The following is a 57671-nucleotide window of genomic DNA, read 5'->3' on the forward strand; positions in this document are numbered from 1 at the left end:
CGTTTGCGATCGACAGCAATGGCGTAATCACCGTCGCCGACTCGTCTCAGCTGGATTTTGAAACCGTCGAATCCTTTACGCTAGAAATCAGCGTGACTGATGGCGGCGAACTTTCGGCCACCGATACTGTCACGATCAACGTAAGTGATCTAAACGAGTCGCCAACGCTTGCCGGTGGCGACACCGTTTCGATCGACGAAAACACTCCCAACACGACCGTGGTCTTCGATGCTCTGGTCGCGGACGATCCTGACGGTGACACATTGACTTGGGCCATCGATTCGGGCAACGAAAGTGGAGCTTTTGCGATCGACAGCAATGGCGTGATCACCGTCGCCGATTCGTCTCAGCTGGATTTTGAAACCGTCGAATCCTTTACGCTAGAAACTAGCGTGACCGATGGCAGCGAATTCTCAGCCACCGACACTGTCACCATCAACCTGAATGATCTGAACGAATCGCCAACGCTTAGCGGTGGTGGTGAGGTCACGATTGACGAAAACACTCCCGACGCGACCGTGGTCTTCGACGCCCTAGTCGCGGACGATCCCGACGGCGACACATTGACTTGGGCCATCGATTCGGGAAACGAAAGCGGAGCCTTTGCGATCGACAGCAATGGCGTGATCACCGTCGCCGATTCGTCTCAGCTGGACTTTGAAACCGTCGAATCCTTTACGCTAGAAATCAGCGTGACCGATAGTGGCGAACTTTCGGCAACCGATACTGTCACGATCAACTTGAGTGACCTGAACGAATCGCCAATGCTTGCCGGTGGCGACACCGTTTCGATTGACGAAAACACTCCCGACACGACCGTAGTCTTCGACGCATTGATCGCGGACGATCCCGACGGCGATACGCTGAATTGGGCCATCGATTCGGGCAACGACAGCGGAGCGTTTGCGATCGACAGCAACGGTGTGATCACTGTCGCCGACTCGTCTCAGTTGGATTTTGAATCAGCCGAATCCTTTACGCTAGCAATCAGCGTGACCGATGGCAGCGAATTCTCAGCCACCGACACTGTCACCATCAACCTGAATGATCTGAACGAATCGCCAACGCTTGGCGGTGGTGGTGAGGTCACGATCGACGAAAACACCCCCGACGCGACCGTGGTCTTCGACGCGTTGATCGCGGATGATCCCGACGGGGATGAACTGACTTGGGCCATCGCCCCGGGCGACGACAGCGGAGCCTTTGCGATCGACAGCAATGGTGTGATCACCGTTGCCGATTCGTCTCAGCTGGATTTTGAAACCGTCGAATCCTTTACGCTAGAAATCAGCGTGACCGATGGTGGCGAACTTTCGGCCACCGATACTGTCACGATCAACTTGAGTGACCTGAACGAGTCGCCAACGCTTGCCGGTGGCGACACCGTTTCGATTGACGAAAACACTCCCGACACGACCGTGGTCTTCGACACATTGATCGCGGACGATCCCGACGGCGATACGCTGACTTGGGCCATCGATTCGGGTAACGAAAGTGGAGCCTTCGGCATCGACAGCAATGGCGTGATCACCGTCGCCGATTCGTCTCAGCTGGATTTTGAAACTGTCGAGTCGTTCACACTGATCGTGAGTGTCACTGATGGTGAGTTTGCGGTGACTGACCAAGTCATCGTTGACCTGATCGACGTCACGCCGCAATTTGTAGTGATCAATACCGACGACAACGGCGCTGGGTCACTGCGAGAAGCCATTGAACTGGCGAACTTGGAAATCGAAGATGTCACGATTCTGTTCGACATCGATGAATCAGGACCTCACGACATCGTCTTGACCTCGGCTCTGCCACAAGTTGAAAACACAGTTGCCATCTTGGGTGATTCCGATCCCGATTCGATTGGGATCGTGGGCAGTGGACTGACGGGCATCGTGGCTGGTTTGACACTGACCGCGGACGCCGTGGGATCGACTGTGATGGGTCTCTCCATCTCTGGATTTGGCGGCGACGGAATCTTGGCAGTTGGCGGCGGTGAGCACACGATTCAGGGCAACTGGATCGGGGTGGACACCGATGGCAATGCTGCTGGCAACCGATTCGGCATCCAGCTCAGCGGATCGTCTGACAATACACTTGATGGCAATGTCATCAGCGGCAACACACGCAGCGGCGTTTACATTGCCGGCAGTTCGACCACCAACTTGCTGATCAACAACTTCGTCGGCACCAATGTCACTGGGGGCCCCTCCGCAGGCAACGACGGTGCCGGCATCTTGGTCACCAGCCCTGGCAACGTGATTGGACAACCAGGTCATGGCAACACGGTTTCTGGTAACACAGGTGCGGGCGTCGTGCTTACGACCGGCTCGGACGGAACCACGTTGCAAGGCAACCGGATTGGTACCGATGCCAGCGGCGAACAGTCCGTGACCAACCTTAGCTATGGCGTGGTGGTCCGCTCTGCCGGCAACTTGATCGGTGGTGACAGCACGGCCGGCGAAGGCAACTTGATCTCGGCCAACAAACGCCAAGGAATCATCTTGTCAGGTGCCGGCGCGGCCGACAACGAAATCTACGGCAACTTGATCGGCACCAACCAAGACGGCACGCTGGCACTGGGCAACCTTTCCTACGGCATCTACGTGCTGAACAGTTCCGGCACGGTCATTGGTGATTTGGCTCCCGGATATGGCAACGTGATTTCCGGCAACAAAGGTTCCGGGGTCGCTCTGGCGGGCACCACGGACACGCAAGTGATCGGCAATCGAATCGGTACCGATGTGACCGGCAACTCGGCCGTGCCCAACCAGGCTTCGGGAGTTTTCCTGATCAAGGACGCCGTGGATTCGTTGATCGCAGACAACCAAGTCGCTGGCAACGTCCGCACGGGCGTCGCTGTCGCAGGGGCAGGATCGACCGGCAACCTGATCACATCGAACTTGATCGGCACCAACGCCGATGGATCCGCGGTGATCGGCAACGGTACCTTTGCGGTGCTCTTGGCCGCACCTGACAACACCCTCAATGGCAACGTCATTGCCGGTTCCACACGCGGGGTGGTCTTGAGCGGAGCCAGTGCCACGGGCAACACGGTTTCAAGCAATGCAATTGGCACGGACGCGTCGGGCGCAACCGATTTGGGAATGACGACGGGCATCCAGCTTGTCAAAGACGCCGCGACCAACACGATTGGTCCTGACAACTTGATCGCCAACAACGGCACCGGAGTTAGTTTCATCGCCAGCTCTGGCAACAGCAACGTCATCACGCAGAACGCGTTCATTAACAACGCCAACGTCGGCATCGCACTAACCAACGGCGCGCCGACAGCCAATGACGTCGGTGACGCAGACGAAATTCCCAATCGCGGTCAAAATCACCCGGAATTTGATTCTTCTGAGTTCGTCGCCGGTGGATTACGAGTCGTATTTGCGGTGCCCTCCGACGTGGCCAATTCGGATTACGATTTGACCATTGAGATCTACAAATCCGATGCGTTTGGCCAAGGATCTCAGTTCATCACGTCGCTCGACTATGTCACCAGCGATGCTGGCAACCCGATTACTCGAGTCATTGCCGATGAACTGGTGGGTGACCTTTCACCGGGCGACTACATTTCGGCAACCGCGACGGATGCGATGGGCAACACGTCCGAGTTTTCGGCGGCGGTGATGATTGGCGGCGTGGTCGTGGACGATGCACCAGCAACCAACAGTTCCACGGGAGCCAGGTCCAATTTGGACACCAGTGCTGACGGTCAAATCAGTCCGCAAGACATTCTGGTCGTCTTAAATGAACTGAGTGAAAACGCAGCCAACGGTGAATCGGCAGCCGCCCAATCGGGAACGATGTTGGAAGACGTCAACGGCGACGGTGCGGTGACTCCGGCCGATGCCCTGGAAGTCATCAATTGGTTGGCTGAACACGGTCACGGAAGTGCGCAGGCGGAAGCCGCTCACGTGGCATCGCTGATCGACGCCGTTTTTGCCGATGCGGACGACGACGATGAAGCCGCGTTGCTCAGCGAAGACTTGTTGTTCTAACCGTCCAGCGAAGGACACGAAACAAGCTTGCAACAGCGAGTGGCCGGATTCAATTCGGCCGCTCGTCTTTTTGTTCGCCACTCGTTTTTCACTGCGGTGTCTTTTCGTGGGCCACTCGATCTAGGCTACAAGTCGTCTGACAGCTAGGCCGCTACACTACGTGTTTCCCATTTGCTCTCGCTCGATGGATTTGCGCCTGTGTTACTTCGCCAACGACCTGGACTACTGGCCTGCTTCATTGCGTACACAATCAGCTACTTGATCCAACCAAGCCACTGTCGCGCCGAAGAATTGCTTCAGCCGAACATTGTGCTCATCCTGGTCGACGACCTAGGCTGGGCCGACTTGGGCTGTTACGGGCACGCTTGGCATCGCACGCCTCAAATCGATGCGTTGGCGGCCAGCGGGATGCGTTTCACCCAAGCGTATTCACCGGCCCCCATTTGTTCGGCATCGCGAGCCAGCATCTTGTCCGGCAAAGCAGTTGCGCGACTGGGATTTGAGTTTGTGACCAAAGACGAACCGGGCCTTCAAAAACTGGATACGCCACAACGTCTGACAGCGCCGCCGCTGACGTTGAATCTGCCGCTTGCGGAGACGACGATCGCCGAAACGCTGACGCCCCTGGGCTACCAAACCGCGTTCTTTGGCAAATGGCACGTCAGCCAGCATCACCAACGCTATCTGGGTTGGCACCCCAAGTTCGGTCCGCATGCTCAAGGGTTTGACATCGCGACGGAAGATTACGGCGATCATCCTTACGCGTGGCAGCATCCCAAGCGCAAACCGGCCAATCTGGCATCGGGCGAATTCCCCACCGATACGATGGTCCAACGCACAGCCGATTACATTCGTGGTCCACACGATCGACCATTCTTTCTGATGATGTCGTCGTTCTATGTTCACACCCCCGTCAAAAATCGATGCCGCTGGTTGGTAGATCAATACAAACACAAAATCCCCGCGGATTCGCCCAATCGCAACAAGCGTCTGGAGTACGCCGCGTTCGTCGAAACATTGGATCATCACGTCGGCACCGTCATCAGCGCGATCGACGACGCTGGATTAAAAAACAACACCCTGGTCGTGTTCATGTCCGACAATGGCGGGCATCCGGAATTTTGCGGACAAGCTCCGCTGCGAGGATCCAAATGGAATCTGTACGAAGGCGGTATTCGAGTGCCGATGATTTGTCGCTGGCCCAACCGGATCGCCGAACGTTCGGTCAGTGATACCGCGGTGATCGGATATGACTTGCTGCCGACCTTTGCCGATGCGGCGGGTAGCGATGTCGTTGCTCGAGCGGACAATCTGGATGGGCAAAGCCTGCTGCCAGTTTTTCCGTTGGGCAACCATCACTTTGACCGCAATTTGATCTGGCACTTTCCTTACTATCATCCGGAGACGACGTTCTCTAAAGCTCAAGGCTCGATCGGCATCAATGACTTTGCGGTCAGCCAAACGCGGCCACAATCTGCGCTGCGATTCGGAGATTACAAACTGCTTCATTTCGCAGAAGACGACCGCATCGAGCTGTACAACTTGAAAGACGACCAAGGCGAACAAACCGACTTGAGCCAGTCGGCGCCCACCACGGCCGCGTTGATGCGTCAAAGACTGGCATCGACACTTCAAAAGATGAACGCACGTCGAGCGAACTAGCGACTGGCAGGTTGCTTGCTTTGCCATTTCGACTTGCGTCGTGGCGGGCTCACTATTTCTCGCTTGCAAAAAGTTGTTCCGGCAATTGGCCTCCGGTACATTGCGGGCGGTGCGATTTGCTTTTGATCGCGACCGGCTGACCATTCAATCGTAAGAGGCAAACGTGTTGAATATTCCAAAGCGTGTTTCGTGCGTAGTTTCCTTGGCCGCAGTGGCGTACTTAATTGTCGCCGCACCGGTAGCGTTGTTCGCGCAAGACAAAACGGCGGATCAAAGCGTAGGCGTCCAGAACACATCTGCTCGGAACGCAGCTACTCAAACCGGCGCGACGTATCCTCTGCGAATGCAGGCCGCCACATTGGCAGAGGGCGATCCCGACGGAGTTGTCTTTACCGTCCGTGGGATCATTCAGGACGCAGACGGCCAACCGGTGCCCAATGCGACCGTGGTGCTTTGCGAAGGCAGTACGTATCGGATCAGTTCGATGAGCAGGCCGCGGCCCATCGAGACGTACTTGGACAATTACATGGTCAATGACGTCTTCGCTCGGACGACTTCTGACGCCGACGGCCGCTACGCATTTACAAACGTCGCTGCACCTGCCGTGACGCAGCACTATGCGAAATCTTGGAATTGGTCGGTCGCCGCCTGCAACTCCGACGGCGATTTTGGCTGGCGAAGAATCAAAACAGGCTACCAAGGCCCCGAAACCATCAAGCTGGATGCCGGCGTACGGTTGAAAGCATCTCAGCCGATTTCGGGAACGGCGCTGGCGGTCGATGGCCAGCCTGTTGCTGGAGCGGTCGTCTGCCTCAGTTCGCTCAATACCCCTGACTCGGACGCACCGTATCGACGGTCGTTGATGGATTTTGATGGCAACGCTAGTTCGCTGCAGTTGTTCTGCAAGACAGGAGCGGACGGGACATTTCTGTTTCCCAAGGTTCCGGTCGATCAGGTAGCGACGGTCCATGTCCGACATCCGAACCATCAGTTCAAATTGAATCACGTCGCGTCGGGCAAGTCGGAAGTCATGCAGGCGATCCCGCGTATTATGGTGCGTGGCAAAATCGTGGACGAATCGGGGGCGCCGATCGCCGGCGTGCAGTTTCGTTCTGACGGCAGTTCGGCATACACGTTGACCGATGCGAAAGGCCGGTTTGCTTGGCCGACGACCGAAGAATCGTTGATGCGGACGAGCCGCTCAAAATCCCCCGCGGATGCCGAGGCAGGATTCTTTGCGAGAGTTCCGGATTCCGACTTTGTCCGCTTGGGGGTCAATATCCCGGTCGTCGAATTGTTGGCTGGTAAAGAGCGGACAATCGTGCTGCAGAGCGGTTGTCGGGTCACGGGAAAAGTGGTTTCGCGGCAACGCAGTGAACCAGTCCAAGGAGCCACCGTGACGGCCAATTTTGTCGGTGCGAGCGATGTCTTGAATTTGGCCGCCGCGCGAACGGATCACGAAGGCAAGTTCGATTTGGTTGTACAACGCAGACCGATGGCCGTGGGCGTCAGCGGGTCCGTGCCCGGATTTAGTTTGCCGCGTTTGGATTATCGTGATGGGCTGAAGATCGAATCGGAGTTGGTCAGGCATATCGATTTGACGGGCAAGGAAGCGCTCGTGCTGGACGATTTTGTCGTCGACGCTCTCCCATCGATCGACGTGGTGATCGTCGACGAAACAGAACAGCCCGTAGAACATGCTTCGGTCACGGCGTTTTACCAAGTGCGGCAGGGCAGTCGAAATCGTTTGTCGGTCGAACGCGACCTTGCCAGCCCCGTCCTAACCGACCGGGAGGGTCACTCGCGGCTCTTGCCGACGGTCAAAACGTGGGATGCCGCCAACATCAGGGTGCGTGCCAAAATCAATGGAGCAGTCTGGTTTGGATCGAAACATCTAGCCGCATCCAAAGATCGAGCGCCCAGCGGGGATCCGCTCACAATCCAACTCAAGAACGCTTGGAAGCTAAGCGGCCGCGTCTTGATCGACAACAAGCCCGCCGAAGGCATCAATGTCGCGCTGATGCGCCGGATCGACAACGGATTGAATTCGATGGTGGCGATTACTTCCAGGTACACCGACCGTACGATTACCGATCGAAACGGCGAGTACGCGTTTGTCGCTGCCCCTGACGAAACTTACTCGGTTTCGGTGACTGGCCCCAGCAATTCAAGCGGTCGATCGGGTTCGTCGGCCATGGACCAAACCAGCGACCACGAGTACCGATTTGGCGAAATCGCACTTTCTTCGCCTGGTCAATCCAGTGGTCCGCATAGAACGATCCGCGGCCGCGTCGTCGACTTTGATGGAAACCCCATCGCCGATGCGCAAATCTCGTCGACAACGCGGACCAGAACTTCCACCACGTCGGACGCCCAAGGCAGATTTGAGCTCAAAGGGCTGGCCGCTGGCCAGGCGCGATTGCACGTGTATGTACGCGGTAGCGAGGAAAGCCAAACGTTGAATTCCACTTTCGTGAACGCCAATGCCGGTTCCAACGATTTGGCAATTCGCATGGACCGTCGACTGAATTACACGATTCCCACTCTGGAAGCCAAGCAATTCGTGAACATCGATCAGGTGCCGTTTGGAGGCGATGTAGGTGACGGGTCACTGGCTGGAAAAGTCCTTGACCAGGACGACCAGCCTATTGCCGGAGCGGTCGTTCGTATTAACGCGGTGAAACGGCGCCCGATGGGTGACGAAATCGCCGGGCAAATCGAAAGTTCGCCATCATCGTTTGAATGCGGAAAACTGGCGATCACGGACGCAAAAGGGAACTTTCAAATCCGTAACGTGTCAGCGGATTCTTTGTACGAATTGGCAGTCGGCGCGACGGGATACTTGGGAAACCAGATTCGCGATCTGGATCCCAAACAACCCCCACCCAACGTGAATTTGGCAAAGCTGCCAGCAACCCCGCCCCGACATGCCGTCGCCGCTCGTATCATCGATAAACATGGCAAAGGAATCCCGGGTGCGACCATCGAAGTCAGCCGGGTCGTCTTCATGGATGGCCGTTCGCGAAAACCCGATGCCGACATCACTTCGGCAACCGTCACCGACCAGGAAGGGAAATTCGTAGTGCGGGCGGCGACCCCGATTCGCCGGATGACTCTGAAAATCAGCGCGGGCGGTTATGCATCGTTTGCCAACACCTCTGCTTTACCAGGAAAGCCGCTGCAGGATATCCAGTTGTCCCATGGCAGCAGCTTGGCAGGACGGTTGGTCTTTGATGGCAAACCTGCAGCGGGCGTGAAGTTGGGGTTGGTTCAATCACAACGTAGCATCGGTAACATCGTGACACCCATGTCAACGACGACTGATGAGAACGGGCATTTCGGTTGGAATCACCTGACTGCCGCGACGGAATTTGCGATCTACTCCCTCATCGACCAGGACAACGCGGCAACTTTGCCGGTGACACTAGTCACGTCATCGCTGTCAAATTCGTTGACCGATTTGGGTGAAGTCCCCGCCCAAAAAGGCCACCGAGTCGCCTTGCGGTTCGTTACCGAAGACCGCAAACCGATTCCACCGCGTGCTTACTGCTACCTGTCACGAAGCAAAGCGTGGAGCTCGAGCCGAAAATCACTGCCGCAACGATTCGCCGCGACCGTGCGTTTTAATGCGGTGCCGACCGATATCATCAGAGTCTATGTGCGCGTGCCTGACTATGAAGTAGTCAACGTCGAACCCGAATGCCAGTTGGATCTCAACCGTCGCTACGCGCTGTACTCCGACCACGACCAGTCCATCACGTTTACGCTGCGGCCCGTCGCTTCGCCCTAAATCGCTCAAACTCGAGCAAATCCCAATCGAATACTGAAATTGGTGCCGACTAGCCGAAGGAAATCATCTTGAAACGCCGTTCTCTTGTGATCGTGTCCGCACTGGTTTGTCTGACCCCGGTTTTGCGACCAGCGTGCTTTGCCCAAGACACTGCAACTCAACCAGCGTCGGACTTGCTGTCTGCGACCTATTACCAGCGAATGCAATCAGCGACGTTGGCCGCGGAAGATCCTGGCGACGTTGTATTCACGATCAATGGCACGGTCCGCGATGCCGATGGCGAACCGGTTTCTCAAGCCGTCGTGGTGCTTTGTGAAGGGAGCACGTATCGGCTTTCGTCATCGATGCGTAAGCCAAATTCTTTCAACCGAACGATCGGCGACGACAAAATCTACATGGTCGACGATATGTTCGCCCGGACGACGACGGATGACGAGGGCAAGTACGAATTCCAAGCCGTCGCCGCCCCAAAGCTGGGGACTCGGTTTCACGATTCATGGAACTGGTCCGTCGCGGCCAGCAGCCCAGCGGGCGATTTCGGGTGGCAGCAGATTAAAAAGTCCTACCCTGGCCCAATTGGTATCACCAAAGAGATCGATGTCACGTTGCGACGATCCAAACCGATCACCGGCAGGATTGTTGCAGCGGACGGCAAACCGATTGACGGTGCACTGGTGTCACTCAACTCGATCGATCGCATTGTTCCCGGGAAACGGTATCTGCCATCACAAGACCGGTTCGACGGCAATGGCAGTTCGTTTAATTTGTATCAGCGAAGCGATCAGAACGGCCAATTTCGGTTCCCAGCCGTGCCTGAAAACTTGGCGATTCAATTGTTTATCCGAAAAGCCGGCCATGCTTTCAGCGGCTATCGAATCACCAGCGCTGATGTACAGAGCGAATTACCGGAAAAGTTCGTTGATGCGAGTGGGGTTCGTCTTGGTCCACTGATCACCAGCCCCGCCACCATCCGACCGATTCCGCCGAAAATCGTTCGCGGCCACGTTGTCGATGAATCCGGCCAATCGATCGCGGGATCGCAAGTTCGCATGGCAAACACTTCGACGGTCGTCACGACCGACGACCAAGGACGCTTTGAGTGGACGACCAATGAAGTGTCGCTCCGATATTCCGCAGAAAATGAGTTGCTCCGGTTCTCGCCGACGTCCGCCGCGGGCAAGTACATCCGCGATGCGACTTTTGTGTCAATCGCGGATGTGATCGCGGACGAGGAAGTCAAAGTCGTGCTTCATGCCGGCTGTGAAGTGACCGGGCGAGTCATCTGCCGACAGACCGGCAAACCGATTGCAGGTGTCGGGGTAGCAATCAATCTGGTAGGTGCCATCGACAATCATGCGCTGTTGATGGGGAGCACCGACGAACAGGGTGAATTCAAAATCATCGCTCCATTGGACAAGGTCTCGATTGGTATCAACGGCCCGGTTTCCGGATTCGCTCTGCCACACCGCCAGACGCCACGGGCTGTGGATCAAGAATCGGACTTCGTGCGGCAAGTCAACTTGGCCGGCAAAAAGACGCTGGTGCTCAAGGAGTTTGTTGTCGATGCGATGCCAAGCATCCGCGTCAAAGTCGTCGACCAAGACGATCGTCCGGTATCGGGAGCGGAGATCAAATCGTTTTACCAGCAGGCACAGGGGGCCAAGATGAACTTTGGCGCCGAACGCACGCTTTCTGCTCCCGGCGTCTCGGACAAGAACGGGATGTGTCGCTTGCTCCCGTCAGCGGGATCGTGGAACAAGGCCATTGTGCGTGCCGAAGCCGACATCGACGGAGAACGCTGGTACGGACAATCGATCGTCGACAACGCGAGAAATGATCGCGCCAAGGTCACGCTTCGACCAGGATGGAAGCTCACCGGCCGCGTCCTATCGAACGGACGACCGGCTCGCAATGTCAACGTCGTATTAATGCGACGGATGGACAACGGCACCGGCAAGGCAGCTGGGATGTTCATGTCCAAACACCTTGATGCGTCATCGACCGACAAAGACGGCGAGTACTCGTTCACGGTCGCACCAAACGCGGTCTATTCGGTGACCGCCACCAACCCATCGAACCAAAAAACCAGTCGTTCGTGGAAACTGTCCCGCCATGACGACAATGAACGCGAACACCGCTTCGACGACATCGTGTTTACGACCGCCGGTCAATGAATGCATCGAAGTTAGCGATTAAACCATCACGCGCCGGAGGAAGTCATGAAGAAGAGACGTTTTCGATTCGGCATTGTGTTGCTGATGTGCTTGCAGTTGCTGGCAATGCGAGCGACGTTTGCTCAAGATGCACCAACTGCGCCTGTCAGCGACAACTACTTTTCGCTTTTACAGACGGTCACGTTGGCGGACGGTGATCCCGCGGGACTTGTTTTTAATCTTAGCGGCCAGGTCGTTGATTCAGCCGGAACGCCCGTACCCGATGCGGTCGTGGTTTTGCGTGAAAGTAGCACGCAGCGCATCAGCGCGGATAACACCTTGGTGACAATCGAATCTCGTAATGATCACATTGTGAAAGATGTCTTTGCCAGAACACGAACTGACCAAGAAGGACGCTATGAATTTAGACAGGCTGCCGCACCCATGATGACGAAGCAGCACCAAACGCGGTGGCAGCGGTGGAATTGGTGGGTCGCCGCTGCCAGCTCCGACGGCGATTTCGGATGGAAGCACATCAAGAAAGCCTACAACGGTCACGAGGAGATCACCAAGCAGATCGACGTGGAACTGCGTCGCTCCGTGCCGATTGAAGGCACGCTGCTATCCACCGATGGCCAGCCTGTCGCCGACGCACTCGTCCGGCTTGGCACACTGGACCAACTAAACCCCGTGCAGAACCTGCTGCCCTCGGACGACTATTTCGACGCTAACGCAAGCTCGCTGCAACTGTCTCAACGAACCGACGCGAATGGCAAATTTCGATTCCCGTCCACGCCCGATCAACTAGCGTTCAATGTTTCCGTCAGCCACCCCGTGCATACGTTCGGCTACTACCGACTTACGAACAACCCTCAGATTAGTCCTGTTCTCAGCGATGATTCAGCGAGTGTCCAGCCCAGCACGGCGCCGCTGGTCAGAAGTCCGTGCACTCTATCGGCGTTGGAGCAAATCATCGTTCGAGGACGTGTTGTCGATGAAAGCGGGCAGCCGATTGCCGGGGCTCACGTGCAAAAACAGAGCACCGTGATGACTGCGAAAACTGACAGCGATGGGCAGTTTCAATGGCCGATCGCCAAACTCTCGATGTCAAAGTACTCCCGGTCAGCATCACACGCCGACGCGGAAGTGTCTTTTTTAGCATCGGTGCCCAGCGAGCCGTACATTCATCAGGCCAGCTACTTTTCGACGTCTGATTTGTTGGCAGGCCGGCCACAAACGATTGTTCTGAAGCGTGGCTGCGAATTGACCGGCAAAGTGATTTGCAAACAAACAGGCCAAGGGGTGCCTGGCATCCGCGTCGCCGCAGCCCTCACCGGCCTCGGCTATACGCCCCCCATGGCGATGACAAGGACGAATTCCAAGGGGGTTTATCGGATCGTCTCGCCGATCGGCAGACTTCGTATTGGGGTTGGCGGTCCGATCGCTGGATACGCGGTGCCGCCGTTTGACTGGTCCAAATTGCAATCTGCCAACGATCCGTTGAACGCTTCGCCTCTGGTCCGCGACATCGACGTCACGGGAAAAACCCAGTTCGACCTAGCCGATTTCAGCGTCAATGCTTTGCCATCGATCCAAGTCCTTGTCTTGGATCCGGACGAAAAACCGGTCGCCAACGCAATAGTGCACGCGTACTACCAGCGACAATACGAGAATCATCAATTCGGCGGCGAACGATCTCTCGCACCGATCGAAACCACCGGCAAAGACGGCACGTGCCGAATGTTGCCCAATCGCGATGACTGGAAATTGGGGGTGATCCGTGTTCAGGCAAAAATTGAGGGAGCCTCTTTTCACGGGCATAGCACGATGTCCCGCGATGATCGCGAACGCATCCCAGTCAAAATGAAGCAGGGATGGCTACTCACCGGACGCGTCCTGAAGGATGGCAAACCGGCGCACAACGTCAACGTGAGACTACGCCGCCATAACAACAAGGGAGCAGCAACATTTCGTGGGATGACGCAATACCAAGAAATGGGCATCACGACGACAGACCGTGACGGGAATTACCAGTTTGAAGTTGCTCCGGATGAGCGGTATTCGATTTCCACGGATGACCCAGGTAGCTGGCGCCGCAAATTGGCATACAGGTCCACTCCACTCGATGAACACCACTATCATTTCAATGACATCGAATTCATTTCTCCCGATCAGGCCAGGCCGGCAAACGGCACCATCCAAGGAACGGTCGTTGATTTCAGCGGAGCACCGTTGTCCGGCGCTCGGGTGCACTCGGTACCGACTCGGTTGCAAACCGGGGTAAACGCACGGACCGATGTGCAAGGCAGATTTGTCTTGACGGGACTGAGAGACGGTGAAGCGCAACTGATCGTGCAAGTGGAGCCCAAGAACCCGCAGTCTCCGAGATGGGCAGCAAGCATCGAAGCGACTGTCGGAGACGATGACGTCCAAATCGCGATGGACCGTCGAATCTTGCATCCGGTGCCGGAGCTGAAACCTGTTCAGGTCATTACGATGCAGCATGAACGGATAGTCGATGACAACGAACAATCAGAGTTGACCGGCCGAGTGCTGGACGAAGAGGATCGGCCGGTCGCCGGCGCCGTTGTTCGGGTTCATGCCGCAATCTCACGGGCAGCACTAGGCAAGAACGGAATCTTCTCGCTAAGTGATCTGGCTTTTCCCGGTAAGGGAAAACAAGCGTTGACAGACGCACAAGGTCATTTCCGGATCAAAAATGTTCGGTCGGAATGCATGTTTGATGTGGCGATTGGTGCTAGCGGCCACCAGGGACACTTGTTCCGTGACGTTGATCCGCGTGACGACAATCTGGGCTTTAACCTCTCTGCAACACCCGATCTCGATCCCAAAACGTCTTTCTCCGCGCGAGTGGTCGACGTGGACGGCAAGCCGATTGCCGGTGCGACAGCGAAAGCGAAAGCGCCGTTGGTGACGCTGATGAATATCCCCATCCAACAGCGTGTCGCTCAGAATACATCGGCGACGGTCACCGACAAAGACGGACATTTCTCGTTGCAATTCCGCATGCCCGTTCGCAGCACGCAGCTACTGGTCCAGTGCCCTGGATACGCATCAACCGTCGCAAACTGCCTGCTGTCGAGTGCGCCAAAACAAGCCATCGTCTTAACTGCCGGTTCCAGCATCGGCGGTCGACTGATGCATGATGGTCGTCCGGTCGAGGGGGTTCCTGTCCAACTAACGCCGTTGGATCATTCGCTTAGAAATGTTCGCCAAGCCTTGACATCGACGACCGATCAACAAGGTTTCTTTGGGTGGGATCATTTGACTCCCGAAACCGAATTCACGGTGTGGACTGCTGCGGGAAAGAGCCCCCTTGCTGCTCTGCCAAAGACGATCGTCCGAACGTCCCAGGCTGGCGAGTTGGCAGACTATGGCGACGTTCAAACCGAAGCCGGCCACAAATTGGCTTTGCGTTTCATAACCGAAGACCGCCGGCCCATTCCGGCAAAATCGTACTGCACCTTGACCCGTCCTTCGTTGCCCACACAAGGCTCGGTCTTGATCCCAGAGAGATTTGCATCGACCGTGCGGTTCAATGGCGTTCCGACCGAAGTAGTATCGATTCTCTTGTCCGTGCCTACGTACAAGGTCGTCAATGTCGAACCAAACTGCCATCGAGACGGCAACGGTCGCTACACTCTGTTTTGCGACGATGACAAATCGTTCACGTTTACACTGCAACGTCATTTCAAGGACTGACGTCGTGAGCGTCCTTGCGGCGGCGTAGGACACCGGTCGCTTGTTAGGAATGCTCCATCAAGATTCTGGAAATCGCATGATTCGTTTGCTTTTCGTGGCTCTTTTTTCGCTGAGCTGTGCTTCTTCGCAGCACGCCGCCAACGCCGACAGACCCAACGTCATTTTGATATTGGCGGATGACATGGGGCTGGGGGATCTGGCGTCGGCCAACGGTGGGCAAAGTCGCACGCCGAATTTGGATCGATTAGCGACAGAGAGCGTTCGCATGCAAAACGCTTACAGTGCGTCATGTGTGTGTGCGCCCGCTCGAGCCGCTCTGCTGACCGGTCGCTACCCACATCGCACCGGCGTCGTCACGCTGAACATGAACAAGTATCCAAAGTTGACACGCATAAAGCAGGACGAAGTCACTCTTGCCGACGCGATGAGAGCCAACGGTTACCGCACGGGATTGGTCGGAAAATGGCACTGCGGCACTGGCGACGGCTTTCTCCCCAACGATCGCGGCTTTGACGAATTCGAGGGGTTCACCGGGTCGCAGGAATTGTCGTACTTTCGCTATCCGCTGGCACAAAATGGCGTGACGCAGCAAGTTACCGGCGACTACTTGACCGATGATCTGTCGCGTCGTGCGATCCAGTTTGTACAACGGCACCACGACCGACCGTTCTTTCTGCACTTGGCACACTACGCGCCGCATCGGCCGCTCGAAGCACCAGCGGATTTGGTCAAGTCCTACACCGACGCTGGGCTGAACGAATCCACGGCGACGATCTACGCGATGATCGAAATTATGGACCGCGGGATCGGTGAACTGCTGGACGAATTGGATCGACTGCAATTGGCCGACAACACCATCGTAGTTTTTGCCAGCGACAATGGCCCCGATCCGGTCACTGGCGAACGATTCAATGCCGACCATCGCGGAATGAAGTACCAAATCTACGAAGGTGGCATTCGCGTCCCGATGTTTGTGCGTTGGCCACAACGACTTTCGCCCGGCGAACGTGCGTCGATGGTTCAGTTCGTCGACGTGATGCCCACGGTGCTAGATCTGTGCGGCATCGCGCATCAATCAAAGCTACCGATCGATGGGCATAGTTTTCGGTCGGTGCTGCAAGACAAAACCGCAGAATTCGAGAGTGTGCGGTTTTGGCAATGGAATCGTGGACGACCGAATTTTACGCACAATGCCGCGATGCGAGATGGCCGTTGGAAATTGGTACGACCGTACGTCAATCGAAAGTCCAACCCAAAGGACTCGTCGCTGCCGGCGGTACTCTATGATCTAAGCAGTGATCCCGGCGAAACCAAAGATGTTTCCGCCGACAACGCGGAACGATTTACGCAGATGCTTCAGCAGATCCAGCAGTGGAGCGATGCCGTGGAAAAAGATCGACTGCGATAAACTGACCTACGGCGGTGTGACGAGAGCGGATATGACTCGACTGTTGAAAATGCAACCGACGTTTACGTTGGATCTATCGCAAAAACCGGTCGACGTGATCGCCGAAGTTCGCGAGGCCATCAATACACCGCAGTTGCAGGGATTGGCTGAATCAGCGGGCAACTGCATCGATCTGAAAGTCGATCGGTCCGAACGTCGTTTTTGGTCGCCACATTTGTCGGTGCAAATCAGCGAGTCGGATTCCGGATCGCACTTATACTGTCGATTCTCGCCGCGCCCTGAGATCTGGACCATGTTCATGGCGATCTACGCCGTGATGAGCACGTGCATCTTTGGATCGCTGATCTGGGCGTACGTGCAATGGTTTATGGGAGATCGACCGTGGGCGCTGATCATCGCGCCGATCGGCGTGTTGATCATCGCGGCCCTGCACATCGCAAGTCTGGTCGGCCAGAGCCTGAGTGCTGACCAAATGCAGAACCTGCGTCAGCGGCTGGATTTGACCCTGGAGCACGTCCGGAAGAATGCGCCAGGCACAAAACAAAAGTAACCCGAAGCGTGTACCAGGTGGAGAGTGCTCACCTTGCCCACGCTTCGGGTTACCAAAAGTGCTTGGTCGCGATTACTTTTCCAGGCGGAATATACTGACACCCAGCGGCGGCATGTTCACCGAGATGCTTTCGGGGCGACCGTGTTCGCCGGTGCCCAGTGTGTCGCAACCGGGGTAATTGCCCATGTTGGTGCCGCCGTAGGCTTCCGAATCGCTATTGAAAATCTCTTTCCAATGCCCGGCTTCGGGCACACCAACGCGGTACTCGGGGCGAGGCACTGGTGTGAAGTTGCAACAGACCAGGATCGGCGGGGCACCGTCCATGCCTTTGCGAAGGTACACCAGGGTGCTGTCGTCACCGTTCATGCAGTCGACCCACTCAAAGCCGTTGCCGTCGAAATCCAATTGGTGCAGCGAGGGATTTTCGTTGACCAATTTATTCAGGTCCGCAACCAATTGCTGCACCCCACGGTGCGTGTCGAAATCCAGCAAGACCCAGTCCACGCCATCATCGTGATTCCACTCGTTCCACTGGGCCAATTCGCCGCCCATGAACAGCAGATTTTTGCCGGGGTGAGTCCACATGTACGAGTACAGCAGACGCAAGTTGGCAAATTTTTGCCACATGTCACCCGGCATTTGGCTGATCAACGATCCTTTGCCGTGGACGACTTCATCGTGCGACAGAGGCAACATGAAGTTTTCCGTGAACGCATAGATCAAGCTGAACGTCAATTCGTTTTGATGATGTTTGCGGTGGATCGGTTCGTTTTGCATGTACGACAACGTGTCGTTCATCCAGCCCATGTTCCACTTGTAAGTGAATCCCAAACCGCCATCGTACGTGGGACGCGAAACTCCCGGCCACGCCGTGGATTCTTCTGCGGCGGTGATGACACCGGGATGCTGTTCGTGGACGGCCACGTTGAATTCGCGAAGGAAATCGATCGCTTCTAAGTTTTCGCGACCACCGTATTGATTCGGAATCCACTCACCGTCTTCGCGGCTGTAGTCCAAGTACAACATGGACGCGACCGCGTCGACGCGAAGTCCATCGATGTGATACTTGTCCAACCAGAACAACGCGTTGGAGATCAGGAAGTTTTTGACTTCGGTACGGCCGAAGTTGAAAACCATGGTGCCCCAATCCGGGTGTTCGCCTTGGCGTGGGTCAGCGTGCTCGTAAAGAGCTGATCCGTCGAACCGGTACAGACCGTGGCCGTCTTTGGGGAAGTGAGCCGGCACCCAGTCGATCAAAACGCCGATGCCGTTTTGGTGCAGGTAGTCGACGAAGTACATAAAGTCATCGGGGCCACCGTGACGACTGGTCGGTGCAAAGTAGCCAACAGTCTGGTATCCCCACGAACCGGAGAACGGGTGTTCGCTGATCGGCATCAATTCGACATGCGTGAAATGCATGCGGTTGCAGTAGTCCACCAATCGTTTGGCCAGATCGCGGTAGTCCAACCAACCGTGGGTGCGGCCAGGACCTTTTTGCCAACTGCCCAGATGAACTTCGTACACATTCATCGGTTCGTGCATCGGATTCCAGTCTTTGCGCTGTTGCATCCACTGATCATCGTTCCATTCGTGCCCGGTCAAATCCGTGACGATCGAAGCGGTCAGTGGCGGCAGTTCAGCGGCGAACCCGACTGGATCGCTTTTGTCCATCCACTCGCCGTGTTCGCTGAGTACACGGAACTTGTATCGATCGCCGACTTTGGCACCGGGAATGAACAATTCCCAGATCCCTATGTTGTCATGAACTTTGGCCACACTGGTGCGACCATCCCAGCTATTGAAATCACCGACGATCTGAACGCTGCGAGCATTGGGTGCCCAGACGGAAAAGTTCACGCCGGGAGTGCCATCGACCGTCCGGACTTGAGCGCCCATGCGTTCGTACATGTTCAGGTGCCGACCTTCACCCAGCAGGTACCGGTCGTAGTCTGAAAAAATCGATGGAGCCGCGTAAGGATCTTGTTTGTCCACAACTTCGCCTGATTTGTCGGTCATCTGGATGCGATATCTTGATTCGGCATTGTTTGTTTTGGCACTGTTTGCCCGGGCACCATCTTCGCGGCTGGACGCGTCCACGTCGATGGCTCCGTCGCAAATCGCCTCAAAAAATCCGGCCGGATGCAGCTTCCGCATCGGCCGCCGCACGCCTGATGCATTGTCGACGACCCAGGCGGCTTGCGCATCGGGCATGTATGATCGCACGGCAGTCGCCGACTGACCGCGATAATCGACAGGATGTGGCCCTAGCAAGTTCGCAGGGTTGTCGTAAGTGCCGTCGATCAGAGACGCAATTTCAGAAAGAGAGACTTGAGTTTGCATGGGTAATCCGTTAGCGAATGCATAACGTCGATACGTGGAAACTTGGGCGCGGTGCTTCGTTGCATCCGCGGCGCGGTGCCGGGAACACCGCTGGAATCAAAATGACTTCTACTTTGCCCGACGACCTAGGCGTTTTCGACCAAGTCGCGGGGCGTAAAACGACGCTGTGGCAGCGTGTTGCTACTCGATTGGGTGCTCGCAAGGAGCCAGCTTCGTAGTCGATCATTGGGCGATGATCCACCTGAAGCCGCCGCCGTCATTTCCACTGCGGTTCCGCGCGACCTACGTTTAGGTGCGGGGACCGACATGCGACCGCCGCCAGCACTACCGCCGGTGCCGTGCGCCGAATCAATTCGATTGATCGTGCCGTTGGAACCGATCGCGTCGTGTGACACGTCGGCCTGACCGGCACTTACCAATCGCGAAGAAACCAAGCAGGCTTCCACGCGATGAATCTTCAACGCACGATCAACTCGACGCCAAAGATCAGCATGTTGGACGTCAATGCGACGCCCAAAGTGTTCCCAGATAAAACCGTTCTGTCGCCACCGGGGGAGGGAATCCGAAAGGGATCGGATCAGGTAGCGATTATTACTAAGCAACGTCACCGATGACGCTCCTTCGATTGCTTCAAGCCCGCGGACGGCGGCCAGGAGCGTCAGGCGATTCAAGTCACCTGTCTCTTGGTCTTCGGCATCCAGGACGGGCTGGCCGTCAGCTGTCTCCAATGCAAAACGCCAGAATCCATCGGTCAACGTCGTCGATCGAGCTTCGCAGACGAGCAGCAGTTCGCTGCGTACGGTCGCGGCCGAATTCGAGTCAGTGGAATCAATGGCGTCCGGTGCAGACGCCACGGTGGGTTCGGGAATAAGGACGGGAGTCAGTTCCGATCCGTCAGGATCGAGTGGTAACGTTAGCTTCACGAGAATCGTATCCGGCTAGATGGTTCGGACATCGTCACTGCAAAAACGATTGCAGCAACTGTTTGGGAGGTGATCCATCACACGCGACGACGTGAATAAAGGCATGGCACGCAAACCATGCTTCATTGGTGTCGTAAGAGATGTCTCGTCAATCTTTGCCGCGCCGGAGTAGATTGACTAACAGAAAAGGTCCACCGAACTTATCAAGCGGTACTACCTGAGTCACATTCGTTGCAAACCGAACACCGCAGCGACCCAAGACGCTTTGGAACGTGGTTTTGCGGGGAAAACACGCCAGCGGTGACCTACGCCGAATGTTCAGCACAGAAGCTACGAACCAAATGGAAGCTACGATCGGATTGATCGCCCAAGACTGATCGCCCAAGGCGGACTTCGACGTGGCACGTCACGAAAGACAGACGCTGATAAAGAGCTTCACGAAGAGGGCAAGCAACGCGCTAACCAGTGATCGCAGCGGCAAACTTGCACGCAGATCCTTGGTCGGCCATGAAGCTGCCGACCTTACGCGGCGATTGGTTCGTAGACGATTCCACTTCGTCGTCGCGAGACTTCGTTGATCGCGCCGGTATGACGCAGCACATACGCAATCTGTTGAGCAACCCAGCGAGGTCGGTCGATCGCGCGAGCAATGTCGGCCGTATCAAACGACTCAGGTCGTCGCTTCCAAGGAATCAGTGCCAGAAGATCCGCAGGTTCTCGGAACTCAAACGTTTCGCTGATCGAATCAAGCGACGTGTCGACGACTTTGTAATTGGGCTGCCGACGTCGACGACGACCCTTGCGTGGCATGCGGGTTTGTTCCACGCAAACCATCGGGACTTCTAACGTCAGATTGGGATGTGGAAACACTCGCGTGAAGTAGATCAGTTCCTCGAACAACTCCATCACGCAACCGCGTTTGGGACTCATCCGCCGCGACACGACGGGGCCTGCCTTGGAATTGACCTTGATGATCCGCGTCCGCGAAATCACGGGTTTGACGACACGCAGCTTGTGTCGTTTGAGAAGCTTCTGAGACTTGTCGCGAATCGCGGACAGCGACGCACACTGCACTTCGATCAACTCGTCATCACGGACGGCGTCAATGCGATACTTGCCCATCGTCACTTCGGTGTTGGCCTCAGTGCCGGCGTAGCAGCGTTTGAGCTGCTGATGCAGAGATGTTTCCATGGCGACCTCAGTGTCGTCGCTTAACGGCGAATCGTGACCGAAGAACCTTGCGACAAGATGCCGAATAGATCGTCCGCGAAATTTGCAGCCAAGCTGATACAGCCATTTGCGGTTGGTTTGGTCGCTTCGGGACTGCCGTGGATGCACAGCTGGCTGCCCAAATCGATCCAAACTTTTCCGTATGGATTCGCTGGACTTCCCGCAGCAATCGGAGCACCACTGCGATCATAGAATGTTCGCTGTGACTGCTTGTCTTGAACCGTAAACGTTCCTGGTCGTGGAGCAGGATCACTGCCAACCGCGATTGGGAAACGCCCTGCGTACAAGTCGCCCAAGAAGATCGTCAATTCATGCTGTCGCAGATCGACCTGCGCGTTGAACGGTCCTCGCACGACCTTCAGCTCCGTCCCCGGAGTGATCACCAGTGGATCCTTGATTCCGTTGATATTGGCGATCAACTGCCAAGGCACACCATAGTTCTGAGCGATCTCCATCAGTGTTTCGTTTGATCCAACACGGTGGGGCTGTTCCAGCAAATGGCGAGGCGAATAGATCACTTCGCGAGCGAGCGGGTCCAAACGTGCCAGCAACTGGCCGCGCTGTGCGACCGGCAAATCAGGCGTGCCATAAAACACGCTCAATGTCGCCAGGGCTTCACGCATCTGGTCATTGGCGTACTGGCGGTCGGCTGTTGTAAAGGCATTTGCCAAACCAACGTTCTCAGTCGTCGCTCCCGCACTTACGGCACCAATGGCTGACTGGTTGGCCAACGCGATCTGATTCGATGCGGCTGGATCGGCGTTCAGCGAGACCTGTTCGGTCAACTCCGTCTGAGCTTGATCCAACGACGGCAGGTTATCCATCGAAGGCAACGACATTGCGCCTGCTGCCGGTGGAGGTGATGTGTTCTGCGGAGCGTTAAACGAGCGGCCAGTCTGCGGGTTGAAATTGTCTTGCGCGTTTGCGGGAGTCGGCAGCTGGAACGAGCCCTCGGTTGCCGGGAACGCACTGTTCAAATCCACGCTGACTGCTTTAGCGGGCGTCGAAGCTTTCGGCAATCCAGAGAACGTCGGCCCCTGATCACTGATGCTGACAGAATTCTGAGCCTGGAAAGACGGTTGCGGTCGCGGCGTGCTGGTTCCCGTCTGTGGCGACCCAAGTGACATCGAAGCAGGTGCCGTCGAATTACTGCTAGGCGTCGAACCGGCCTGGGGAATGTTGCGACCAGGATTTGCAAATCCACCTTGGCTTGGACCGGTAGCAATGACCGCATCGGGTTGGCCGGTAGTAATGACCGCATCGGGTTGGCCGGTAGTAAATTCGTCGATGCCCGGCGCAAAGCTATCGGATGCTGCAAAACCGGTGTCGATGTCCAAATCGCCCTCGAATTCCAACAAGTCGGCAACTTCAGGCGGAATCGGTTCCGGTGGTGTCGTGAGTGAAACGTATCCACCGTACATCACGGTCATAAGTAAAACGACGATGGATGATGTCTTAATCGTTTGCACGACTGTCCTCCCTGACGGGTCGGCGATAATGATCTGAAAAATGCAGCGGTCGCACGAAACTCCGTCGTGGACCGAGGCATGAATCGAGAAATTAACCAAACCAACCTGCGTGTCGCTAGATCGGTTCGTCAGTTACCCGGCTTCCCTACAGCACATTTCGCTCCGGCACGTTTCTCAGTCCGTTGCTGGACGCACCGCCAGGCTCTCGAATGGGCTGCATCAGCTCAGTCGATCAGCAGCACTTCGGCGACCGCGCCACCATGACCAAGCAGTGGGGATTCGGCCTAACGACCAATGGCATGCAGCCGCCAAAACCCACTTCCAAACGCTCGCCCGCTAGCAAATCAGCGATCTCGGCATCCCCCCGAAAGAGAGCGTCGAGCGAGTACTTAGGAACTCTGCGCAGCCTCCCAAACGCCACATCCCTCCCAAGTGTCCACTCTGGTGCCGATCCTACGACCGATTCAGCCACAATCTCTTCGCAAAGCACGCGTTTTGCCTTGTCGACGCTGCTTGCATCGCTAACTTAGATAACAGAGGAACGCGTTGACAAACTTTTCGCGGCCAGCCCCACTGACACCACTCTTCGTAGTGGTTTGTCGATCGCTTCAATGGGTTAAAATGGTTGGTCATCGAAATGGTTTTGATATCGCCAATTTTAGTTGTCGAATTCATGTCCGGTTAGACATCAAGAAGGCAATCTAAAAGTGGTGGATTCCTCACCAAGCTACTGCCTCCCACCCCTCTCTCCTCCGTACGCGGAAAGCTTGTTCCATGGTCCGACCCATTCAAACGCTTCTGAGTGTCTGTTGCTTTGCACTCGCACTGACGTCCACCGCCGCGGCCGTCGACTGGCGTGACGTCGCGTTCCCGGTCAAATCGCATGATTTTGGTACACGAGCCGTTGCGGCGAAAACCGAATTTCTGTTCCCCGTGGTCAACACGTTCGGATCCGACATTCACATCAAAGAAGTTCGCGCGAGCTGTGGGTGCACGACGCCGATCATCAAGAACCACTACATCCAGCCCAACTCGACGGGTTACATCCTGGCACGATTCAACACGGGATCGTTTACCGGAAAGAAAGGCGCCACGCTGACGGTCGTGATCGACAAACCGTTTTTCAGCGAAGTTCGTTTGGAAGTCAAAGGCTACATTCGCAGCGACATGGTGTTTCACCCCGGTGCGGTTGATTTCGGATCAGTGGACCAGGGAACCACCGCGACCAAAACATCGCAGATCTTGTACGCCGGACGGTCGGATTGGAAAGTCGAAAGTGTCCGCAGCAACAAACCATGGTTGATCCCAACCGTGAAGCAAACGTTGCGAGGGGAAGGCAAAGTGAACTACGAACTCTCGATCACCATTCGCGAAGACGCCCCGATGGGTTTCTTTCAAGACGAAGTCGTCGTGACCACCAACGATTCGTCGATGCCAAACGTGCCACTGCCTGTCACGGGCAACATCGACAGCGCTCTGGTCATCTCGCCTCAGTCGCTGGCTTTGGGGAGCCTAAAACCAGGCGAATCGATGACGAAGCAATTGGTCGTCCGAGGCCGCGAGCCATTCACGATCGATACGATCCAAGCTGACGGCTGGAACATCGAATTCGCCAAAAGCGACGTTGCCCGGACCACTCACTTGGTCTCCGCCACGTTCACGCCCACCGATGCCGCCGGCCCTCAAAAGCTGCCTGTAAAGATCAAAACAGGCGGCAAATTAAGCGTTTCGGCCAACGCATTGTTGACCGCCAACGTGCGTGACCGCTAACGAATTGCCAGCTGAACAAACGCAGGGAGGGCCAAGCAGCTACGTTGCTTGGCCCTTCTTTCATTGACAGACACATCGACTTTCACTGACAGCCCTTCCGCCCCACAGACAAACCGAGTCGGCCATTGTCTTACAAGATCTCGTTGGGACAATCATCGGCTTCCGACGCTGCAAGCCTGTTTCAGCAGCAAGGCGCGCTCTGGATTGACCAGCTCTTTTCGCGTCGCTTTGTCCAGCGTCTGAGCAAAGTCTATTTTCGTAAGTACGCGTCACTGTCACAGCAAGAACTGGAATCTCGATACGCCTGTGTCGGTGATCAACGCTACATGATCACGACCGAAGTGAAGGGCAAGTTCAATTCGCCCGACCTGTACGCCAACGGACACTTGATGCCGATCCTGCAGGAGTTGTTGGGGCGGCACTTTGTCATCTCCAGTTTTGGTTCCGTGATCGCGTTTCCGGGCGCCGGCGCACAGTCGGTGCACATGGATTACCCGCCGTTGTACGAAGACGAATCGACTTGTACCTCGCTGCCGCCACATGCCATCACTCTGGTGGTTCCGCTGGTCGACTTAAACGAAAAAACCGGATCGACGTCGCTGTGGCTGGGGACCCACAATCGCGTCGGGGCGCGAGAACAGCTTCAGAAATTGGTGGAAACGGGCTCCCGCCGCGAAAGTGTTTTCCCTTCGGCGAAACTTGGCGACGCTTATTTGATGGATTTTCGCCTGACCCACGCTGGCATGGCGAACCAAAGTGAAATTGCCCGACCGATCCTGTACATCGTCTACAGCCGCCCCTGGTTCGACGAATCGTTGAACTTTTCCGAACAACCACGCATCAATCTGTCACGCAAGCAGTATGGCAAAGTCCCTAAAGCCCTGCGTTACCTCTTCGCTGGCGCCGCCAAATAGCCATGAATTGCTGGTTCAGAATTGATCTTCTTCGCAATCGCTTGCATTGCGTAATACGCAGTCTGTTGGGGCTGTGTCGTTGACGGATTCGAGGGGCGAGGGTCCGTACCACCAAGTTGTGCATCATGTCGCGTCGAGTTTTGCTGTGTGTGTTTTTTGCGTTTGCTTTCTCCAGTGTTGTCCAGTCCGCGATCATTCTCAAAAATGATTTCGACGGTTCAACAACGGATGACCAAGACTATTTCGTTGGTCAAGTCACCGCCGATGGCATCACTGAAGTAAACAGTGGGGGAATTCAGCAGACGTTTGTCACTCGCAACGGATATGACTCCGTGGCCGGGACGGACGCGCTGGTCGTCAAAGGGCTTGGCCCGTCCATGGGGACGACGCCTGGTGACGTGAACATCCAGCTTGTTCCCAGCACTTTCGCCGCGACCTATGGCCAGAGCACGGCACAGTCCAATCTGGTGTCTTCGTCGGCGCTTCGGAACGAAGACTATTTTCAGTTTCAAATCGAAATTGAATCGGGTTACGCAGTTAACTTTGATTCGTTCGAATTTAGTGGAACGCTGATAAACGGGACTCCAGGCAGTCCAGCAGAGTCACCGAACATTATCGAATTTCATCGCGGTTTCGATACCAGTGCAAACGCCAACATTGCGGTCACCCCGATTCCAGTGACGGGTGTCGGCTCCGGAACGGGAGCCGATGCGATTTTGCTTGCTGCCGACGAATTTCAAAATGTCACCGGGAGCATTCAATTTCGACTGTACGTACAAGACAGCCGACCCAACTACGACGATCTTGCAAATTGCTACGCACTGGAGAGCTTTGCATTCAATGGAGCGGTCACCGCGGTTCCCGAACCAACGAGCGCTGTTTTGCTAATGTTCGCCTGCGTAGCCTGTCTTTTCCGTCGACAAAGACAGCCCCGTCGCTAAGCCGAACGGGTCGGCCGTCAATCAAAGGCGGCCGACCGTTGGATCATCACATGCTGATCTCGTCATTTTCATCGGCCCACCCGACTGCAGCCAACGAACGAGTCGCCAGATTGATGGATCGCAAATAGATCGAGTAGAAGACCGGCACCAGGAACAGCACCAAGAACGTCGCCAGCATCAGTCCGAACGCCAAACTAGCCGCCATCGGAATCAACAACTGAGCCTGAAACGACCGCTCGGTCATCAGCGGCAGCAGTCCCGCGATCGTCGTCATACTGGTCAACATGATCGGACGGAAACGACGTTCCCCCGACTCCAGTAGCGCCTGTTGGCCGGGAACGCCGTCGCGAACACGCGAGTTGATGAAGTCAATCAGGACGATTGAATCGTTCACCACGACTCCCGCGAGTGCGACCAGCCCAAACATGCTGAACAGCGTCAGCGGCAATCCCAACACGGCATGTCCCCAAACAGCTCCGATCATGCCGAACGGAATGATGGCCAGAATCAGTGCCGGCTGGATGTAGCTTCGGAATTGCAAAACCAGCAGCACGTACATGGCCAAAATCGCCAATGCGAACCCCTTCATCAGACTGCCCACGCTGTCCTTGCTCTGTTCGCGCTGGCCCTCCCAGCGAAGTGCAACGTCGGGGAACTTCTTATTCATCTCGGGCAAATAGTCGTTCTGCAGTTTCGAGATGATCAGATCGGCGTTGGCAGTGGTCTCGTCCAAGTCCGCGGAAATCGTGATCGAACGCTGTTGATCGACGCGATTGATTTCGGAAAAACCACGGTTCAGTTTGATTTCCGCTAGCTCGGTAATCGGACGTTCGACGTTCTCGCCCGTGCGAACACGGATCTCGCGAATATCGACCAAACTGCGGCGTTCGTCGGGCGGATAGCGAACCATCAATTTGACTTCGTGCCGTCCGCGCTGAAGCCGCATGACTTCCGCACCGTAATACGTGTTCCGCACGGTTTGCCCCAAGTCCGTTGGTGTCACACCAGTCGAAAGAGCTTGGTCTTTGACTCGAAACTGAAATTCGTACTTCCCCGGTGTGTTGTCGTCAGCAATGTCAAACACTCCCGCAAACGCGCCCAGCCTAGCTTTGATGTCTTCGGTCGCAGCCAGCAATTGGTCTTCGTTTTCGCTGGTGGCCAACAATTTGAACTCGATCGGTTTGCCTCCCGGCCCGACGCCGACGCTGCCAAACGTGACCCTTTCGGCTCCGGGAAATTCGCCGGCTTCTTCGCGCCACATCGCCAAGATCTTGTCGCTATGAATCGTCCGAATTTCGGTGTCGTACAGTTCCGCAAAGATCTGTCCCACGTGACTTCCCGATCCCCCACCGCCCGCCGGATTGTCCAACACGGCAATCGTGCCCACGTCTCGATACGTCAATCGCACCGGACCGGTCAATTCATCGCCTTCGCCAGGGTAAATTTCAGACGGATCTACTCCCAGCTCTTTTGCGCGGTCTCGCGCGACTCGGATCGAAACGCGGCGAAGCGCGTTTTCCATCGTTCGCGTTGCCGCGTCGGTCTCCGCAGCTGACGTTCCATTGGGAAACGTGATCGTGGCTTGCAGATTGTTGTTGTCGGATTTGGGAAACAAGATCGACGGCACCACTCCACCTTGGATCATGCCCCACGTGATCAGAAACAACATGATCGAAAACGCGATCGGTACCAGCGGATGGCGAATGCTGAATTTCAAAATCGGCACATAGATGTTTTCGCAAAATTTGGTCAACCCCGCAGCTGCTCGTTTGTTGGCCCAGTTGAGCACGATGCCCAGCGGTCGCAGCGGGTACGTTAGCACGGCCATCACTCGAAAGAACCCGCGGTGCCGATGCGCCAAGTGGCTAGGCAGCACAAACGTGCTTTCCCAGAGCGAGATCACCAGCATCGCGATGACCGCAAACGGGATCACGGCCATGAATTTTCCCATCACCCCGCTGACAAAGAACATTGGCGAAAACGCGATCACGGTCGTCGTCACCGACGCCGTCACGCTGGGCATGACTTCCAGCGTGCCTTCGGTCGCGGCGACTTTGAGCGGTTTGCCCATTTGCCGGTGCGCATAGATATTTTCGCCGATCACGATGGCATCATCGACCACGATGCCCAGGGCAACCAAAAACGAAAACAAACTGAGCATGTTCAGCGTTTGGTCACCCCACGACAGGGCCGCTCCTGCGCCCAAGATCGAAATCGGAATTCCCAACGCGACCCAAAACGCCAACCGCATTTCCAGAAACAGCGTCAGCACCAAAAAGACCAACGCGAGTCCTTGGAAACCATTTCGCAGCAACAGCGACAACCGGCCGCGAACTTCTGTGCTACTGTCGCCCCAAACGACGAAACGATAACCGGCCGGGAGTTCTTTTTCGGCCACGTATTCGCGGACTGCATCGACCATCGCCAGCAAGTCTTCGCTCTTGGTCCGTTCCACGTTGACGACCATGGCAGGTTCACCGTTGATTTCGCCGGTCGCCGTGACATCTTCAAATTCGTCGCGGACGGAGCCCAAATCATTCACCGTCAACACAACTCCGCCCGGAGCAGTGACGAGCGGCAAGCGGCCAATCTCAGCACCGACGCGGCCTTTGTTCTTTGTTCGCAGCAGAATCTCTTGGCCTTCGGATTTCAGCTGTCCGCCGGGAAGTTCGATGTTCCTGGCTCGCAAGATCTGGGCCACCCGGTCCAACGTCAGACCGTAACTGCGCAGCGTTGCTTCGGGGATTTCGACATCGATCTGATAAGGCCGCGTCCCCATGATCGCTGCCGATGAAACCATGGGCAGCGTCAGCACATCGTCGCGCACGCTTTCGGCCACTTCACGCAACCTTAGTTCCGCCTCGCGGCTGAGGTGATCGGCGTCGTCACCATCGGTCGCGCTTTGGGGACCAATGATCCCCAACCGGATCGCGGCGTCCCGAAACGTGATCTGCTGAATCTGCGGATCTTCGGTCAAGGCCGGAAAGCTGGGAATTCGATTGACCTCTCGATCGATCTCCGACATGATTTTTTGAACATCGCGAACGTCACTGCGCAATTCGGCCAAGACATACCCGGCGCCTTCCTGCGAAATCGACGTGACCTTCTTGATGCCATCGATCGCTCGGATGGCCTCTTCGATCTTTTGACAGATCGCTTCTTCGACGTCTTTGGGTGTCGCACCGGGATACGGGACCGACACCATCACAATCTCCAGCTCGAACGCCGGAAACACTTCGCGTCGCATGTTCCACAACGAAAATCCGCCGATCGTCATCAGAGCCAGCATCAGCACATTCATGCCGGGAGCGTTTGAAATCGCCCAAGTCACTAAGCGATTCATGATGCGTCTCCCAATTCGGCAGCTGAATCAGATTCGTTCGCGGAATCTGATTCGCTATCCGGTTTGATTTCGTCATCCGCGTCCGGCTTCAGTTTTGCTCGGGCAGCCAGTCCGCCAGCATCCACGCCACTGAGCGGGCTGGTCACGACGTAGGAATCTTTGCTGAACGAATCGCCTCTGATCTCGCACACCCAAAATTGACGTTCACCAGCCAAGTTCGATTCGTACCTCGCTTCGATCTCCGGAGTGTTGCTGCCGGTCAGTTTCAACGCGTCGACGGGAAACACGCCCTTTTGCACAATCACTCTGCCGGGCGTCCACTGCTTGGGATCAAACGATGTATCGCTGTCGGATGCGCTGTCAGAAACGCTGTCCTGTGCATCCGCGTCCTTGGGACTCGCGTCCGCGGTGGCGGCTTTGACGTCAGCTTCGGAGTTCTTAGCCAGCTCGGCCGATCGTTTCTCGTCCGCTTTGGGCTGTTCCGCTTCGGGAATCTCCAACACCGATTCGTCGGGAGAAAACTGCCAAACACGATTGCCCGGCTGCAGGGCGGTTCCGGGGATCACCACGAGCGGCGTTGTCGGTTTGATCAATAATTTGACTTGGACGTACATGCCGCGCAGCAGAGCCGACGGAGCCGTCGCGCTTTGCGAATCCCCTTGCTCGGTGCGATAGGACGTCGGCGTTTCCACCAAGACGCGAACAGGCACGGTGCGTGTTTGTGGATCAAGCCCGACGCCGTCGTAGCTAAGCAACCGTCCCTTCCATTGATACGATTCGTTTTCGCGACCGGTCAGATCGTATTGGATGATCGCATCCGTATCGGGCAAGTCATAACCGCCCTTTCCCGATGCGGTCGCGTCGTGTTTCTGGTCCAGCACCCAGTACAGCTGGTCCATTCGCAAACTGGTCGCGACTTCGACTTTAGAAGTGTCTTCAATGGTCAGCAGCACAGTACCGCGACTGACGAAGGTATTCAAATCGGCATTCTCAGTCACAATCACCCCATCGATTGGAGCCTTGATCTGTGTCCGGGCGAGATTCAGATTGGCAGCCTTTAATTGTGTAGCGGCCAGTTTTTCGGAAGCTTCCAAGCGGACGCGACGCTTGTCCAACAAAGCCGACGTGTTCTGCGTTGTCACAAGCTGCTGTTCGGATTGCAGCAAAGCCCGTTTTGCCCGGTCGATATCACCGCGGCTAGCAAATCCTTGGGGCAGTGATTCCTGGCGGTCCACTTCTTTTTGCTGAAGATCAACGTCTCGCTGTGCCACTTTGATCAAACGAACCGTATTCGCTTTTTCCTGATCGATTTCCTGCAGCGCCTGGTACTCCTGTTCCTTTAGCCGAGTCAATCGATCGACTTCGATCTCATAATCCGTGGGATCGATTTTCATCAATAAGTCGCCTTTGGAGACGACGCTGCCCGCTTCGCACTCGGCAGATTTTTCGATCACTCGCCCTGCGACTTCCGCTGCGATCTTGGCTTCGCGAAAAGGCACGACCGTCCCGTCGACCACCAGCTGCAGTTCTTCGCCCGTAGACTCCAACGAACGTATCTTCTCGACTCGAACGGCCGCCAGTGCTTTCAACCTTCCCGCGCGCGTATCGTCGTCCACGTCACGTGGCGGTGCGGTGGCGACGCCAAAGAGCTTGACCGCCACCAACCCCGCCGCGATCAATCCGATGGGAATGATCACATTGAAAAGCATGCCAGCAGAGAAATTCCCAACCGTCGATTTTCGCTTCGGCGGCGGGTCCTGAGGAATGATCAAAGGGGTGCTCTCACTGGGCGATTGCGAGACGGATGATTCGGTAAAAGTCATAGTGGAGAATTACTTAGGAAGTCAGAACTGACTTTTGGATTGGAAAAGTACTAAACTTGTTGGGCGGCTGTCACTGCGTGTCGATTCGCGGGTGCATCAGCCGTCACGCGTGGGAGTTCGATGCGTCAGCGATTTGCCGGCGTTCCAGATCGCTTGGGTTTCAAAGATCATTGGCAACGGAGTCTTTCAATTTTTGAAATTCTTGATCGCGTGCCGCCGCGATCGTGGTGGCCGAAATGTGCTGGCAAAGTGCATCGATTCCGAAATGGTCTCGTTGCATTTGATCCGGAACCAAAATTTCGACGACGCCACGACCAATTCGGTAGTACACGCATTGCCCGACCACGCTGAGCGAAAACTGTTCGACCACATGCGGCGGAGCATCGTCGCCCAACAATTGCTTGATCGTGGATTTCAGGTGCCCATAGATCGGGCGAAAGAATTCTTCGACCATCTCGCGAAACGCCAACGTTGGTTCTTCCATTTCACGCATGATCAATTGCGACTCCCAGCCGTACTGATCACCTTTGATCATCCGCGAAAGCATGGTGTGGATCAGATGCGACAGAGCTTGCTGGGGTTCAAGCGATCGGTCCGACTCAGGCGCCGGAAAACGTTCTTCGCGCGATTGGCGGACACGATCGATGACCGCCCGGTAGAGTCCGATTTTGTCACCAAAGTGGTAGGCGACCGAGGCCACATTGACGTTGGCGGCCTGGCTGATGTCGCGGATCGTGGCGCGATGAAATCCTGACTTGGCAAAAATCGGTCCCGCCGTCAGAAGCAACCGCGTCCGCGTGTCTTGCTCCTCAGTCACCACCGGCTTCTCAGTTATTACAGGGGCAGCATGATTGCTGAGCGAATCATTGGCCGAATCGTTGATTGCGTCGTTGACCGGCTGGTCTGCACTGACTTTGGGGAACATCGATCGACTTGCGGCAGCGAGAAGGGCAGTTTCCGCGTAATTTGCGGACTAAACACGTGTTTAAACACTCGTTTAATTTACGCAAATGTCAAGTCCACGCGGCAAATTTGCAGGCAAAGCAACGTCGCAATGACGGCTTTGGGCACTTCACGCAGCGGGCTGCGAGGCCACAAAGAAAATCCGCTGTGCCCGGGCTGGGAGGGAGATGGCCAGGGCACAGCGGATTGGTGTGTCGAAAACGTCGTCTCGGAGACGCCCCCAATGGTGCCGGGAACGCAGCGGCGACGGTTTTCGATCAAAGCGGGAGTGGTCTCAGTGCTATCGGCGGGACGTCTCGCCGGCGACATCGTCCAATGAGGCTGGGACGAGATTAGGTTTCTGAGCCAATTTCGGTGGGGTGGCCAAGATTCGCGATAAAGCTGACTGAATCGACCGCGACGAACGAACGGCTTGGTCGACCCAAACGGCCAGGGTTTCGTCGGCATCAAAGCCAGCTGGGAGTTGCTTGCTGACCTGGGCTTTCTTCTCGACCTCAGCGTTTCCGTCGACCACGACTTTCGCACGAGCCAACAGTTTGGCCCCCACTTTACTGGGGCGAACAACGGCGGGTTGGGGTGGAGCCGCCGGCCAGACACGAGCAATCTGCTGGACCGCCCGTTGGGTCAGCACTTTGCGTTGGTCCACCAGGTCAACCAGTCGGCTGCCGAACACCGCTGGCTGGACCTTGGACGGAAGCGACGCGTAGTTGCCGATGACGGCCCAGGCTTGAGTCCAAGCCACGTTGATCGCCTCGGGCGCTGGTTCTGCATCCGACGCTACTTCGGCAGGCGTTTCGTCGGGAAGCCCCCGCAGTTCGCGGCGGTTGCGGACGCAGAACGGACGCTTTGCCAGTGGAAAGTGCAAACTCCACTGAACGTCTCGTGCCGCGAGGTCATACGGCATGTAGACCTCTTCAATGGAAACGATCATGGCTGAGCTACCGACCAACTGGGAAGTTGGTGGGACAGCCGGAGACACGCTCACGGATTGATTCGATTGGGTTACCAGAATGCTTCGACCATGCATTCTCAACGAATCCGTCTGTGCGTCGATCGGTTCTTCCATCGCCAAAATGGCCAACTGTTCTCGGGATGCTCCGTCGGCTACCAACTTGGGTAGCAGATCGGCGTCTCTGTGATCCCGAACAAAATCAGCTGGCTCGTTGGTTTCATTGATTCGACCTTCTTCAGCAGATGCAGGCACGCTGGCAAGTAGCGGTGACATGGCGTTGCTGAAGGGAAGATCGCTTCGTAAATCAACGAGCGGCACGAGGCTGACAGCATCTAAAACAGCAACATCGCCTTGGATGATGTTGCCGGCAACCGTGTCAGCAGCGGTTGCTTGAAGTGATTGGTCATCGGCCGTTTCGGCCAGTTGAATCAGCGAATTGTATTGAGCTTCGACGTGTTGCTGAGTGGTCGACCACCACTGTTGCAGTTCCACGATTTGGTCCACCGAATTTTCTTCATGGGTGCTGACCATGGCAAAAGGTTCGATCAGTTGTTCGACCGAGATTCCCGCTTTGGCACACGCCGACGCGGCGACCGCAGCCAATGACGATTCAAAGTTCGATGCGGTTCGCGAAACCGCATGACTGGAATGCGACGAAAGGTGCGTGCGCGGCTCGCTTGGTTCTAAATCCCGATCAGCAAATTCATTCGGCGTCAAATCGTCATCAACTTGGTAATTGCAAGTATTCGATTCGGTCCAAACACACCAGTCGTCGGCGTGATCAATCGTTTCGTACGCCCCAGTGGGAATCGGCAACGTGTCGTGGGCATGGGCTGTCAAAGGGCCGGACACGGTTGCAGCAGCTACGCCAGCAGCGATCAAACACGATAGTGCCGCTCGGCGGATTCGTCTGGTCAACGATAAATTCATCTGATCGGGATTCCTTCCTGATGGCAGTGACTGCGTCGATTGGGAGCGTAACAACGCGGAGACTAGCAGCGTTACTTCTCACGGGAGTTGAGCAGACTCGGGGGGGAGTTTGCTTTCGACTTAGTTCACATGCCTCGTGGGTTTGCGTGAAACGACAATGAGGCGGGGTTCCCACGTTTCACATCAGCCGTCGCTTGTAGCTTCCTGTCTGGCCAGCGTGGGAATATGCTAGCTATCGGCGACCTTGCGGCGTAGGCTTGCTCTTTGGATGACGAAAAGGCAAACGATTAGCGACTACCGTTCAGGTTGTGCCGCCTGGGTAATCCCAGATTAAAACGTGCCTAACGAACGATCCGATTAGGGCCTGCTACGACAGCGGATCAGCCCTGCTGCGTCAGCACTGACACTAAGAAATCCGTCGCACGTTCCATGATTCCCGGCGAAGTGCTTTCGCGAGGTCCGGCGACATTCAACGCAGCCGGCTTGTGCTGCGCAAGCCACTGTTGCGTTGCAACGATCTGTTCTTGATGCAGCGAATCGGCATCGCCGCTAAGTCGTACCAGCAAGAATGGTTTGTCCAGACGTTTGCAAGTTCGCTGAGTCAGTAACGTTCCGCCTTTGAGACGTGTTTCGTAGACAATCAGCGTCGCGTCGCTATCGATGATGTTCTGCCGCGTCCGCGTGGGATAGTCGGCCGCCGACATTTCCGTCAACTGATAACGACTGGGAACACTGCCGTCTTCGGACAAACGTCCAGCGGGGCACCAACCGCCGTGATCGATGCCCAACGCAATCGCTGCTTCCAATCCCGCGCGATCCACTCCCGTCTGCCCACCCGAAACAATCCGAGCGGGAACAAAGAGAACCGGTTGGGCAGAACGTTTGGCCACAAAAAAGAGCGTGTTAGCTGGGTGGTGGAACGGGCAAACCAAATTGGCTGCTAACAGTTTCGCGCAGCCGATCGGCTAACGGAAGGGCACCTTTGAACTGGTTCCATGATGCCGGAGCAGGCACGGAAAACTCCCGCCGATCCTTGAGCGTCGGATGATTAATTTGCAGCATCCAGCTATGCAGTGCGATGCCGTCGGGAAAAGGAAGCTTGGATCCATATTTACGATCCCCCCAAACAGCATGTCCCCGATCAGCAAATTGCACTCGAATCTGATGCTTGCGGCCGGACAACAAACGAACCGCTAAGAGCGACGCGCCTTTGGCGTGCCCCAAAACGATGTATTGCAATTCGGCTCGCTGCGAATCCGCTGGGGGCGAATCTGATGGAGCCGAATCCGCTGGCCTCGAACCAGTCCGCTCGCCGACGATTCTCATACGCCTTGCTTGGTCGTCTTTCCGCACGTGATCGACCAAAGCCACCGGGCTGTCATTCACCGGAAGTTCACCTTCGACCGCGGCCAAGTAAATCTTGGACGCCCGTGTGACGCTCCGTTTACCAGCGGCCCCGCCAAATTGAGGCGACAATCGCGACGCGGCCTTGCTGGTCCGCGCCAACACCAATACTCCGCTTGTCATCGTGTCCAACCGGCTGACGATGCCGATGAAGACCTTGCCGGGTTTGTTGTATTTGTCCCGCACGTAGTCGGCTGCCAGCGAGTGCATCGATTCGCCTGACAGGCTGCCCATGGTGGCAATGCCAGCGGGTTTGTTGACGACCAGCAGATGATTGTCTTCGTAAAGAACGCGAAACATGAAGCGGTAGAGCAAGGACGGAGACAAAGCGGAACACTTGGCGTGACCAGCGACGGGGTCGCGAACTGCAGGATTCTAAATCGCCGCACACGCCCATGTCGCTGCAAGAGTCTATGCTGCTGCGCGTCCATTGTGACGTAGCCTAAGCTCTTCGTCATGCAACAAATTGCGGTGACTTTCGCCACAACACGCTGCTTCGGTGCGTTTTTTGATACTCCGCCGCATCGCCTTGTGATATCCGACGGAGGTGGCGAAAAGAGTCAGCAGATCCACAAACTGCGTGTTTTCTGCCAAGGGATGCTCGTCGACTTCGACGTAGCTGTCGTACCCAAAGCTAAACAGCCGCCCGTCGATTTCGCCAATGGTTTCGCCGTTCACTTCGACATCAAAGTCCGCTCCGATCGAAAACCACTGGCGTTTGATCATGACGTTCCACATCTGTTCGTCGTCATAAAACCCACTGGTGTAGATGGCGGGAATGCGAAACGTTCGGTGGTTTTGCTGCACGTAGGTCACGAAACTAGTGCGTGGCAAATTCACCGCCATGGTAATCAGAGTGCGGGCCGACCCCATGGAATTTTGAACCTCCATGGCCGTCACTTCTTCGATCGTGCCGACCCAGCGGACGCGTGTTCCGGTGGTCTTGAACAGCTTCAGCACCAATCGTCTGGTTTCGATCTCATTGCATTTCAATTGCATGATTTCGTCGGCGGCGAGCTCTTCATCCAAACGCTCGGTCTGCTTTTTCGTTAGCCGACCGTGTTTCTTGATGCTCTGTTTGACTTCGCGGCGACGCTTGTCCTGCATCGCACCCAGCGCACAATCAAGCTCTTCATCGTCCGGTTTCCAGACGTCGGTGCGAACGCCAACCAAATGAGTCTTTTCCCAATCACCTGACTCTTGGTCCAATTCCGAAACGGTGCCAACACAGTCCATGTGAGTGGTGAAGTGATTGGTATCAGCGGTTTTCAGCTTTTGTAAAAATTCGACGTTACTGGGGTGCATCCCGGGCATCGCCCACATGTCAACGTAACGCCGGACGCTATCGTATTCTTGCTGGTCCACTTTGCGCTGGTCCACTTTGCGATTGCTTGGTCGATTCATCAGTAACGACTGTGTAAGCCAAATGGTTCAATAACAAACTAAGCCGTTTGCTAACATGGCAAAACAACCAGAGCCAACCCTTCGTTGCTATCATTGCGACGCAGGTCGGGCGCCGACTCAGGGCAATTTCATTCCATTCCGACGGACACGGCCAGAACTTGCCATGACAAAACCTGACGGTACCGGCCTAAACATTGTGTTGGCGACCGACCACGACGCAGACGGATGCTTGGAAGTGAAGCGGTGGCTGCGTGAGTACAACAAGGACGCCAATCCGGAGTGGATGACTCTGCTGAGGGATGAACAGCAATCACCTGCACCGCTTAATTTGATCGCTCGGCCGATTGACGAAAGCGCAGGTGAATTTGCTGCCAAGGTTGTTGGCGGATTGATCGCAACAACTCAGCGACACTGGCTGCGGATTGACATCATGGCCATCTCACCAGCTCATCGACGGCAGGGAATCGGGAAAAAACTGCTTCTTCAGGCCGAGAGCATTGCGACCAGCCGTGGCTGCCAACACAGCTTTGTCGACACCATGTCTCATCAGAGCCCGGATTTTTATCGCCGCTGCGGATACACCCAAGTAGGTGAACTGCCCGACTGGGACTCTAACGGTGGTTCCAAGTATTTCCTGATCAAAAAACTTGCTGACACCTGAGCGGCCTCGCTGCTAGCGTGGATTTCTACTGAACAAACTTGACGTAATGCTGTTTGTCATTCGTCGTCGCGCCCTTCAGCGTGCAAGCGTTGGCTGCGAACCGCGATGCAAAAGGCAGTGTCTTGTCCAAAGCCCAATCGTGAACCAGCCCATAGATGGTTGCCGCGACAAAGGCATCTCCGGCGCCAACCGTGTCTTGAATCCCACCGGGCGGATTGGTTGGCTTAACGGACCAGAACGCACCGTCGCCGGTTACCGCACAGGCTCCGCGGTGACCGAGCGTGACAAAGTAAGCACCGGTCGGCGTGTCCTTGGCAAAACGATTTCGAACGACCTGAACGGCTTGCGAAATCTCACTTTCACTGGGCTCCTCATGCGACCACGACTGGTCAGACAAGTACGCCAGCTCGTCTTCGCTCAGTTTAACCCATTTCGCACCCGCAATTAGCTGCCCCGCCCATTGAACGTCAAACCAAGGCTGCCGAATGTTGACATCCAAAAAACAAGGCAGCCCGGTTGTCTGCATCAGTTTAAGCGTCGTGTCCCGATTTGCGTCGTGTCGCAGAGCCAGCGATCCGGTGTAAATCAACGAATGCGTCTGATCGGAAACGGCAAAGCCAGGGCGATCGATGGCATCAAACGCTTGATCATCCAGGATCTGATACGAAGGCTGACCGTCGGCGATCGTTACCTGCACTTGGCCGGTCGAATGATCAGTGGAGACCTGCACGCCCTCGGTCGCCATGCCCCACTGACGCATCTGGTCCAGCACCTCGTCGCCTTCGTCGTCTTTTCCCACGCACGATAAAAACGTTGGGGCAAGTCCCAGGCCCTGCAAATTCCATGCAACGTTGAACGGCGCGCCCCCCAGCACGCGGCTTTCATCGGGAAAGTGATCGAAAAGGACTTCACCAATGACGAGGGGGCTTCGCGCAGGCGCGGGTTGCTGGGGTTGTGGCTGGGGCATAGATCGATGGAGTCAGAGGTGCAATTCAGGCGGTAGAAACGTCGGCGGTTCGGCCAAAGCAGGACGCCCAAAAATGGTAAGGCGGTGGACAAGTCCCAACTAAAGCAAAGAATCGGACCTAATTCCAGACCACACGACCGCTTCCCGCGGCAACCGCACCAACGCTGCCACATTAAGTCCCTGTCAGACGCCCTAGGACTGCCTAAGCCTGATCGTCTTCCATCGATTCGATTGTCGACTCCGAAAGCGTAAACTCCGTCTCGTAAGCCAACAAATCGATATCGTCGGTCATCTGTTCGTCGCTGATCCCAAACTCATGGCTGTCGGAATCAAACGTTTCCGAATCAATGAAGCGAGCGACGATGGCCGTGATATTGTCTTTGCCACCCATTTCATTGGCGACACGGACGAGCGACTGACACGCAGCACGCGCCGAAGTCGAGTTGCAAATGATTTCGTTGATCAGTTCATCGCTGACGTGGTTGGTCAGCCCGTCGCTGCAAACGAGCAACGTGTCACCGATTTGCAATTCATGCGTCGAAACATCGGGTTCGACCGTGCGGTTGTTGCCGCCCACGACGTTCCAAAGGCAGTTGGCGAATTGCGACCTAACGGCATCTTCCTTTGTCATCTCGCCCGCATCCACCATCGCTTGCGCGTACGTGTGGTCGCGAGTCAGCTGCACCAATTCTCTGTCGCGGCAAACATAGCAGCGACTGTCGCCGACATGAGCGATATGCAACATCGGCCAGTTCAACAGCGTCGCCGTCAGGGTTGTGCCCATGCCTCGACGACTGGGAATCCAGGCGGCTTCGTCGATAATCGATTTTTGGCAATGGCTAACCGCTGACACCAGGCCGTCGTTCAAGTCTTCTTGAAATGTGTGAGTTGGTTTTTTCAGTTGGGCTGGCGACAGGGGATCCCAGGCAAGGTTCTCGACGACATAGCGAAGCATTCGTTCGGCCGCCAACTTGCTCGCTCGCTGTCCTTCGGCGTGTCCACCCATGCCGTCGGCGACCAACATCATTTTCGCACGAGACTTATCGCTGATCGCTTCACAGCCTAAACTTCGTCGCGTTGCGGTCCACAACTTGGACGACTTGGCCAGATCAGCCACCATGAACTGGTCTTCATTATTGCGGCGTTTGCGGCCCAAATCGGAGATCGCATAGCAGTCCATTTTGCCAAGCCCGGGGCGACGGACCTGTGCACGTTGGAAGTTTAAGTGCTGGGCATCCACACGAAACACGTCGGCATTTTCGTCCTCAGCGCTCGATTTCTTTCCGTTCTCGACGCCCCCATCACGGACTTCGACCCTTGGGGATTGAGATGCTTCTTTCATCGAAAGCGGCTTCATCTTACTCATGTTGCCCTCTCGGCAGTGCCCTGCCTGAGTTCGGATCAAAACGGAGCCTCAATTTCCACCAACAAAACAATCGACCAAAACAATCGGTTCAAAAGAAATGAATCCGGCGGTCACAGCAACGCAGATCTCTCACTGCGTTTACTTCGTGTCAGTGGCTGAGCGTCTGATTAACAATAGAACGGGTTTTTTGACAGGTTTAAAGAGTTGTTTTGTGATAGACAGCAAAATGTTCATAAAACTAGTGTCGCCACCACAACAACAGGGGAACTTTCCCCACAGCGTCACACAACGTGCGAACGCGACGCGTGCACAGGCATCCACCCCGGCGTGAGCGCATTTGTCGACTCAGCGCAGCGTCTAAGAACTCACGCGGCAGTTAGTAACTCAGTGCAGCGGTTAATAACTGGTAAATAACTCAGTGCAGCGGTTTCACTTCGATGGAGCGGAGCAGTTGGCCAGACGATTTGGAACCGAACCGCTTCCTTATCCGCAAACACAAAACAGACCCACACACCGCGTGGATTGGCCGTTCACACGCGTCGTTTGACCATAGTGATTTCGTTGCCTTTGTCATTGAAATGGACATCGTCCATCAGCGATTTCATCAACACATAGCCACGACCCCGCCCAGAATCCAACCGGTCTTTGGTGTCGTCGTTGGGTAGAATCGACAAATCAAATCCGGGACCATCATCGCGAATCACACAGGTCGCTTGCTGCGGCGAAATCGCGACTTTCACCGACACGCGGCGATCGCAATAGTCGCTCTGGGCCGCCCGCTGTTCGATCATCGTCGGCTCGCCTTGCACGTACAGGTCGTCTTCGGTTTCCAGCGCTTCGGTGGTTAATTCCAGATTGCCGTGCAAAATCGCATTTCGCATCGCATGATCAACCGCTACGCCCACTCGGACGCTCTCCGCATCGTCACATAGTCCGACGCCCAGACACATTTGCTTGACCAGATCCACCAACGGCCGAATCAATTCGATCTTGTTGTCAATGCAAAACTGAAACTCGCTGTGCTCCATCTTGCTCAGAAGTTCGCCGTAGCTGTCGGCAGTCTCCATCACGTCGAGCACTTCGTCGATCGTCTGAAACAGTTTTTCGTCCAACAGCGATTTGGGCAAATACGCCGCCGCACCTAGATTGAGCGCTTCGACCGCGGTTTCGTCGCTGCCTTTGGCCGTGATCAGGATGATCGGAATCGCCGGGTATTCGTCGGTCGCTTTGGTGACCAGATCCAAGCCATCCATGACGGGCATTTCCATGTCGGTCAGCAACAAATGCGGCCAAAACTTTGGAATCTGCTCCAGTGCCTGCTGGCCGTCATTGGCCAACAAAACCTCGTATCCTTCGTCCACCAATTTTGTCTGGATTTGAAACGCTTGTGTCGGGCTGTCTTCAGCAATCAAAATTCGTGTCATCAAAATTCCCCCGCAGGAATGGTCCGCCTGGAAGCACAGAAGCAGAAAAAAACGCCGCAGCAGCAAGCAACCGCCCATGCATTGCCGACGGCGTTTATCATAGCTCTCCGGGCTTTCGCAATGTTGCATCAACTCAGGAGTGCGAACACATGCGGGACCAAGACGTTCGGAAAGCACCGACTGGGAAACCTCTAATGGCGTGCGTTCCGGCTTTTTGCATCAACCGGGTTGGATAATTGGTCCCCGGACACACGTTCTGTTGGCTGCTCTCGTATCATTGCTTGATGCGATTGTCGTCACCCCAACGCAGCATTGGCCCATCACAGCACTGTCCTTCCAACACCAATTGCCGCCAACGACCGCAGACCAACCATTGGCGCGCCCCCCAACCCCGCGACACGATCACTGCGTCCTAAGCCCCGCGACACGCTCCCTCCGTTCACTCACTTAGCAAATCACTCGGGGAAAAACCGAAAACACACCGCATGCGTTTTTCCCTTCAAACCAAACTTGCTATTTTCGTCGCGATTGCCGTCATTGCGACCGCGACGATCACGAATTGGATTGGATTCCAGTTTGCTCGCCGAAGCCTGACCGGTCAGATCCAGCAGCGACTGAGCACGGTGGCGCACGACCGCGAGCGTCGCTTGATTGCGTACGCGACCGAACAAAAACAGCGGGTAGCCTTATTGGCCAGTCGCACACGCCTGCGTCGCTACTTGGCTGACCACTTGGATGGCAAAGAACCGGACGCGTCGTTTCGAGCGGGAGTGGAACGGATCATCGGGGATGCCGTTTCCAGCACTCCCGAGATCCAGGCCATCTGGGTGACCGATACCGACGGACGGGTGGTCGCGACGACCGATCCAACGCAGTTCGGACGCGATTACTCCGGCCAGCCCGACTACCTGCAAGGAACCCAAGGTGCTCACTTCGCGACTCCCACTCGCGACGAAGCGGATGACGCGAGCGACAAAGCAACAACGGCGGCGCCGCAATTTCGTTCGCTGCTAACCGTGCCGGCCGCGACCAATCAAGATCGCTTTTTAGGCGTGATCATGATTTCGATGGACGTCGCTCCACTGGTCGAAATTTTGAATGACAAAACGGGACTGGGCACGACCGGCAAAGTCATCGTGGCCCGCCGCGACGGCAAACGATTCGTGCAGATGCTGCCCGTTCGCAAATCCGATCGGGAAAACCAGTTCGTCGACTACGCTCCCATCCCCGCAATGAAATTGGCCATCGAAGGACTCAAGGGGCAAGACACGAGCTGCCTGGCCAGCGACCGTCGCAAAGAAGTCTTGGTCGCCTGGCAGCCCATTGAACTGCAGCCCAAAGAGTTTGCGCAGTGGGGCATGGTCGTCAAAATGGACGCCGACGAAGCTCTCGCTCCCATCGCACGACTCGGCCGCCTGCAATGGTTCCTGGAAATCGCTTTGCTGGCACTAGGAACCTTGGGCGGATTCCTATTGGCCAAACGGTTTGTGCGACCGATCTCGCGAATCGCGTCGACTGCCGACCGCATCGCTTCGGGTGACCGCTACGCGCGAGTCAAAGTGCGTTCGGGCGATCTCCGGCGTCAGGACGAACTGGGCAAACTGGCCACCGCGTTCAATCACATGACCGATGAACTGGTCACCGTGCAAGAAACGTTGGAACAACGAGTCGAAGAGCGAACGCGTGAGTTGGCTGATTCCAATGCGTTTCTGGAACGTGCACGCGCCGACGCCGAGACAGCCAACCGAACCAAAAGCGACTTTCTGGCCAACATGAGTCACGAGATACGGACTCCGATGAATGGCGTCATCGGCATGTCAGAGCTGCTGGAGGATACGCCGCTAACAACGGAGCAACGCGAGTACCTGGGAATGGTTCGCGGGTCAGCTGATTCGCTGCTGCGCATTTTGAACGACATCTTGGATTTTTCAAAAATCGAAGCTGGCAAACTGGAATTGGAAACAATCCCGTTCAATTTGCGTGATGCCGTCGAAAAAACAACTCGCTCGCTTGGCATCCGAGCGGCCCAGAAAGAAGTCGAACTGGCTTGCCGTGTCGCTGCGGACGTTCCGCGGATCGTCATCGGTGATCCAGGAAGACTACGTCAGATCGTCGTCAATCTGGTCGGGAACGCGATGAAGTTTACTGCCGAGGGCGAAATCGTCGTTGCGGTCGAACTGGCCGATGCGGACGCCGGACCGAGTACTCCTCTGAGCAGCGACGACACGAACGAATTGGCTGCAAGTGATTTAGAGGACGGCGAAGTCGTGCAGATTCATGTCAGCGTCAGCGACACCGGCATTGGGATTCCGGCCGAGAAACAAGCGACAATTTTTGAGTCGTTTTCGCAAGCCGATGCATCGACGACGCGTCAATTTGGCGGCACCGGATTAGGGCTTACCATTTCCAGTCAGTTGGTCCGTTTGATGGGCGGAAGCATGTGGGTCGACAGCCAAGTCGGTAAAGGCACGACTTTCCATTTCACAATGCGTTTGCAGCTTGCCGGCGAAGACAGCGACACGACGGCGGGCGATTGCCACAGCCAAGGTGTCGACGAACTGCGAGGCACGCGGGTCTTGATCGTCGATGACAACGAAACCAATCGCACGATCTTGCGAGACATCCTGCTGGGCTGGCAATTCAAACCGACGTGCGTCGCACGCGCCGACGATGCGATCGAAGAGCTCCGTCTCGCTGCTCAGCAGAACGCTCCGTATTTGCTGCTGATCACCGATTGCATGATGCCCGGTACAGATGGTTTTTCGTTGTCCGAACAAGTGCTTGCCGATGCGGCGGTTCGCGATATCCAGATCATCATGATCTCTTCGGCAGCGCGAAGCGGCGATTCGCAGCGTTGTCGTGACATGGGCATCGCTCGTTACATGACCAAGCCCGTCGTGCAGTCGGATTTGCACGAAGTCATCGTGGATGTGATGAGCCAAGCGGCGCGAAAACACTCCGGCGGCACCCCGGCCCCAGCCAAGCCCCAACCGTCGTCATCGCCGCTGAACCTGCTATTGGCAGAAGACGGAATTGTGAACCAGAAAGTCGCTTCCGGTTTGCTGGAACGTCTAGCGCACCGTGTGACAGTCGTCGAAAATGGCGAGCTCGCCGTACAAGCTTGGCAGGACGGGAATTTCGATGCGATTTTGATGGATTGGCAAATGCCCGTCCTCGACGGCAACGAAGCGACCCGCGAAATACGAAAACTGGAAACTGGCACGGATAAACACATCCCCATCATCGCTATGACCGCCGCCGCAATGAAAGGCGATCGCGAGCGATGCTTGGAAGCGGGGATGGACGACTACCTCAGCAAACCGATCGATCCCAAACATCTAGCGGAGTTGCTTTCGACGATCCAGTCGAACCAACCGATCAGCGACGCGGGCCCCGCACCAGCCACGGAGACGCCCGCCAAAGATGTACCAGCTAAAGATTCACCCGCTGGAAATTCACCACTCGCAACCAACGATCACGACGCCAGCAACCGTTTGGACGATGCGATCGCGTTCCAAATCATTGACGTCGAATTTGCACGCGAGGGCATGGGCGGTTGTGATGACGCGATGCTTGTTCGCTTGGCCAAAATCCTGATGGAAGAAGCGCCGCAACGGATGAATGAAATCCAACAGGGCCTCGCTAGCGACGAGGCGGAATTGGTGGTCCGCGGCGCTCACACGCTCAAAGGCGCTGCCAGCAGTTTCAAAGCCGAAGACGTGGTTCAGTTTGCCGAAGAGATCGAGCGAATGGCAAGGTCCGAAAAACTAGCTCCCGTGACTAGCTTGATCGATCCGTTGCAGGCAGAAGTCAAACTGCTGGAACAAGAACTCCAGCGTTTTATCAACCAACACGGTTGATCCGCTCGCGGCTTGCCGTCCCCAAAAGGCGACCGTGGAAACGCTTTGGCGTGCCGTCCGCATTTCTTCTTTGATCAGCCCCGTCGCATCGACCATTCAGCCCCGTCGCCTCGACCATGACAGTAAACTATTCGGCTCCTACCGAAGTCCATCTACCAATCCCCCTCGACCAAACTCCCGCCGATGAAATCCCTCCCGATGCCAGCACTGCTTGAATCTGCACTCCAGCGCAGCGTTCCCGCCCGCGGACTCCAATGCCTCGCCCTCAGTCTCGCGACCCTGCTGGGCTCCGTTGCGCCAACCGCCCAAGCTCAGGTCGCCCAAGCTCAGAATGAACCCACCCGCGAGATCTCCTACGACTCGGAAGTTCGTTGGTACAAAGGCAACCTGCACACACACTCGCTCTGGTCCGACGGTGATGATTTCCCGGAAATGATTTCGGACTGGTACGCCAAACGCGACTACCACTTCTTGGCTCTCACCGACCACAATCTGCTCAGCGAAGGCGACCGATGGATGCCGCTTAGCAAAATTGTGGCCCGATCCGACGACGGAATCTTGGATCGTTACCGTCAACGATTCGGCAACAGTTGGGTCCAGACACGTGGCGAAGAGGACGATGCCAAAATCGAAGTCCGGCTAAAACCATTGGCGGAATTTCGTTCGCTGATCGAAAAACGCGGCGAATTCATTTTGATTCCCGCCGAAGAAATCAGCGACAAGTTCGAAAAGAAACCGATTCACATCAATGCGACGAACTTGGCGGAGAAGATCGAACCGCAGCACGGAGATTCGGTACGCGACACGATCCAGAACAATCTGCGTGCAATCGTCGAACACCAAAAGAAACACGGCCGCGAAGTCTTGCCGCATATCAACCACCCCAATTTTGGCTACGCGATCACTGCTGAAGACATCGCTGCGATTTCGGCCGAGCGATTCTTTGAAGTCTACAACGGCCACCCCGGTGTCAATCATCTGGGCGACGACAAACACGTCAGCATCGAAACCATGTGGGACCAAATCAACGCGATCCGCCGCGCGGATTTGAACATTCCCCCAATCATGGGTTTGGCGACCGATGATTCGCACGAATACCATGGCAGAAAGGGTTCGCGACCGGGACGCGGCTGGGTGATGGTCCGCAGCCGATACTTGACCCCCGAACACATCATTCAAGCCATGAAACGAGGCGACTTCTACGCGTCCAGCGGAGTCACCCTGTCGGACGTGCAGTTTGACGCTGAAACCAAAACGCTCCGCGTCGAAATCCAAAGCGACGGTGACGCGACGTTCACGACTCAGTTTATCGGTACCACGCAGCATCACGACGACCAAGGGGATACCGAAGCGGATTCCGAATCTGACGGCAGCCATACGCACATTGGTGTCGTGCTAAGCACCGTCCAAGGAACCGCGGCCAGCTACCAACTGACCGGCGACGAACTGTACATCCGAGCGACGATCACCAGTAGCAAACCGCACCACGACCCTTCGTTCGCCGATCAAAAACAACAAGCCTGGACCCAGCCCGTCGGCTGGAAATAGCCGATTCGCACGCGGCCCCAGAGTAACAGACGCAGTATCAGTGCTGCGGCAAAGCGAGCGTTGATGATCGGCCCTATCAGCCGTTGGAACGCTAGCCCGCGATTGCTAAATGAAAACCACGCACCGCATAGTAACCGCGGCCACCGCCAAAACGGCTAGTATCCAAACCTGACACTTCGGGCAGTACCATTTTCGAACGACCAGTTCTTCGGGCGTTTTCGTTAATCTTCGGGCGTTTTCGTTAACATGGCGATCCGTGTCACCGCATAACTCCCGAAAATGTTTCTAGATTCGCACCGGGGCAATCCAGTTGTTTCGCATTCCACGTCATTTGGTTCTGCAAGTCCTGCCTGTAGCCGTGGTTATGATCTTGGCCACGATCCCGCGGCTAATCGATTTTGCGTCTTGGCATTGGCGGGCCAACGAAGAATTTGGCACGTCGCTTACTTGGGCGGCATTTGCGTTGATCAGTGTTTGGCTATGGCTGCAGTGGCCGCGGCGATGGTCGGCGTACACGGTCGCCATCAGTGCTGCCGTCATCTTGTCAATTCGACCTGCTGCGGAAATGCTTGCCAGTGGCTATTGGGGCGGTACCCTACCGAAAGTGTTCCGGGAATTTGCAGGAGTTGTTGCTTGCTCGTCTTGCGTCGCGATCGCAGCCAGAATTGCAATTCGTTGGCGACTGGTGGATTACGGTTCAGAGTCGGTCAACACCGACCTGACCGCTCGATCCAAAGTCAGTGACCTGCTGATCGCCAGCCTTTCCGCAGCCGTCGCATTCGCGGTGTTTCGGCAAGACGTCGTTCGTTTTTACGGTGGCCCCAGATCCGCGATCGACGCGGTCGTCACAGGCGGCGTGACGGCCACGTTGACCATCCTTTCGTTGCGTGTCCTGTCGTATCGTTACTGGGGCGTGGGAGCGTTGTTGTCATTGCCGTTGCTAACGGTCAATGCCATCGTCCTGAGCTTTTCAATCGGATTGCCGCGCATCCTAAGACGCAGCGTCCAGAACGAAAGCTTTTCCGGAGACCAGATCGTCGAAGCCATCGTTTACGATTTAGCTCACGGAGTCGTGATCGCGTCGTGCATCCTGGCGTTTGTCTGGCTACTGCGTGCCACGCGAATCAATTTAAACGTTCGCAACCGGCGGCTTTCTGCTGACGTTTCGCCTTGGGTAAAACGCACGGTGCGGGCTTTCGTCCTGGCGATCGTACTCTGCTGCCAGTTGCCGTATCTATTCGGTTCCTACGGTATCCAAGACGCCAGCGACCGGTTTGCTTACGGAGAATGTGGTTGGCCGTTTCGTTACGAATCCTGGGAACAGGACTACGCCGCCGCGTCCGTCGTGACGCTGAACTGGAACTGGACACCGCTGCTAAGCAATTTATTGATTGGATCTCTGGTCGCTGCGATCATCACATTGGTTTTGCCAAGTTTGCTGACGGCGTGTTTCCAATCCCGAGTGATCGAATCACCTGCACCTGCAGATGCAGATGCAGATGCAGCCAAGTGCAAGACACAATCAACGCGAGCGGTGTGGCAATCGATTCGCTCTCATTTACGACCTCGGCACGGCGTCGCGATCATCACGTTGCTATTGGGCATCGTTGGCTACGGCGTCTTTCATTGCTACGCTCGCTTGAAAGCGGAATCGCTTCTTTGCGACAGGCTTCGCGAATCTTCCGAGCTAGTGATTTCGGGAGCCAATCTGGAGGGGATTTCGACAGAGTCTGCCGAATCGGACAGTGCATTGATCTCGGCAAACGGGTATCGTTTCGCGTCGCTGAGCTGCAACCAAGAGAGAATCAGTCTGCCGCTGTTCGATCGCCAAATGATTGGCATCGTCCGGTACATCATGGGAGACGAATCGGTACCGGAGTTCTACGGTATCGCAAAAATTCGAGTCCGATCGCCCAGCCAGACGTTGCTCAATGACATTTGTCGACTGCCGTGGCTAAGGCAGCTGAACATTGATTCGGCGGCTATCACCGATGAACAAGCACGTGCCTTGGCGGATCGCGGGCGGCTGGGCACGCTACGGAGCAGACGCTCTGAGTTGCCGCAGAAGGGGTTTGGCAGAGTCTTGGCCTTGCCTACTTTGAGAACGCTTAACATCGACGCGAAACTGCCCGCTTCATTCGATGTGTCTCAAATGAATGAGCACGTTGACGCCATGAGTTTCAAACTAGACGGCCACAAGAAGTCGTTTGCGTTTCCGCCGTCATTAACAATGCTGAACGTGGACGCATGCGATCTCAAGCAGCCGTTCCAGCTCAGCGACCTCAGCTGTCTTCTATCCGTTCGAGTGACCAACATCCCCGACGGTGGTGACGTCACCATCTCTGGCTGCCGACAGCTGGAGGCAGTTAAAATCACAGCGTCCCAAGGTCTGGTGATTGCCAAAGTGACTGACACGCCTGATTTGCGATTCATCGATCTTACTGCATGGATGCAATCTGACGGACCAACGCCCGCGTGTGACGTCGACCTGTCACTGCAACAGTGTCACAACAACCTATCAATTGGACTTCTTGGTTGCGGCGTTTCTCGCCTCAAGTTACCTCGCAAACCGCTAGCGATTGACTTGGCAATGACGGAAGTCAACGGATTGCTTCCATCGGAAAAACCAAACGAAAAAAGTGATTGGAACGGGCGGCAGTTGGCTCAGTTTCCGGACGATTGTCTCAACATTCTAATGGTTGACGGAGGCCAAATCGGAAGCGAAGCGTCAGGGCATCTTGCGCGGCAAACGGAATTGGTCGACTTGATCGCCGACTGCTCGATTTCAGCGGACGCGTTTGACGAAGTGACCGGTTGGCAGCTTTCGGGTCTCTCGGCGTCCCATTGGCGGCCGGACGACAAAGCCTTCGCTCATTTCGTGAACGTCTCGCCTCAATTGGTGACGCTTTCGGCCGACGGAGGCCGACTGACTCAAATTGATTTGCGGCCACTGGCTGAACTGCGAAGTCTATACGTCGTTGAACTTGATGAGCTAGAAACGCTGCGCTGCGGGAATGGACCGTTGCGTAACATCGAACTTTCGTCAGACGACGGAGCACGCTTTCCTAACAACAGCGAGCCCTCTTTGAGAATCGACGCGGCGTGTGTTGATCGTCCGATGCTCTCGGGCCTATTTGCGAACCACCTGGCAAAGTCGGTGGACTCGTCGCAGATCGAACTTCGCGAAGTCAACTTGGCCACCCAAGATTGGGACGGTCTAGACTTTGGAGACTGCAGCGAACTGCTGGTGACAAGCCCGACCGTCACGATCGCCAACGTGAAAAGCTGGCGGTTCGGTGGCAAACAAGAAATGGATCAGTTGCCAGCCTTTACTCTCAACAGCGGGATCGCTGTGGACGCTGATTTGCTGACTCATATCGGTCTGCACGCCCCGCCGTATTTCTGGCTGTTGGAACTCAATCAGATCGATCACGCTGTTCAGCCAAGCGACCGCGAGTATCAATACCGCGGCCATGCGACCGACCTTGGCGAGACCTTCGTGTCGCTGCGCGGTCAGCGAATCACCGCCGAAATGGTCAGAACGCTCAACGAACACTTCTCCGTCGCTGAACTGGATTTGACCGGTTGCCAGATCGACACAGACGCCATCGGGGAGCTATTCAGTGCCAGCGGCAAAGGAGTCGTGCGACTCGATGGCGCCGACTACGACGCTGCCCAGCTTGACGCCCTGCTGGCCAAAAGACCGGGCGTCAGCGTGTTTGACAAAGAGGCGTTCAACAAGCATCTGCAGATATTTTCGTATTGATACTGCAGAGCCTGTTTCACCTGCGATTCCCGGTGAGAGTTAAATCCGATACGTTAGCCCCGGCGGTTCACTCACTTAGCGATGTTATTTGACAGGATGAGAATTGATGGCTCACACGATCGTGATCTTTGGAGCGTCGGGCGACCTGACCAGCCGAAAACTTGTTCCCGCTCTCTATAGTCTTTTCAAGAAAAACCGTTTGCCAGAACAGACTCGCATCGTCGGCGTCTCTCGCAGCCAATTTGAACACCAAGAGTGGCGCGACGCCCTGCGTGAATCGGTCGCTCAGTTCGCCAAAGAACTCTTTGACAACGAGACTTGGGAAGTCTTCAGCCAGCAGGTCTTTTATCAAGCCGGTGACATCAAAGATCTCGAAGATTTTAAAGCACTGGGTAATTTCCTGGACGAGATCGAAGAAGGTGGTAGCGAAGGCCGAGTCTATTACTTGTCCACGATGCCACAGCTGTACGATCCCGCGATCCAGCAGCTTGGTGCCGCCGGGCTGGCGGACGACTCCGACGGATTTCGCCGCGTCATCATCGAAAAACCTTTCGGTACCGATTTGGCCAGTGCCCAGGCGCTGAACAAGTCGATTCATGGTGTGTTTCGCGAAGACCAGATTTATCGCATCGATCATTACCTGGGCAAAGAAACCGTGCAAAACATTTTTGCACTTCGGTTCGCCAACAGCATTTTTGAACCGCTGTGGAATCACCACTATGTCGACCATGTCCAGATCACGGTGGCCGAAGAAGTCGTGATTGGACATCGCGCCGGCTATTACGAACGGTCGGGAATTTTGCGCGACATGTTCCAAAATCATCTTTTGCAACTGATGATGATTACGGCGATGGAACCACCTGCTCGCTACGATTCTGCGATGGTGCGCGACGAGAAAGTCAAAGTGCTGCACAGCGTCCGTAAAATGACCGGCGGCGATTTCGCTTCAAACACCATGCGTGGTCAGTACGAAGGCTACTTGCAAGAAAAGGATGTCCCGGCGGGAAGCCAAACGGCGACCTACGCCGCACTGAAACTTTACTGCGACAACTGGCGTTGGAAGAACGTGCCGTTCTATCTGCGCAGTGGCAAAGGCATGTCGTGTCGCACGACGCAAATTGTGATCCAGTTCAAACAAGTGCCGCACATTCTCTTTGGCGAAAAGACTCGCGAACCGCTTGGCAACCGTTTGGTGATCCAAGTCCAACCGGCCGAAGGAATCCAATTGCACTTCGAAACCAAGGTAGCCGATTCAGAAATGAAAACGCGAACCAGCACACTGGACTTCGATTTCAATGCGGCGACCGGCGGCAGCATGCCCGACGCTTACCAAAGACTGCTGTTGGATTCGATGCTCGGCGATGCCAGTTTGTTTGCACGTAGCGACGAAGTTGAATTGGCTTGGGGAATCATCGATCCCATTATGGCGGCTTGGAACAGTCCCGCCGCGCCGACGCTGTACCCTTACCCGACACAGCTTTGGGGCCCCACCGAATCGACCGACTGGATGGCCAAACAAGGCCGCGAGTGGTTCGACGTATGTCCGGTGCTGTCGAAATAACAAACGACAAACTTGTCGGCTTGCCCTCACGGCTGTCCGGCCTGGCGTGACTTCGCCACCTCTGCCGATCACTTAGCCAAGCCTCGCGAACGAAATTTTGGCCAAAGTTTTGGGTTTCGCTAAATGTCGCGTTGGAATTTGCAGACAAACGGGTTGCCTTTCAAAACCATCGCGTTTTCTGGGCGTTGATCCCCGAGGGGATGCCGGTCCGCCCTCTAGAACGCTCTGCAGTTCGGCCTTTTGCACGGGAAATCGTCAAACTTTTGGGCCGCGTCTCAGTTCGACTCAGAGCATTCGTTTACGTGTGTTAATCGAAAAGATTTTCTGTCAAGAGTAAATTCCTTGACTACGCCTATTTTTGACCTAGAGTTAGACGGTCAGGAAAGACGGATGCCCCTTGTGGGGCTCCGATGACATTAGGACCGGCAAGGAGGGTTTGTCGGTGCGTTTGAAATGACTTAGTTGAAAAGAACTTCAATCACCCAAAGCGCACAGCATCTACTCCCTCAATAGACCGAATCGATTGGCCGGTTAGAAAGGACTGGAAAAATGTTAGTATTATCGAGAAAAAAGAACGAGAGCATCGTCATCAACAACGACATCAAAATCGTCGTTGTCGAAATTCGCGGTGACAAAGTCAGGCTGGGCGTCGAAGCTCCTCGCGAAGTGCCAGTGCACCGTCGCGAAGTCTACGATGCGATCCAACGCAGCCTGGAATCAGGCGACGCTCCGGTAGAATCCTGAGCGATTCGTGGTGCCCTTGATCTCCGATTAAGGCTGTGTTCACCACGGTAGCTCAACAAGACGACAAAAGCCCAGCGATTCCGCTCGGGCTTTTCGTTTGCGCACTCGGCCCCTTTGGGCCCGCGATTTGCCGAAGCATTTGCCGCAGACGATCGGCCAATCGGGCGCTGACAAACGACGGATCCGGTGCGACCGCAAAGCCTGGGGGTGCCACGCCTCCGACCGTTCAAGAACGGAAACTCAGCGATCAATTTTATAACTGCGAACGAACCCTTGACGGATGTCACCGGTCCTGAGTAAAGTTCCCGCATCGATCGCTGATCAGGTGCTGCATTTTTTGCAGCACGATTTGATCAAGCAGGGTCGGTCTAACGACCGAACAAAAAACTAGCGATCGACAAAAGCTAAGACGGCCCCTTCGTCTAGCGGTCTAGGACACTGCCCTTTCACGGCGGCGACACGGGTTCGAGTCCCGTAGGGGTCACTTTTAACTTTCGATCAGAGCACGGGAGATTCGTCTTCCGTGCTTTTTTCGTATCTACGCGGTTCGCAGATTGGCGGCGGACGATTCCGTGACGCTTACTTGGCGTGGCTTGGCATCGGAAGAATTCGACTCAGAGTGTTCTCCAGGATTGGAATGCCGACCGGTCGTCTGAATTTTCTCTGTGCAGCGGCGCGTTTTGGGAAACTTAACTTGCCGCTTTTCCGATGCCTGAAGTCCGAAACGCGACGTCGCCAATCTGTAGAGATGTTCGACACGCCTAACGCGTGCGTTCGGTCGAATGGGCTGCGGGTTGTGCTTGTTGGGAAAGCTACGCGGTGGAATTCGTGATCGGCATTGGAAATTCGACTCTGAAAATCGATCCGCCGCTTGGCGAAGGCTCGACCCAGATGCGGCCGTTTAAGTTGTCGACGATTCTTTTGCAGACCGCCAAACCGATGCCGGTTCCTGAGTACTCGGTTTGAGTATGCAGGCGCTTGAAAATCCCAAACACCGTTTGCCGATAACTTTCATCGATGCCGATGCCATTGTCCTCGACGGTAAATTTCCAGCCCGAATCGGTTGCCGCTCCGCTGACATGAATGATCGGTGCACGGTCGCCGCGATACTTGATGGCGTTGCCGATCAGGTTCTGAAAAAGCTGAGCGAACTGACCCGATGTTGCTTGGACGACCGGCAAGTCATCGACCGTGATCTTAGCGCCGGATTCTTCGATCGCTTCGTAGAGGTTGGCGATCGCGGACTGAACAGCTTGATTGGAATCAACATCGGTGGGATGCCGGTCTTCGGAATCGAGTCGCGAATAGGCCAGCAAGTCTTGAATCAGGGTCCGCATTCGGGTGGCGCCGTCGACGATATACGCGATGTATTGACCGCCATCTTTGGAAACCTGGTCACCGCAATCTTCCTGCAACAATTCACAAAACGAGATTACTTTGCGAAGCGGTTCCTGAAGGTCGTGCGATGCGACGTAAGCAAACTGCGCCAGTTCGTCATTGCTCCGCGCCAGCTGCACGTTCGCTTCTTCTAGTTTCGTTTTGGCTCGTTTGCGTTCGGAGATGTCCGATGCGATTCCAAGGTATCCGGAGATCGTTTGATCCTGAGCACGAATGGCGGTCACTGTCAGTAGTACCGGAACCGTGCTGCCGTTCTTGCGAACGTACGTCCACTCTCTTTGTTCCAGTTCGCCGATGGCGGATTTCGCTACGAATACTTCAAAGCCCGGCAGCACTTCGCGCCCCAGTTCCTCGCACAGTTCCTTGGCTCGATTGACTACCTCATCGGGATCATGAAAAACCCCTGGATTCTGCTTGTTCACCAGTTCTTCTTTTGAATAGCCCAGCATCCGCTCAGCCGCATTGTTGAACGTCACAATCACGCCCTCCAAATCGGTCGCAATGATCGCGGCTCCAGCGGCGTCCAAGATCGCCGATTGCATCTGACGGGTCGCTTCCAGTTCGCTTGAAACATCCTTTCGCTCGGTTACATCTGTGTTCGCACCCAGCATTCGAACGGCGTTGCCTGCATCATCACGAAACACGACCGCTTTGCCGCTTAGGAAGCGAATTGTGCCGTCCGGATGAACGACTCGAAATTCGCAATCAAACGCGCTGTTCCCAGCGAGCGCATCTTGGAGCAAATACTCGGACTTGTCGCGATCATCGGGATGCAGATTTTCCAGCCAGGATTCGTGCGAGTCAGGCAATTCGTTAGGATCACGGCCATACAACGCAAACATCTGCGGGTCCCAATGAAGACTCCCCGAGACTGGATCGTAGTCCCAAATTCCGATGTGGTTGACGCGTGCTGCCAGTTCCAATTTTTCCAAGTCAGCGCCCATCACTTCGGCACGTCCTTCGGCACGACGGGTGTCGCGCGCGATCAACAGCAGCAAGCCAATCAGCAGGCTGTCAATGATGATGCCGCAAATCAGAATCGTCGCTGGCTTGGATGAATCGACTCCCTCTCGAAACGCTTCTGTGCTCCAGACATCAAACTCCCAGGTTCGACCATACAGCGGAATTGCGACCTGATTTTTTAGCAGCGGATCGGGGTCATAGTCTTGATCCGTGTCGACGTGTTCGTCGAACAACACGTCCGCCGAATCGGAGATGCGAATGGCCACCGATCGTCGCTGTTTCTGGAGCACGCCCTGCATCAGAGTGCGAAACACAAACGGCGCGTACACCAGACCAGCGAACTGTTTGTCTGGATTACTTGGATTGATGCTTGGTTTGTAGAACGGGACATAGAACAAGAAGCCCGGCGTTTTCATCGAATCTTGCACCAGCACGATCGGAGCCGTGATTTGCTCGGCTCCGGATTCGCGTGCTTTTCTTGCTGCGGCCAGTCGGCTTGATTCATGAGCGATGTCCAATCCGAGCGCTTGCTGATTTCCGTTCAGCGGATTGATTGACGAAATCGGCCACAGTTCGTCGCCATCATGCCGCGGATGAATCGAAAAGTCGGGATGCTGGCGACGCCGCGATTGGACAAATGCCGCTACCTGGTCCTTTGGAAACGATTTGATGATGCCGATTCCGTTGATCCCGGGATATCTCTTTTCGATCTCAATCGAAGTCGCGAATTTTTCCCAAGCAGCGTAGTCCACTTCGCCGTCGTTGGTGTCGATAAACGCGACGCCCGATCGCAGCGCATCTTCGTACTTGGCCATCCGTTCGATCACCAGCGCGATGACTCGATCGGTTTCGCGGTCGAACTGGGCGGCGATCTTTCCCTTCAACTGGTTCCGAGAAAAGTACCAAGCAAAGAGCGTCAGTCCCAAAGACATGAACACCACGGCCCAGTGAAACCACGGCAGAACGCCTCCGTCACGTTTGCTCTCAGCAGGCCTCGCCGATACGGTCGCTTGATCGGAACTCATCGCTGCCCAATGCTTACATGAAGATCGCCTACATGAAATTCGCCTACGTGAATATCGCTTGACCGGCCCGGATCGGCCAGCATGACACCAGACCGCGCGTTTGTCCGGCAAATCATCTTGGCCCGCGACGATTCAGTCCTTTGGTCGACGTCCCGCAAAACGCTGTGTCTTTGGGTGCAATCAACTTGCCAGACCAGCCTTAGTTCCCTATCCGTCATTGCTAAGCGTCTTTCATGGCTGGATACGTTTCGCTCGTCGGGCCCCTTCAATTCAGGCCGATTCAATTCGGCGCGGATCACTACGGCACGAATCATTTGGGAGGGAAGATCAAGACGCGGCGTCGTCTGATTCAGGCGGATTGATCCTGTCGGCCAACAGTCGCTTGAGCATTTTCAAACACAGCGGCTTTTTTTCGGTCAGCACCTTCGTCGAATATTTTGACACTCGGTCCGCGTCTTCGGGGCTAATCGACGTCGAGAGCAGAACAACGATGGGCGGAGTTTCTGGACCATATTCCAATTCTTGAAACGCGTCCAAAAATGCAAAGCCATCCATGCGGGGCATATTGAGGTCGACAAAGATAATGTCGATCAAGTTCATTTTATCGCAGACATACGTGAGCGCTTCTTCGGCATTCTCGAACACGACGACTTGTTCCACCAACGTGGACTTCTCGATCACGCGTTGGTGCAGGAAGT

At 55.6% G+C, this 57671-nt stretch carries 32 protein-coding genes and 1 tRNA gene (2 of these 33 only partly in view); 17 read left to right on the forward strand and 16 right to left on the reverse strand.

Going from position 1 to position 57671, the window contains the following annotated elements; genetic code table 11:
• The 7 genes from K239x_RS15725 to K239x_RS15755 all read left to right on the forward strand — a co-directional run.
• Nucleotides 1-3998 carry the 3' portion of a beta strand repeat-containing protein gene (locus K239x_RS15725; protein ID WP_419189012.1) on the forward strand. The gene continues 3784 nt to the left of window position 1, outside the view, so 3998 of the gene's 7782 nt are visible here — the last part of the coding sequence; the start codon falls outside the window, past its left edge; it ends in the stop codon at nt 3996-3998.
• 198 nt (nt 3999-4196) lie between these two features.
• Nucleotides 4197-5660 (forward strand): sulfatase, encoded by a 1464-nt coding sequence (locus K239x_RS15730; RefSeq protein ID WP_419189013.1) that lies wholly within the window; start codon nt 4197-4199, stop codon nt 5658-5660.
• Nucleotides 5661-5826: 166 nt separating this feature from the next.
• Nucleotides 5827-9450, forward strand: coding sequence for a carboxypeptidase regulatory-like domain-containing protein (locus tag K239x_RS15735; protein WP_419189014.1), 3624 nt, complete (start codon nt 5827-5829; stop codon nt 9448-9450).
• A 68-nt stretch (nt 9451-9518) separates the two neighbouring features.
• On the forward strand, nt 9519-11624 hold the full coding sequence (locus K239x_RS15740) for a carboxypeptidase-like regulatory domain-containing protein (protein WP_145419200.1): 2106 nt from the start codon (nt 9519-9521) through the stop codon (nt 11622-11624).
• A 45-nt stretch (nt 11625-11669) separates the two neighbouring features.
• Nucleotides 11670-15326 carry a carboxypeptidase regulatory-like domain-containing protein gene (locus K239x_RS15745; protein ID WP_145419201.1) on the forward strand — a complete coding sequence of 1219 codons (3657 nt, stop codon included), beginning with the start codon at nt 11670-11672 and terminating at the stop codon, nt 15324-15326.
• 76 nt (nt 15327-15402) lie between these two features.
• Entirely contained in the window at nt 15403-16734 is a 1332-nt protein-coding gene (locus K239x_RS15750) for an arylsulfatase (RefSeq protein WP_419189015.1), read from the forward strand.
• A 31-nt stretch (nt 16735-16765) separates the two neighbouring features.
• A complete protein-coding gene (locus K239x_RS15755; protein ID WP_145419203.1) occupies nt 16766-17284 on the forward strand; it encodes a hypothetical protein in 519 nt (172 codons plus the stop codon).
• A 72-nt stretch (nt 17285-17356) separates the two neighbouring features.
• Here the strand turns inward: K239x_RS15755 and glgB are convergent, their stop codons facing one another.
• The 4 genes from glgB to K239x_RS15775 form a co-directional block, all read right to left on the reverse strand.
• Nucleotides 17357-19624, reverse strand: coding sequence for a 1,4-alpha-glucan branching protein GlgB (gene glgB, locus K239x_RS15760; RefSeq protein WP_145419204.1), 2268 nt, complete (start codon nt 19622-19624; stop codon nt 17357-17359).
• Between the two features lie 125 nt (nt 19625-19749).
• Nucleotides 19750-20547 carry a ribonuclease H family protein gene (locus K239x_RS28720; protein WP_419189016.1) on the reverse strand — a complete coding sequence of 266 codons (798 nt, stop codon included), beginning with the start codon at nt 20545-20547 and terminating at the stop codon, nt 19750-19752.
• 522 nt (nt 20548-21069) lie between these two features.
• Nucleotides 21070-21738 carry a DUF8091 domain-containing protein gene (locus K239x_RS15770; RefSeq protein ID WP_145419205.1) on the reverse strand — a complete coding sequence of 223 codons (669 nt, stop codon included), beginning with the start codon at nt 21736-21738 and terminating at the stop codon, nt 21070-21072.
• A gap of 20 nt (nt 21739-21758) precedes the next feature.
• Nucleotides 21759-23246, reverse strand: coding sequence for a L,D-transpeptidase family protein (locus K239x_RS15775; RefSeq protein WP_419189017.1), 1488 nt, complete (start codon nt 23244-23246; stop codon nt 21759-21761).
• Between the two features lie 774 nt (nt 23247-24020).
• On the opposite strand from K239x_RS15775, the gene K239x_RS15780 reads away from it, so the two are divergent.
• The 3 genes from K239x_RS15780 (at nt 24021) to K239x_RS15790 (ending at nt 26871) form a co-directional block, all read left to right on the forward strand.
• Nucleotides 24021-25016, forward strand: a complete 996-nt coding sequence (locus tag K239x_RS15780) for a DUF1573 domain-containing protein (RefSeq protein WP_145419206.1) — start codon at nt 24021-24023, stop codon at nt 25014-25016.
• Nucleotides 25017-25141: 125 nt separating this feature from the next.
• Nucleotides 25142-25930, forward strand: a complete 789-nt coding sequence (locus K239x_RS15785; RefSeq protein ID WP_145419207.1) for a phytanoyl-CoA dioxygenase family protein — start codon at nt 25142-25144, stop codon at nt 25928-25930.
• 125 nt (nt 25931-26055) lie between these two features.
• The gene (locus K239x_RS15790) at nt 26056-26871 is read left to right on the forward strand and encodes a PEP-CTERM sorting domain-containing protein (protein ID WP_145419208.1); all 816 of its coding nucleotides are present in this window, start codon (nt 26056-26058) and stop codon (nt 26869-26871) included.
• A gap of 46 nt (nt 26872-26917) precedes the next feature.
• Here the strand turns inward: K239x_RS15790 and K239x_RS15795 are convergent, their stop codons facing one another.
• The 7 genes from K239x_RS15795 to K239x_RS15825 form a co-directional block, all read right to left on the reverse strand.
• Nucleotides 26918-30214 (reverse strand): efflux RND transporter permease subunit, encoded by a 3297-nt coding sequence (locus K239x_RS15795; protein ID WP_145419209.1) that lies wholly within the window; start codon nt 30212-30214, stop codon nt 26918-26920.
• The gene (locus K239x_RS15800) at nt 30211-32037 is read right to left on the reverse strand and encodes an efflux RND transporter periplasmic adaptor subunit (RefSeq protein ID WP_145419210.1); all 1827 of its coding nucleotides are present in this window, start codon (nt 32035-32037) and stop codon (nt 30211-30213) included. Before K239x_RS15800 ends, K239x_RS15795 begins: the two co-directional genes overlap by 4 nt.
• A 160-nt stretch (nt 32038-32197) precedes the next feature.
• Nucleotides 32198-32962: a CerR family C-terminal domain-containing protein gene (locus K239x_RS15805; protein WP_145419211.1), complete on the reverse strand. Its 765-nt coding sequence runs from the start codon at nt 32960-32962 to the stop codon at nt 32198-32200.
• A 318-nt stretch (nt 32963-33280) separates the two neighbouring features.
• The gene (locus K239x_RS15810) at nt 33281-34882 is read right to left on the reverse strand and encodes a hypothetical protein (protein WP_145419212.1); all 1602 of its coding nucleotides are present in this window, start codon (nt 34880-34882) and stop codon (nt 33281-33283) included.
• A gap of 380 nt (nt 34883-35262) precedes the next feature.
• Nucleotides 35263-35772, reverse strand: coding sequence for a putative molybdenum carrier protein (locus K239x_RS15815; protein ID WP_145419213.1), 510 nt, complete (start codon nt 35770-35772; stop codon nt 35263-35265).
• 13 nt (nt 35773-35785) lie between these two features.
• Nucleotides 35786-36586 carry an RluA family pseudouridine synthase gene (locus K239x_RS15820; protein ID WP_145419214.1) on the reverse strand — a complete coding sequence of 267 codons (801 nt, stop codon included), beginning with the start codon at nt 36584-36586 and terminating at the stop codon, nt 35786-35788.
• A 111-nt stretch (nt 36587-36697) separates the two neighbouring features.
• Complete coding sequence (locus K239x_RS15825) at nt 36698-37690, reverse strand: LURP-one-related/scramblase family protein (protein WP_145419215.1); 993 nt, start codon at nt 37688-37690, stop codon at nt 36698-36700.
• Between the two features lie 163 nt (nt 37691-37853).
• Here K239x_RS15825 and K239x_RS15830 point away from each other — a divergent pair, with 163 nt between their 5' ends.
• Nucleotides 37854-38351 (forward strand): GNAT family N-acetyltransferase, encoded by a 498-nt coding sequence (locus K239x_RS15830; protein ID WP_419189018.1) that lies wholly within the window; start codon nt 37854-37856, stop codon nt 38349-38351.
• 25 nt (nt 38352-38376) lie between these two features.
• Here the strand turns inward: K239x_RS15830 and K239x_RS15835 are convergent, their stop codons facing one another.
• From K239x_RS15835 to K239x_RS15845, 3 genes are all read right to left on the reverse strand, one after another.
• On the reverse strand, nt 38377-39318 hold the full coding sequence (locus K239x_RS15835) for a carbohydrate kinase family protein (protein WP_145419217.1): 942 nt from the start codon (nt 39316-39318) through the stop codon (nt 38377-38379).
• Nucleotides 39319-39520: 202 nt separating this feature from the next.
• Nucleotides 39521-40684 (reverse strand): PP2C family protein-serine/threonine phosphatase, encoded by a 1164-nt coding sequence (locus K239x_RS15840; RefSeq protein ID WP_145419218.1) that lies wholly within the window; start codon nt 40682-40684, stop codon nt 39521-39523.
• 530 nt (nt 40685-41214) lie between these two features.
• Nucleotides 41215-42108, reverse strand: a complete 894-nt coding sequence (locus K239x_RS15845) for an ATP-binding response regulator (RefSeq protein ID WP_419189019.1) — start codon at nt 42106-42108, stop codon at nt 41215-41217.
• A 485-nt stretch (nt 42109-42593) separates the two neighbouring features.
• On the opposite strand from K239x_RS15845, the gene K239x_RS15850 reads away from it, so the two are divergent.
• From K239x_RS15850 to K239x_RS15875, 6 genes are all read left to right on the forward strand, one after another.
• Nucleotides 42594-45968, forward strand: a complete 3375-nt coding sequence (locus tag K239x_RS15850) for a response regulator (protein WP_145419220.1) — start codon at nt 42594-42596, stop codon at nt 45966-45968.
• 183 nt (nt 45969-46151) lie between these two features.
• Nucleotides 46152-47516 (forward strand): PHP domain-containing protein, encoded by a 1365-nt coding sequence (locus tag K239x_RS15855; RefSeq protein ID WP_419189020.1) that lies wholly within the window; start codon nt 46152-46154, stop codon nt 47514-47516.
• A gap of 358 nt (nt 47517-47874) precedes the next feature.
• Nucleotides 47875-51282, forward strand: a complete 3408-nt coding sequence (locus K239x_RS15860; protein WP_145419221.1) for a hypothetical protein — start codon at nt 47875-47877, stop codon at nt 51280-51282.
• 106 nt (nt 51283-51388) lie between these two features.
• The gene (zwf, locus tag K239x_RS15865; protein ID WP_145419222.1) at nt 51389-52843 is read left to right on the forward strand and encodes a glucose-6-phosphate dehydrogenase; all 1455 of its coding nucleotides are present in this window, start codon (nt 51389-51391) and stop codon (nt 52841-52843) included.
• 549 nt (nt 52844-53392) lie between these two features.
• Complete coding sequence (gene csrA / locus K239x_RS15870; protein WP_145419223.1) at nt 53393-53587, forward strand: carbon storage regulator CsrA; 195 nt, start codon at nt 53393-53395, stop codon at nt 53585-53587.
• A 411-nt stretch (nt 53588-53998) separates the two neighbouring features.
• A tRNA-Glu gene (locus K239x_RS15875) sits at nt 53999-54071 on the forward strand.
• Nucleotides 54072-54399: 328 nt separating this feature from the next.
• Here the strand turns inward: K239x_RS15875 and K239x_RS15880 are convergent.
• Nucleotides 54400-56973 carry a CHASE domain-containing protein gene (locus K239x_RS15880; RefSeq protein ID WP_145419224.1) on the reverse strand — a complete coding sequence of 858 codons (2574 nt, stop codon included), beginning with the start codon at nt 56971-56973 and terminating at the stop codon, nt 54400-54402.
• Nucleotides 56974-57300: 327 nt separating this feature from the next.
• Nucleotides 57301-57671: the 3' portion of a response regulator gene (locus K239x_RS15885; protein WP_145419225.1), read on the reverse strand. It continues 73 nt past the right edge of the window; the window shows 371 of its 444 coding nt (coding positions 74-444); its start codon lies beyond the right edge, outside the window; it ends in the stop codon at nt 57301-57303.

This window comes from Stieleria marina (genome assembly GCA_007741555.1).
Taxonomy (GTDB): Bacteria; Planctomycetota; Planctomycetia; order Pirellulales; family Pirellulaceae; genus K23-9.

Coding starts and splice junctions, on each gene's coding strand:
- K239x_RS15780 (WP_145419206.1), top strand. CDS start 24,021: ATGGTCCGACCCATTCAAACGCTTCTGAGTGTCTGTTGCTTTGCACTC.
- K239x_RS15850 (WP_145419220.1), top strand. CDS start 42,594: ATGCGTTTTTCCCTTCAAACCAAACTTGCTATTTTCGTCGCGATTGCC.
- K239x_RS15805 (WP_145419211.1), bottom strand. CDS start 32,962: ATGTTCCCCAAAGTCAGTGCAGACCAGCCGGTCAACGACGCAATCAAC.
- K239x_RS15820 (WP_145419214.1), bottom strand. CDS start 36,586: ATGTTTCGCGTTCTTTACGAAGACAATCATCTGCTGGTCGTCAACAAA.
- K239x_RS15810 (WP_145419212.1), bottom strand. CDS start 34,882: ATGAATTTATCGTTGACCAGACGAATCCGCCGAGCGGCACTATCGTGT.
- zwf (WP_145419222.1), top strand. CDS start 51,389: ATGGCTCACACGATCGTGATCTTTGGAGCGTCGGGCGACCTGACCAGC.
- K239x_RS15800 (WP_145419210.1), bottom strand. CDS start 32,037: ATGACTTTTACCGAATCATCCGTCTCGCAATCGCCCAGTGAGAGCACC.
- K239x_RS15840 (WP_145419218.1), bottom strand. CDS start 40,684: ATGAGTAAGATGAAGCCGCTTTCGATGAAAGAAGCATCTCAATCCCCA.
- K239x_RS15745 (WP_145419201.1), top strand. CDS start 11,670: ATGAAGAAGAGACGTTTTCGATTCGGCATTGTGTTGCTGATGTGCTTG.
- csrA (WP_145419223.1), top strand. CDS start 53,393: ATGTTAGTATTATCGAGAAAAAAGAACGAGAGCATCGTCATCAACAAC.
- K239x_RS15880 (WP_145419224.1), bottom strand. CDS start 56,973: ATGAGTTCCGATCAAGCGACCGTATCGGCGAGGCCTGCTGAGAGCAAA.
- K239x_RS15825 (WP_145419215.1), bottom strand. CDS start 37,690: ATGAATCGACCAAGCAATCGCAAAGTGGACCAGCGCAAAGTGGACCAG.
- K239x_RS15750 (WP_419189015.1), top strand. CDS start 15,403: ATGATTCGTTTGCTTTTCGTGGCTCTTTTTTCGCTGAGCTGTGCTTCT.
- K239x_RS15855 (WP_419189020.1), top strand. CDS start 46,152: ATGAAATCCCTCCCGATGCCAGCACTGCTTGAATCTGCACTCCAGCGC.
- glgB (WP_145419204.1), bottom strand. CDS start 19,624: ATGCAAACTCAAGTCTCTCTTTCTGAAATTGCGTCTCTGATCGACGGC.
- K239x_RS15835 (WP_145419217.1), bottom strand. CDS start 39,318: ATGCCCCAGCCACAACCCCAGCAACCCGCGCCTGCGCGAAGCCCCCTC.
- K239x_RS15755 (WP_145419203.1), top strand. CDS start 16,766: ATGACTCGACTGTTGAAAATGCAACCGACGTTTACGTTGGATCTATCG.
- K239x_RS15845 (WP_419189019.1), bottom strand. CDS start 42,108: ATGACACGAATTTTGATTGCTGAAGACAGCCCGACACAAGCGTTTCAA.
- K239x_RS15790 (WP_145419208.1), top strand. CDS start 26,056: ATGTCGCGTCGAGTTTTGCTGTGTGTGTTTTTTGCGTTTGCTTTCTCC.
- K239x_RS15770 (WP_145419205.1), bottom strand. CDS start 21,738: ATGGAAACATCTCTGCATCAGCAGCTCAAACGCTGCTACGCCGGCACT.
- K239x_RS15830 (WP_419189018.1), top strand. CDS start 37,854: ATGACAAAACCTGACGGTACCGGCCTAAACATTGTGTTGGCGACCGAC.
- K239x_RS15795 (WP_145419209.1), bottom strand. CDS start 30,214: ATGAATCGCTTAGTGACTTGGGCGATTTCAAACGCTCCCGGCATGAAT.